Annotated in this window: 43 protein-coding genes and 1 pseudogene (2 of these 44 running past the window's edge); 33 read left to right on the top strand and 11 right to left on the bottom strand. The window is 57.2% G+C overall.

Features of this window, described 5'->3' with window-relative positions:
• Positions 1-449, top strand: partial view of an S-layer homology domain-containing protein gene (locus tag ACP26L_RS32230; RefSeq protein ID WP_426449689.1) — the final stretch only. 634 nt of this gene lie to the left of the window's left edge; the window shows 449 of its 1,083 coding nt (coding positions 635-1,083); the start codon falls outside the window, past its left edge; the stop codon is at positions 447-449.
• 50 nt (positions 450-499) lie between these two features.
• Here ACP26L_RS32230 and ACP26L_RS32225 read toward each other — a convergent pair whose 3' ends face one another.
• Positions 500-736, bottom strand: coding sequence for a DUF6953 family protein (locus ACP26L_RS32225; RefSeq protein WP_426449688.1), 237 nt, complete (start codon positions 734-736; stop codon positions 500-502).
• Positions 737-1,063: 327 nt separating this feature from the next.
• Between ACP26L_RS32225 and ACP26L_RS32220 the strand changes: the two genes are divergently transcribed.
• A complete protein-coding gene (locus tag ACP26L_RS32220) occupies positions 1,064-2,155 on the top strand; it encodes a lactonase family protein (protein ID WP_426449687.1) in 1,092 nt (363 codons plus the stop codon).
• 202 nt (positions 2,156-2,357) lie between these two features.
• Here ACP26L_RS32220 and ACP26L_RS32215 read toward each other — a convergent pair whose 3' ends face one another.
• The 3 genes from ACP26L_RS32215 to thrS all read right to left on the bottom strand — a co-directional run bounded on the left by ACP26L_RS32215 (position 2,358) and on the right by thrS (position 6,697).
• Positions 2,358-2,894: a CBO0543 family protein gene (locus ACP26L_RS32215; RefSeq protein WP_426449686.1), complete on the bottom strand. Its 537-nt coding sequence runs from the start codon at positions 2,892-2,894 to the stop codon at positions 2,358-2,360.
• A gap of 262 nt (positions 2,895-3,156) precedes the next feature.
• On the bottom strand, positions 3,157-4,608 hold the full coding sequence (locus ACP26L_RS32210; RefSeq protein ID WP_426449685.1) for an amidase family protein: 1,452 nt from the start codon (positions 4,606-4,608) through the stop codon (positions 3,157-3,159).
• Positions 4,609-4,762: 154 nt separating this feature from the next.
• The gene (gene thrS, locus ACP26L_RS32205; protein WP_426449684.1) at positions 4,763-6,697 is read right to left on the bottom strand and encodes a threonine--tRNA ligase; all 1,935 of its coding nucleotides are present in this window, start codon (positions 6,695-6,697) and stop codon (positions 4,763-4,765) included.
• Positions 6,698-7,386: 689 nt separating this feature from the next.
• On the opposite strand from thrS, the gene ACP26L_RS32200 reads away from it, so the two are divergent.
• The 12 genes from ACP26L_RS32200 (at position 7,387) to ACP26L_RS32145 (ending at position 25,164) form a co-directional block, all read left to right on the top strand.
• A complete protein-coding gene (locus ACP26L_RS32200; protein ID WP_426449683.1) occupies positions 7,387-8,025 on the top strand; it encodes a LysE family translocator in 639 nt (212 codons plus the stop codon).
• Between the two features lie 199 nt (positions 8,026-8,224).
• The gene (locus ACP26L_RS32195; protein WP_426449682.1) at positions 8,225-9,403 is read left to right on the top strand and encodes an IS110 family transposase; all 1,179 of its coding nucleotides are present in this window, start codon (positions 8,225-8,227) and stop codon (positions 9,401-9,403) included.
• A 1,637-nt stretch (positions 9,404-11,040) separates the two neighbouring features.
• Entirely contained in the window at positions 11,041-12,744 is a 1,704-nt protein-coding gene (locus ACP26L_RS32190) for an ABC transporter ATP-binding protein (RefSeq protein WP_426455182.1), read from the top strand.
• The gene (locus tag ACP26L_RS32185) at positions 12,737-14,596 is read left to right on the top strand and encodes an ABC transporter ATP-binding protein (protein WP_426449681.1); all 1,860 of its coding nucleotides are present in this window, start codon (positions 12,737-12,739) and stop codon (positions 14,594-14,596) included. The genes ACP26L_RS32190 and ACP26L_RS32185 overlap by 8 nt, the downstream gene beginning before the upstream one ends.
• Positions 14,597-14,948: 352 nt before the next feature.
• A complete protein-coding gene (locus ACP26L_RS32180; protein WP_426449680.1) occupies positions 14,949-16,403 on the top strand; it encodes an extracellular solute-binding protein in 1,455 nt (484 codons plus the stop codon).
• Positions 16,400-18,217, top strand: a complete 1,818-nt coding sequence (locus ACP26L_RS32175; RefSeq protein ID WP_426449679.1) for a cache domain-containing sensor histidine kinase — start codon at positions 16,400-16,402, stop codon at positions 18,215-18,217. The genes ACP26L_RS32180 and ACP26L_RS32175 overlap by 4 nt, the downstream gene beginning before the upstream one ends.
• A gap of 21 nt (positions 18,218-18,238) precedes the next feature.
• Complete coding sequence (locus ACP26L_RS32170; protein WP_426449678.1) at positions 18,239-19,846, top strand: response regulator transcription factor; 1,608 nt, start codon at positions 18,239-18,241, stop codon at positions 19,844-19,846.
• Between the two features lie 195 nt (positions 19,847-20,041).
• Entirely contained in the window at positions 20,042-21,103 is a 1,062-nt protein-coding gene (locus tag ACP26L_RS32165) for a YrpD family protein (protein ID WP_426449677.1), read from the top strand.
• A 270-nt stretch (positions 21,104-21,373) separates the two neighbouring features.
• Positions 21,374-22,480, top strand: a complete 1,107-nt coding sequence (locus ACP26L_RS32160; protein WP_426449676.1) for an ABC transporter ATP-binding protein — start codon at positions 21,374-21,376, stop codon at positions 22,478-22,480.
• Entirely contained in the window at positions 22,470-23,282 is an 813-nt protein-coding gene (locus tag ACP26L_RS32155; RefSeq protein ID WP_426449675.1) for an ABC transporter permease, read from the top strand. The genes ACP26L_RS32160 and ACP26L_RS32155 overlap by 11 nt, the downstream gene beginning before the upstream one ends.
• A complete protein-coding gene (locus ACP26L_RS32150; RefSeq protein ID WP_426449674.1) occupies positions 23,279-24,091 on the top strand; it encodes an ABC transporter permease in 813 nt (270 codons plus the stop codon). Before ACP26L_RS32155 ends, ACP26L_RS32150 begins: the two co-directional genes overlap by 4 nt.
• Complete coding sequence (locus ACP26L_RS32145) at positions 24,088-25,164, top strand: ABC transporter substrate-binding protein (protein WP_426449673.1); 1,077 nt, start codon at positions 24,088-24,090, stop codon at positions 25,162-25,164. Before ACP26L_RS32150 ends, ACP26L_RS32145 begins: the two co-directional genes overlap by 4 nt.
• Before the next feature lie 666 nt (positions 25,165-25,830).
• Here the strand turns inward: ACP26L_RS32145 and ACP26L_RS32140 are convergent.
• Positions 25,831-26,562, bottom strand: a complete 732-nt coding sequence (locus ACP26L_RS32140; protein ID WP_426449672.1) for a hypothetical protein — start codon at positions 26,560-26,562, stop codon at positions 25,831-25,833.
• Between the two features lie 271 nt (positions 26,563-26,833).
• Here ACP26L_RS32140 and groES point away from each other — a divergent pair, with 271 nt between their 5' ends.
• The 4 genes from groES to ACP26L_RS32120 all read left to right on the top strand — a co-directional run bounded on the left by groES (position 26,834) and on the right by ACP26L_RS32120 (position 29,999).
• A complete protein-coding gene (groES, locus tag ACP26L_RS32135; RefSeq protein WP_426449671.1) occupies positions 26,834-27,148 on the top strand; it encodes a co-chaperone GroES in 315 nt (104 codons plus the stop codon).
• Entirely contained in the window at positions 27,141-28,757 is a 1,617-nt protein-coding gene (gene groL / locus ACP26L_RS32130) for a chaperonin GroEL (RefSeq protein WP_426449670.1), read from the top strand. The genes groES and groL overlap by 8 nt, the downstream gene beginning before the upstream one ends.
• A 64-nt stretch (positions 28,758-28,821) precedes the next feature.
• On the top strand, positions 28,822-29,319 hold the full coding sequence (locus tag ACP26L_RS32125; protein WP_426449669.1) for a hypothetical protein: 498 nt from the start codon (positions 28,822-28,824) through the stop codon (positions 29,317-29,319).
• A 524-nt stretch (positions 29,320-29,843) separates the two neighbouring features.
• Positions 29,844-29,999 (top strand): hypothetical protein, encoded by a 156-nt coding sequence (locus ACP26L_RS32120; RefSeq protein ID WP_426449668.1) that lies wholly within the window; start codon positions 29,844-29,846, stop codon positions 29,997-29,999.
• Positions 30,000-30,304: 305 nt separating this feature from the next.
• Here the strand turns inward: ACP26L_RS32120 and ACP26L_RS32115 are convergent, their stop codons facing one another.
• A complete protein-coding gene (locus tag ACP26L_RS32115) occupies positions 30,305-31,120 on the bottom strand; it encodes a WYL domain-containing protein (RefSeq protein WP_426449667.1) in 816 nt (271 codons plus the stop codon).
• Positions 31,092-32,459 carry a helix-turn-helix transcriptional regulator gene (locus tag ACP26L_RS32110; RefSeq protein ID WP_426449666.1) on the bottom strand — a complete coding sequence of 456 codons (1,368 nt, stop codon included), beginning with the start codon at positions 32,457-32,459 and terminating at the stop codon, positions 31,092-31,094. Before ACP26L_RS32110 ends, ACP26L_RS32115 begins: the two co-directional genes overlap by 29 nt.
• 718 nt (positions 32,460-33,177) lie before the next feature.
• On the opposite strand from ACP26L_RS32110, the gene ACP26L_RS32105 reads away from it, so the two are divergent.
• From ACP26L_RS32105 to ACP26L_RS32060, 10 genes and pseudogenes are all read left to right on the top strand, one after another.
• The gene (locus tag ACP26L_RS32105; RefSeq protein ID WP_426449665.1) at positions 33,178-34,689 is read left to right on the top strand and encodes a TROVE domain-containing protein; all 1,512 of its coding nucleotides are present in this window, start codon (positions 33,178-33,180) and stop codon (positions 34,687-34,689) included.
• Positions 34,690-34,732: 43 nt separating this feature from the next.
• Positions 34,733-35,518, top strand: coding sequence for a nucleotidyltransferase domain-containing protein (locus tag ACP26L_RS32100; protein WP_426449664.1), 786 nt, complete (start codon positions 34,733-34,735; stop codon positions 35,516-35,518).
• Positions 35,519-35,735: 217 nt separating this feature from the next.
• Positions 35,736-36,317: an RNA 2'-phosphotransferase gene (locus ACP26L_RS32095; RefSeq protein ID WP_426449663.1), complete on the top strand. Its 582-nt coding sequence runs from the start codon at positions 35,736-35,738 to the stop codon at positions 36,315-36,317.
• Positions 36,314-37,126 carry a TatD family hydrolase gene (locus ACP26L_RS32090; protein ID WP_426449662.1) on the top strand — a complete coding sequence of 271 codons (813 nt, stop codon included), beginning with the start codon at positions 36,314-36,316 and terminating at the stop codon, positions 37,124-37,126. The genes ACP26L_RS32095 and ACP26L_RS32090 overlap by 4 nt, the downstream gene beginning before the upstream one ends.
• Positions 37,127-37,411: 285 nt before the next feature.
• On the top strand, positions 37,412-38,467 hold the full coding sequence (locus tag ACP26L_RS32085; protein WP_426449661.1) for a tetratricopeptide repeat-containing glycosyltransferase family 2 protein: 1,056 nt from the start codon (positions 37,412-37,414) through the stop codon (positions 38,465-38,467).
• A 304-nt stretch (positions 38,468-38,771) separates the two neighbouring features.
• Entirely contained in the window at positions 38,772-39,602 is an 831-nt protein-coding gene (locus tag ACP26L_RS32080; protein WP_426449660.1) for a TatD family hydrolase, read from the top strand.
• Positions 39,603-39,645: 43 nt separating this feature from the next.
• Positions 39,646-40,212: a CBO0543 family protein gene (locus ACP26L_RS32075; protein ID WP_426449659.1), complete on the top strand. Its 567-nt coding sequence runs from the start codon at positions 39,646-39,648 to the stop codon at positions 40,210-40,212.
• A 52-nt stretch (positions 40,213-40,264) separates the two neighbouring features.
• Positions 40,265-40,585 (top strand): hypothetical protein, encoded by a 321-nt coding sequence (locus tag ACP26L_RS32070; protein WP_426449658.1) that lies wholly within the window; start codon positions 40,265-40,267, stop codon positions 40,583-40,585.
• Positions 40,586-40,797: 212 nt separating this feature from the next.
• Entirely contained in the window at positions 40,798-44,937 is a 4,140-nt protein-coding gene (locus ACP26L_RS32065; RefSeq protein ID WP_426449657.1) for an S-layer homology domain-containing protein, read from the top strand.
• Between the two features lie 414 nt (positions 44,938-45,351).
• A pseudogene (locus ACP26L_RS32060) lies at positions 45,352-46,075 on the top strand (Fic family protein).
• A gap of 174 nt (positions 46,076-46,249) precedes the next feature.
• On the opposite strand, the gene ACP26L_RS32055 reads toward ACP26L_RS32060, so the two are convergent.
• From ACP26L_RS32055 to ACP26L_RS32040, 4 genes are all read right to left on the bottom strand, one after another.
• Positions 46,250-46,333 carry a putative holin-like toxin gene (locus ACP26L_RS32055; RefSeq protein ID WP_426455180.1) on the bottom strand — a complete coding sequence of 28 codons (84 nt, stop codon included), beginning with the start codon at positions 46,331-46,333 and terminating at the stop codon, positions 46,250-46,252.
• A 173-nt stretch (positions 46,334-46,506) separates the two neighbouring features.
• Entirely contained in the window at positions 46,507-47,568 is a 1,062-nt protein-coding gene (locus ACP26L_RS32050; RefSeq protein ID WP_426449656.1) for a DUF6612 family protein, read from the bottom strand.
• Positions 47,569-48,160: 592 nt separating this feature from the next.
• On the bottom strand, positions 48,161-49,126 hold the full coding sequence (locus ACP26L_RS32045) for a peptidoglycan-binding protein (RefSeq protein ID WP_426449655.1): 966 nt from the start codon (positions 49,124-49,126) through the stop codon (positions 48,161-48,163).
• Between the two features lie 378 nt (positions 49,127-49,504).
• Positions 49,505-52,033: an ATP-binding protein gene (locus ACP26L_RS32040; RefSeq protein ID WP_426449654.1), complete on the bottom strand. Its 2,529-nt coding sequence runs from the start codon at positions 52,031-52,033 to the stop codon at positions 49,505-49,507.
• Between the two features lie 423 nt (positions 52,034-52,456).
• On the opposite strand from ACP26L_RS32040, the gene ACP26L_RS32035 reads away from it, so the two are divergent.
• The 5 genes from ACP26L_RS32035 to ACP26L_RS32015 form a co-directional block, all read left to right on the top strand.
• Positions 52,457-53,551: a hypothetical protein gene (locus ACP26L_RS32035; protein ID WP_426449653.1), complete on the top strand. Its 1,095-nt coding sequence runs from the start codon at positions 52,457-52,459 to the stop codon at positions 53,549-53,551.
• 864 nt (positions 53,552-54,415) lie between these two features.
• Positions 54,416-55,546 (top strand): DnaA ATPase domain-containing protein, encoded by a 1,131-nt coding sequence (locus ACP26L_RS32030; RefSeq protein ID WP_426449652.1) that lies wholly within the window; start codon positions 54,416-54,418, stop codon positions 55,544-55,546.
• A gap of 73 nt (positions 55,547-55,619) precedes the next feature.
• On the top strand, positions 55,620-56,309 hold the full coding sequence (locus tag ACP26L_RS32025; RefSeq protein ID WP_426449651.1) for a nuclease-related domain-containing protein: 690 nt from the start codon (positions 55,620-55,622) through the stop codon (positions 56,307-56,309).
• Between the two features lie 65 nt (positions 56,310-56,374).
• Positions 56,375-57,589: an HNH endonuclease signature motif containing protein gene (locus tag ACP26L_RS32020; protein WP_426449650.1), complete on the top strand. Its 1,215-nt coding sequence runs from the start codon at positions 56,375-56,377 to the stop codon at positions 57,587-57,589.
• 42 nt (positions 57,590-57,631) lie between these two features.
• Positions 57,632-57,671 carry the 5' portion of an AAA family ATPase gene (locus tag ACP26L_RS32015; RefSeq protein ID WP_426449649.1) on the top strand. 1,892 nt of this gene lie beyond the right edge of the window, so only the first 40 of its 1,932 coding nucleotides appear in the window; it begins with the start codon at positions 57,632-57,634; its stop codon lies beyond the right edge, outside the window.

Here is a 57,671-nt window from a genome sequence, read left to right as displayed (position 1 = left end):
ATTTTCTCGGCCGAAGCTGCGGCCGAGTTTTGTCCGCCGAGCCTTACGACCGGTGCCAAGTCAGCGTGGGCGATAAGGTGGGAGGCATGACCGTGACGGAGATCGATTACTGGGCGGATAATGATGAGATCTTCGGTTACAAGATCCGCTTCCAGGCTCCTCAGCCTGTACAGGTCAGCGGCACCTACCGGATCGTACCGGGGGAAGATGAGTTGCCGGAGCATGTCGTCTTCCAGGCCGCGGCGGGGGATGCGGGCCGTATTCCGGTGCCGGTGCTGAAGTGGGGCTCGCCGGACATCGTCGACAAGTTCAAGTCATACGATACGACGGCAGACCAGGGGGGCGTGACGATTGCCGTGTCGGATTATGAGGATCTGCTGTTCCCTAAGGGAGGCATTCCGGACAGCACCCAATCTGTGGAGCTGGCGGCTGCTCCGCCTGCATCATAAGGAAGGGCGAACGGCAGGGTTGGCAGAGGAGAGGAAACGGCAAGCTAGGGCTAGGTCCAGCCCCAGAAGAAGCCGTCACGGTCCCATGCGGCCTTGCCGCCGTGCAGCTTTTTGAAGATCTTCTTCACTTCCTTGTCGATCGACTCGTTGCCATTCTCATTTACATAGATGAAGCTTTCGCCGAACCGGCTCCGGATATGATTCACCGCGTCCTGCTGGTAGAGGATGCCGGCTTCCTTCAGCTCGGCAAGCATCCAGCGGGCCGCTTCTTCTGCTTGATGTTCCATGGGTTACGCTCCTTCGGCTGCGGATTAATGTCGTACACTCGCTCTTAGTATACCTTATCGGAGGCCTGCCTTGTCCAATCGGCGGGCTTTTCGAGCTGGAAGCGGCACAGAAGCCGGGTGTTCTTCTCCTTGCGGTTCGGGTCGAAAACAGGTGCGTGGAGCGCGAAGAGAGGCTGCTGGCAGGTCGAAACGGTACGCTTGCCGCTGTCATATTTTCCGGGAAATAATGGGCTCCTCATGCAGGGGATTATCGTTTTGAGGGAAGGGTGTGGTACTCTATACAGTGAGGAATATCCAGTGAATATAAGGAAAGAGGGGAAATGCGAGATGACAGTGGAACAGCAAAACATGCTTGTGTTCGTCGGTTCCTATGCGGAAGCCTCCGGCAGCGGGGTATATGTCTATGCGTTCGACGAGGAGAAAGAGGAGCTTGCGCTGCTCGATTCGGTATCCGGCCTCAAGAATCCGACCTTCTTGAATCTGGATGCGGAGGGGCGCCGGCTATATTCGCTCGCCGAGGGCGTGTCGGATGACGGTGCGAAGGTAGGGGAAGCCGTGTCGTTCGACATCGACACGAAGGCCGGACGCCTGTCGGAGATCGGCCGCGGGATCGGCGTGGACGCGCCGGCCTGCCATATCCAGCGTGTCGGCTCGGGACGGTACCTTGTCCTGACGAGCTATCATGGAGGCCGGATCGGGCTCTCGGCGCTTGGGGAGGACGGCCGGATCGGCGGGCTGCTGGATACCCAGCAGTATGAAGGGCATGGACCGCACCCCGATCGGCAGGACCGCCCGCACCCGCATTCGGCCAACCTCAGCCGTGACGGCCGGTTCTTGTTCGTGCCGGACCTCGGGATGGACCGCATCCGGATCTATACGTTGGATGAGCAGAAGGACGCGCTGATCTACCATGGCGAAACGCCGACCCACCCCGGGGCCGGGCCGCGTCATATGGCGTTCCACCCGGACGGGAAGCTCGCCTTCTCGATCAATGAGGTGGATTCCACGATTACTTCCTTCCGGTATGACAGCGAAGCGGGAACCCTGCAGGAGATCGAGCATGTGCCGACGCTGCCTGAGGGCTTTACGGAAGAGAATACGTGCGCGGAGATTGCCGTATCCGAGGACGGTCAGTTTCTCTACGGCTCGAACCGGGGCCACGACAGTATTGTCGTATTCCGGATCGACCGGGAGAGCGGCCGGCTGACGCTTGTCGAACACGTCGCGACAAGAGGGGGGCACCCGCGTCACTTCGCGCTGCTGCCGGGCGGACGCTATCTGCTCGCCGCGAACCGCGATTCGGAGAACAACCTGGTGCTGTTCCGTGTCGACCGGGAGAGCGGGCGGCTGGAATTCTCCGGCCATGCCGTTACCGTGTCGAAACCGGTGTGTGTCCAGGCGGCATACTTCCCGCAGTAAGACGGGCGGGTCGAGCAGGACAAGCCCATGAAGCGCCGTCGGCAGCGACGGTCTATGTGCACACAGCAAGCCGGCAGCTCTCGAGCGTCTGGCGCGTGCCGACCCACAAGCAAAGCCCATCCCGTACCGGGATGGGCTTTGCTGCGAGGCGACCGGCAAGCACCGCCGCGCCGGGAGTTGTCTCGAAACACCGGACAGCGCTTCACCTGGCTTTGGGCCGGGGGAACAGGCGCGTCAGCTTGAGAGCCCGGGGAAGCGGCTTGACCGGCCCGCCGTCAGGAGGATCCTGCTTGGAGATCCGTTCGGCGTACAGGAACAGATTCGTAACCCAGCGTGACAGGCAGAGGATCGTGAGGTAGCCGGCGAACAGATGAAGGCAGCCGGTACCATGATTGAAACGGAAGAGGTCGAAGGCGACCATAGCCGGTTTGAACAGGAATGAAAGGAAGAGGCAAAGCGCCGTACCGTAGATATAGTAGTTTTTGCCGAAGTTGATTGTCCATTGATACATGAACAAGTAGAGTACCGGAATCAGCGAGGTGTCCAGCGGCAGATTGACGGAGAGAAAAGGGACCGCTTTGTACGGATAGATCCACAATCCGTGCATGATGCCATAGACATCAATGTAAGTGAACAGCATATGCACGCAGAAGCCGTAGAACCCGAGCAGGAACGCCTTGCCGCGGTCGATATAGAGGAAGAGCGCAAGAAGCGGAACGGCCAGCAGGGCGATCTCCACCCAGAACTGCCAGGTGCCTGCGTGCGAATAAGAGAACCAGTAATTCCAGGTGGCCTCCGAGGTGAGCTCATGAAGCTTTGTTATCCGTTACGTTTGGTCTGTCGTCATTCGATCTGCTCCCATCGTGTTATGGTGCGGATGGTTCGTAACTAAGGTTTCCATATCAAGAAGGAATTATGAGGCCCTCCCTGAGATTCTATAAGGTACAAAAACAGCCTGCCCGGAAGACCGGGTAGGCTGTACGTGTAAGTTGCGCTGCTTGTTAATGGAGTAGAGGCGGAATCCGGCGGGGCTGCAGCTGTTCGAACGCATACGCCAGTCGGATTAACAGGGGCTCGGCATAAGCCGCACCGGTGAACATTACGCCGAACGGGCTCCCATTCCGGAGGTAGCCCCCCGGCACCGAGATGGAAGGATAGCCGGCCTTGGCGCCTAGATCGTCCCCGGCGGTCTGCGGGAAGAGAAGGGCATCGAGCCGGTGCTCCTTCATGACCCGGTCGATGCCCTCCGTGCGTGCCAGGCGGAGATCCGTCAGCCGGTCGAGCAGATACCGGGGCTCGGTCAGCCGGCCGGAGGTCTCCTCCGCCCACAGCAGGGTGGCCTGCCCGTATCGCAGGGTCTTCTCGGCATGCGCTTCGTTGAAGGCGATGAGCTCCTTCAGCGAGCGGACGGGAAGCCCTTCGGGAAGCCGGCTGAGATACGCGTTCAGGTCCGCTTTGAACTCATACCTCAGTACTTCGGAACGGTGCGAGGCCAGCTCCCGGGCAGACGGGATATCCGCCGGGTCGACCAGATCAGCCCCGGCATGGGCGATGTCCCCAAGAAGCTCCTCGAACCGTGCCAGCTCTTCCCCGGTCAGCGAGTCATGATAGAGCTGCCTGGGGATCCCGATGCGTGCTCCGCGGAGCCCGTCCCGGTCCAGGAAGACCGTGAAGTCGGGCACCTCCTGTCCTGCGGATGCGCCGGTCACCGGATCCGCAGGATCCCACCCGCACAGGATGCCGAGCAGCACGGCCGCGTCCGCTACCGTTCTGGCCATTGGTCCCGCGGTATCCTGGCTGTGCGCCAGCGGGATGATCCCGCTGCGGGAGATGCGGCCCACGGTTGGCTTGATCCCGACGATGGAATGCTGTGCGGCGGGATCAAGGATCGAACCGGATGTCTCGGTGCCGACGGCGACGGCCGTCAGATTGCAGGAGACCGCCGCGCCGCTGCCGCTGCTCGACCCTCCCGCGCAGAAGACGCCCCGGCCGTAGGGATTCAGCACCTGGCCGCCGCGGGAGCTGTACCCGCTCGGCATGCCGCTTGTCATAAAATTGGCCCATTCGGTCATGTTGGACTTCCCGATGATGACGGCGCCGGCTTCCCGCAGGCGGGTTACAAGGAACGCGTCCTGCCGGGCGTAATGATCGGCGAGCGCGAGCGACCCGGCGCTGGTATGCATGGCGTCGGCTGTCCCGATGTTATCCTTGAGCAGCACGGGGATGCCGTGCAGCGGTCCGCAGGCCCGGCCGGCGCGGCGCTCGGCATCCGCAGCCTCGGCCAGCTCCAAAGCCTGAGGGTTCCACTCCAGGATGGCATTGATCTTCGGTCCGTCTTGGTCGAGACGGGCTGTGCGGTCCATATAGAATTGAACGAGATCCAGGGAAGACAGGTCTCCCCGACTCATGCTTTGCCCCATCTCTGTTATTGCCGCCTCTTCGATCTTATGCATAAGACAACCCACCCCCCGTCGGGCCGCAGCCCGGTTATGTGCACATCCATTCTCCATCCGCCTCATTATGTCATGCGGTGGACCGGCCCAACTAGGGAGCAGTTAAGTATATGAATAATGGGCGTCCCAAATCATTTTGCCGCTGCTTATGTTCTCAGACCGATTTCTGACTGATTTCTTTCAGCAGGTGTTCGGTGATGTCCCCCATGGTACGGCCTCCGAGATCGCCCTCGTCTCTCTTGCGGACGGATACCGTGCCGGACGACTGCTCCTGTTCGCCGAGAATGAACATATAAGGCACCTTCTCCAGCTGTGCCTCGCGGATCTTGTAGCCAAGCTTCTCGCTGCGGGCATCGACTTCGGCACGGAGGCCGGCTCCGGCCAGGGCTTCTTGTACCTTGTGGGCATAGCCGGCAAAAGCGTCCGAAACCGGGAGCAGCTTCACCTGGACGGGAGCCAGCCACAGCGGGAAAGCTCCCGCGTAATGCTCCGTCAGGATGCCGATGAACCGGTCGATGGAGCCATACACCGCGCGGTGGATGACCACCGGCCGGTGCTTGAGCCCGTCATCGCCGATATAAGACAGATCGAACTTTTCGGGCATCTGGAAATCGACCTGGATCGTGCCGCACTGCCAGCTCCGCTGCAGCGCGTCGCGGATGTGGAAGTCGATCTTCGGTCCATAGAAGGCACCGTCTCCCGGGTTCAGGCGATAGGTGATCCCGCGGGCTTCGAGCACGTTCTGCAGGGAACGCTCCGCCTCGTTCCACAGCTCCTCCGAGCCCATGGAATCCTCCGGCCTTGTGGACAGCTCGATTTCGTATTGGAACCCGAACACGCTGTAGATCTCGTCGATGAGCTCGATGATGCCGCCGATCTCCCCCTCGATCTGATCCGGCCGGACGAAGAGGTGGGCGTCGTCCTGGCAGAAGGTGCGCACCCGCATCATACCGTTCAGCGCCCCGGAGAACTCATGCCGGTGCACCTGCCCGAATTCGGCGAGCCGCACGGGCAGCTCGCGGTAGGAGTGCAGCCGGTTCTTGAAGATGAGCATATGGCCGGGGCAGTTCATCGGCTTCAGCGCATATGTCGTATCGTCGACATCCGAGAAATACATATTCTCCCGGTAGTGGTCCCAGTGGCCCGACTGCTCCCACATGCGGTTGTTCATCATGAGGGGGGTGCGCACCTCGTCATAGGCGCGCTGCCGCAGGAGCGTACGCTCGAATTGTTCGAGCTCCGTACGGACCGTCATTCCCTTGGGGAGGTAGAAGGGCATGCCCGGCGCTTCCTCGGAGAACATGAACAGCCCGAGCTCACGGCCGAGCTTCCGGTGGTCCCGCTTCTTCGCTTCCTCCAGGAAGCGGAGGTGCGCTTCGAGCTCCGCTTTCGAACCGAAGGCCGTCCCGTAGATCCGCTGCAGCATGGGATTCGCCGCGTCCCCCCGCCAGTAAGCGCCTGCTGTGCTGAGCAGCTTGAATGCCTTGATCCAGCCTGTGGAGGGCAGGTGCGGCCCGCGGCACAGATCCGTGAACTCGCCCTGGCTGTACAGGGAGATCACCGCCTCCGCCGGCAGATCCCGGATAAGCTCCAGCTTCAGCGGCTCCCCGAGCTCCGAGAAGGTATGCAGGGCTTCTTCCCTGGACACTTCCCGGCGGACGATGGGGAGGTTCTCCCGGATGATCCGCTCCATCTCCTGCTCGATAGCGGCAAGATCGGCGGGGGAGAGCGGGCGGTCCAGGTCGATGTCGTAGTAGAACCCGTCCCGGATCACCGGCCCGATCCCTAGCTTCACAGACTGCGGCCCATAGAGCCGCCGGCACGCCTGCGCCATGACATGCGCCGTGGTATGCCGGCTGATCTCCAGCCCGTCCGGCGAGTCCAGCGTGACGATGGTTACGGTGAAGCCTGCCGTCCCTCCTTCTACCTCCAGCCGCCGGTCCAGATCTACCAGTGTTTCGTTGACCCGTCCGGCGACAGCCTTTTTCTTGAGGCCGGAGCTGATCGACTCGGCGATCTCGCGGATCGTGGTGCCCGCAGCATACCTCCTTACCGTTCCGTCCTGCAGTGCCACGCTGATCTCCTTCATGTCTTGTTCCTCCATTTCCTGAATTAGTGTGTTGTGAACGCAAAAAAACGCATCTCGTCCGGTAAGGGACGAGTGCGTTCAGCTCGTGGTTCCACCCTAATTCGACCTGCGCGCTGGATCTGCCGGGGGTTCGCCCGGGAGTGGAGTCGTCGCAAGGTCCTCATGGGATCCGGTATCGGGGATCAGGCGGCTCCGCTTACTGCCGCAGGCGGTCCTGGGGGTTCAGCGGAGCGGCTGCAAAGGGGTAATCCGCTGACGTAACTGAAGAAGCTCGCACCACTCACTTCTCTCTCTGGCAGTCCGTTTCGGGGGATCATGTCTTTGGTCATCGCCGTGCTTTTGAGGTTTGATTATGTATTATACAGGGGCTTTTTTCAATGTCAAGGGGCTAATGCTCGGGGAGGCGTAAAGTCCCATGTCGTAGAGAGAACGGCAGAAAGTAGAAAAAGTCAGGGTTCAACTGCCCTCCTGAATATGATAAGCTTTGCTGGGAGCGGCTCTATGGAGGCTCTCATCCGGCTTTTTGGGCTGGAAACGGGAAGGAGTCATTGGCAGAGGACGCGGCTTGTGTCCGCTGAACATTTCATATACAGGCAGCCGTCGAATCTTCCTGATCACGTGATGGGGGAGGGCCGGCGGCCCGCCTGGCCCATGGGATTGAACCGAATGAACAGGTTGGGGTGAGCGTCTTGGAGTTGTTTTGGTCGGGATTTCTGCTGTCGCTGGCTTTATGTCTGGATCTGGGAATGGTCAATGTCACGATTATGAAAACAGGGGTGGAACGGGGGTTCGTGCCCGCCGTGCTGGTGGGCTTCGGTTCAGGGATCGGAGACCTGATCTATGCGGTGCTGTCGATGGTGGGGATTACGCTGATTCTGGAGCATATTTATATCCGGTGGATTCTCTGGATCGGGGGCACGCTTATCCTGCTCTATCTCGCGTGGCAGATGATCATGTCGGTGATCCGGGTGAAGGAGATCGATCTCGGGGGAGCCGCCAAGGGCAGCCGCCGCGGGTCGGTCAAGGATCTATATATGGGCATAACGCTGGCCCTTGCTTCGCCGACGGCGATTCTCTTTTTTGCTTCGATCGGAGGCAGTGTCATCGCGTCGACAACCGATTCCACGTCTTACGAGGCGCTGATGCTGTTCTTCCTCGGCTTCTTCGTCGCCGGCCTTGTCTGGTCGGCATTCATGGCGGTGGTCAGCTCCCAGGGCGCCAAGCTGCTCGGCGAGAAGCTGACCCGGGGATTCTCGATCGTATCGGCGATCCTGTTCCTGTTCTTCGCGGTCAAAGTATTCCTCGACGGGTACCATACGCTGCTGTAAGCCCGGGGCGCAGGGGACGGAGGGCGCACGGCCGGTTGCCCGGCGGGCGGGAGCCGTATTGCGGCGGGTATGGGGGAGAAGCGCGGGTCAGCCTGGTGGGAGAGCTGGGCGGTGGTTGGTCTCCTGATGGCGATAGTTATAATGAACGAAACCGACTACCTCTTTGCATCACGTAGGTTGAAGTTGGAAATGACTTGGAGTGAATACACCAATCAAATCCAAAACAGAGCTACAAACAAAAAGGAGTCGGTTAGTAATGAGTATGTCCACAAAGTATGTAGGGTTAGACGTATCCAAGGAAAAAATTGCTGTTGCTATCGCCACGGAAAATCGAGATGAGCCTGTACCGTTCTGGGGGACGATTCCACATACCAAAGAGGCCGTGCGAAAATTAGTCAAGCAGCTTGCAAAGGACGATGAGATCAAACTCGACGTTTGCTATGAGGCCGGGCCTACAGGGTTTCAACTGTATCGTTGGTTCCTTGAACTCTTTGTCAATTGCAGCGTCGTTGCGCCCAAAGCATTGGATGGCAACAAGCGCATTAAAACCGACAAAAGGGATGCCATACGTTTAGCGCAGCTCTACAGGGCTAGAGAGTTAACCGAAATCTACGTACCTACACCCGAGGACGAAGCGCTGCGGGATTTGGTTCGGGCCCGGGAGGATGCGGTTCAGGATATGAATCGGCACAAGCAGCGGCTAACGAAGTTCCTGCTTCGGCACCAGCTTCATCCACCGGGCGGCACGAAGTTATGGACATCGGCCTACGAGAACTGGCTGGATACCTTGCGCTTTACGGATGCGTGCGAGGATATCGTCTTTCAAGAATACCGCAACACCATCAGGGAGGCCGCAAACCGGATTGGGCGATACGAAAAGGAAATGGAACGGCAGGCTTCGGCAGGGTGCCAGGCTACCATGATTCAGGCGCTGCAAGGACTTCATGGTATTGCTTTAGTTACGGCCACTACTCTTGCGGCCGAACTCGGAGATCTCGCAGGAAGATTTGCTTTTGCGCCGCAGCTTATGAGTTATTCCGGATTGGTACCTTCGGAAAGTTCAAGCGGAGGCAGCCGCCGGCAAGGGCGAATCACGAAAGTCGGAAATGCGCATATCCGACGGGTACTGGTCGAAGCCGCCTGGACCTATCGGAGCAAACCTGCTGTAAGAAGAGCCCTGCGGGAGAGGCAAAAGGAGCTAAGCTCGGAGATTATTGAGATCTCTTGGAAGGCGCATAAAAGACTGCATCATAAATTTAATAGGTTAAGCTTCAGGGGAAAGAACAAAGGAACCATCGTTACCGCCGTGGCCAGGGAGCTCTTGGGATTTATCTGGGCTATAGCCAAGGAAGTCCAGAAGCAAAGGGCGGCAGCATAATCGCTTGTGTTTGTAATAGAAGTTTGAAAATACGAAGAAGGAGGTGGTAAGAGAACGGATTTGAGGAAGATGCGTTACATTCTTTGGCTCGGGGGCAAAGTACAAAGCTAGGCAGAGAGAAATCCGCGTAGTTCCGCTGCACAAAGCAAGGGAACAGGAGCTTTATGTGCGTTGATAGTTAGCAGGAAACTCTCTGGTCGTATGTAATCACATGTGAGAACCCACGAATATCAGGTTGCCAGCCGGCGCAAAGAACCACTTTGCCCTCGTGCCAAGGAATGTAGACATGTCCCGTTGTTCTCAGGAAAAAACATTGCAGGGAGCACCGCCCCCTGCACCCCGTTACTCGCCGTAAGGCAGGGTCTGACTTGATAGTCAGACACGTATACAAGTATGGGCAGAATGAAGCCGCCTGTCAAAAAGAACACCTTGACAGGCTTAGTTTGGAGTACAAAAAAACAGGGATACGTGCTGGGAGTTGCTCGGTTACGTTCATATCAGCGGAACTCAGGTATCTTATTAAGGCTGGAGTCGGCATCTGCCGGGTGAATGGGGCGGAATAGCGAATCTCAGTTCCTTTATTTCGACAAATCGGCCCGGCAGGAACGATATAGCGCATCTGAGTTCCTTTATCGCGCTGTTGTCATCGGAATCCCTCCCGATGTTATCGGGAGATTCAGTCGGAAAGCACTGCGGGGTGTAGTGCTTTTTTGGTGCAGGCAGGAGAAGTGGACCGAGGACGATTCGTCGAATCAATGGCTGCCGAATCTTCGGATCATGGCGCCCGCGAATCAAAATCTCATGAATCTGCAGTCCGGGGAAGCATCAGCTCCAACAGGTCGAAGCTGCGGGCTTCACCCGATCTTCAGCTTGCGAAGTGCAGCCCCGCGAACCATTAGGACGTCGAATCTAGCGCCAGCGAATCCATCACCCGAACAACAGCCCGTCGAGTCTGTAGTCTGTCGAAGCTCCGGCTCCGGCAGGTCGAAGCTGCCGGCTTCACCCAATCTTCAGCTCGTGAAGTATAAACCCCGCGATTCATCAGGTCGTCGATTCAACGGTCTGCGAATCGGTCTGCGAATCTACTGCCCGCGAATTCGATAGCCCATCAAGTCTGCAGTCTACCAGCTCAACAGGTGCCGGGGATGCAGCTTCAAATCTCCTGCCCCGAAAGTACAGATGCCAAAAGCCGGCAGAGTATACCGCAACGTATCAAAAGCCCAACGAATCTACCCTCTATGAACCTGCCGTTTATGAAGTCAGCAGTCCGCCGAATGTGCAGGATATCATTTCAACAGCTGCAGAAAACTACAGCCTCCGAGTCGAATCCGACGGAACCCTCGCCCGCAGAGTCGGTCCTTGCAGGAACCCGCACCTACCAAATCAAACGATGGCGTGAAGCTTGAATACCTATCCCAGATCTGCGCCTACTTTATTTCACCCTATTAATCCACCGCTCACAAACGAACACCGAACCCACCGCTCCTAACCTTACTATTCCTATAAATAAAATGGGTCAACGGGATAGTTCAAATCTTTAATCTGTTTTATAATGGACAGAACAGATTGGGCAGCATGAGGGGAGAGGTACTTGCGTGCGTACGGTATTTCGGTTTCTTCAGCCTTACCGCCTGTCGATGGCGGCGGCCAGTATTCTGATGCTGGTCGAGCTCGTCGTGGAGCTGTGGCATCCGCTGCTGCTCGCCCGGATGATCGACGAGGGGATTGTGCCCCATGACTTCGGACAGGTGCTCAAGTGGGGAGGTTTGATGATCGGACTCGCTCTGCTGGGCTTTATCAGCGGACTGATCAATACGTTCTATGCGGCCGACGCGAGCCAGGGCTTCGCCCATGATATCCGTCAGGCGATGTTCCGCCGCCTGCAGACGGTTTCGTATGCGGCGTTCGGCCGTTTTCCTGCGTCGACGCTTATTACGCGGCTCACAAGCGACGTCACCCAAACGCAGCTTGCGGTATTCCTCGGCCTGCGCGTCTTCCTGCGCTCACCGCTTGTCATGATCGGGGCGCTGGTGCTGGCCGTGTCGGTGGATGCGAAGCTGGCTCTGCTGCTTCTGGTGGTGACGCCGCTGCTCATTTTCCTGCTCGGGCTCGCGATGAAACGCGGATTTCTCCTGTTCCGGGCGGTGCAGGAGCGGCTCGACCGGATGAACGGCACACTGCTCGAAAACCTGAAGGGCATCCGCCTGATCCGTGCCTTTGTACGGGGCGAGCATGAGAGGGGCCGGTTCGCTGCAGCCAACAGCGATCTGGCCGGCAAGACGACGGCAGCCCTGCGGCTGTCGGAGACGATGATCCCCTGCGTGCTGCTCGTCATGAACCTCAGCGTGCTGGTGCTGCTGTGGCTGGGCAGCGGAGAGATCGGCCGGGGCACGGTAAACGTCGGAGAGGTCGTGGCCGTCGTGAATTATGCCACCCGCATTACGGGGGCATTCGGCATCATCTCGATGATGATCACGAGCCTCTCGCGTGCCCGTGCAGCCGTCACCCGAATGGAGGAGGTGCTCCGGACGGAAGAGGGTACGGAAGCCGCCGCAGACACCGGAGCGGACCGGGAAGGCCGGCTTGAAACGGTGACAGCCGGCACCGTCGAGTTCGACGGCGTAACGTTCCGCTATCCGGATACGGCGTCGCCGGTGCTGGAGTCGCTGTCGTTTCGCGTCGGGGCGGGGCAGTTGGCGGTAATCCTCGGCGCCACAGGCTCAGGCAAAACCTCCCTCCTGCAGCTGATTCCCCGGCTGTACGAGGCCGAGGGGGGCAGGATCCGTATCGACGGCGAGGATCTGCGCCGTTACGAGCCGGAGAGCCTGCGCCGGGCGATCGGCTATGTTCCCCAGGAGGCGCTGCTCTTCGGCGGCTCCGTGAAGGAGAACCTGAGGTGGGGGCGGGAGGAGGCCACCCCGGAGGAGCTGGAGGAAGCGGCGCGCCGTGCCCAAATCCAGGATACGATTCATGACATGCCGGAGGGGTATGACACCGTAATCGGGCAGAAGGGCTCGACCCTGTCGGGCGGCCAGAAGCAGCGGCTGTCCATCGCCCGTGCGCTGCTGCGCCGGCCGAAGCTGCTTCTGCTCGACGACTGCACGAGCGCGCTGGATGCCAGAACGGAGGCGCGGCTGCTCGGCGAGCTGCGGTCGATGTCCTGCACGATCCTGCTCGTTACGCAGAAGATCACGGCGGCACAGCAGGCCGATACGATCCTGCTGCTAGAGGACGGGAAGCTGCTGGCCCAGGGCAGCCACCAAGAGCTGCTGCAGAGCTCCGGCTTATATAGGAGCATCGTACAGTCGCAAGCCAGAGAGGAGCGGGTGAATCATGCTTAAGCTGCCCGGCATACCGGCCAAATACGCGGAGGCGCTTGAAGGGCTGCTGGAGGAAAAAGACGGGCCGGCGGCAGGCCAAGGCAAGCCGAAACCCAAAATCCGCAATCTAAAGTCTACCCTGCAGCGCATCTGGTCCTACCTGGCGGGCGCGAAGCTGATCCTGGTACTGGTGTGCGTACTGGTCGTCGTCAGCTCGGTGCTCAGCCTGCTCAGTCCGCTCTGGCTAGGGATGGCCATCGATACCTACCTTGTCCGGCGGGACGGAAGCGGACTGCTGCTTCTCCTCGGCGGGCTGGCAGCCGTGTATCTCGTGCAGACGGCTGCGACCGTCCTGCAGAACTATCTGATGATCGGCACCGCGCAGCAAGCTGTCGCCGCCATGCGGGCCGACGTGTTCGCGCAGCTGCAGCGGCTGCCGATCCCTTACTTCGCGAAGCGGCAGCATGGGGAGCTCATGAGCCGGTTCACCAATGACATCGACAATGTCAGCCAGACGCTGAGCTCCTCTTTTATCCAGATCTGCTCTTCGGTGATCACCTTCACCGGCATGCTGGCCGTGATGCTGTGGCTCAGCCCGCTGCTGACCCTGATTACAATGACGGTGGTGCCTGTCATGTTCCTTGGGATGAAGTGGATCACCCGCCGCACGGGCCGGCTGTTCCGTGCCCAGCAGAAGGATATGGGCACGTTCAACGGCTTTATCGAGGAGACGCTGTCCGGACAGCTGATCGTGAAGACCTTCGGGCGCGAGGAACAGGTGACCGCGGCGTTCGGGGAACGGAACCGGCGTCTGCAGGCGTCGGCCTATTGGGCGCAGACGTATTCCGGCTTCATCTCCAAGCTGATGATCATGCTCAATAACATGAGCTTCGCGGTCATTGCGGCGGCGGGCGGCGTGCTGGCCTACCAGGGGCTGGTCACCATCGGGGTCATTATCACGTTCACGGAGTACGCGAGGCAGTTCGTCCGGCCGCTGAACGACCTGGCGACCCAGTACAATACGCTGCTGGCGGCGGTGGCCGGGGCGGAGCGGGCTTTCGAGATTCTGGATGAGGAAGAGGAGCGGGATGAGCCGGGAGCCCTCGTCCTGACGGACGTCCGGGGAGATATCGAATTCCGGGGCGTGACGTTCGGCTATGGGGAAGGGGAGCCGACCCTATCCGATCTCAGCTTCCGGGTAAGGCCGGGGCAGACGGCGGCGCTGGTCGGGACGACAGGGGCCGGCAAAACGACGGTGGTCCAGCTCCTCACCCGCTTCTACGAGATCGACGGCGGACAGATCCTGCTCGACGGGCAGGATATCCGAACGCTGCAGCGGAGCAGTCTGCGGCGCATCATGGGCTTCGTCCTGCAGGACTCCGTGCTCTTCGACACGACAATCCGGGAGAACATCCGGTACGGCCGGCTGGACGCCACGGACGGGGAGATTGAGCAGGCAGCAAAGCTGGCCAACGCGCATGGCTTCATCTCCAAGCTGCCCCAGGGGTACGACACGGTGCTGCACCAGGGAGGCAGCGGCATCTCGCATGGGCAGAAGCAGCTGCTGGCGATCGCGAGAGCGATGCTGGCCGACCCGGCGATACTCATCCTGGACGAGGCCACGAGCAGCATCGACACGGTAACGGAGATGCGCATCCAGGAGGCGCTGTCCCGGCTGATGCAGGGGCGTACGAATCTCGTGATCGCCCACCGGCTGAACACGATCCGCGGAGCCGATCGGATCGTCGTGATGGAGCGGGGCCGGGTGGCCGAGCAGGGCTCCCACGAAGAGCTCATGGATCGCCGGGGAGCGTATCACGCTCTGTACGAAGCCCGGGCGCAGGATGAGGAGGCAGGGCCGGAAGCAGGTTAAGAGGGTGAAGGGTGGATAGGCTAAAAGTTTCATATGGCGAAATTGCGCCTCAGGCAGGCCTGCAGTCCATGACTGCAGGCCCTTTCGGCATACGATCATGTGCTCCGAAGCTATCCGGACTCTCCAAATTTCTAGCTATTCCAGCAAGCAATCAGGACATTACAGAAAAGTTACAGAAAAGAAATTTACCGCTTACATTTCCTTTATTTGTGATATGATCGGGAAATAGGGATTCCATATTTGGAAAATTTGCATCAAATTATAGGAAAAGGGGGCTCGTGAAATCAAAGCTCGCTACGATCATCTCAGGATTGTCTCACTGCTCTCGGCAGCGGGGCTGACTTCGTGCTCGGTGCCTGCCTCCCTGCAAGAGGGGATGGTCTCCGGACAGGCCGGTGTGCCCGAGCGGATTTCCATTGTTATTAACAGTCAAGGGGTTCAGTTCCCGCAGGGCCTCGATGAGAACCGTAACCCCTATCTGCAGTATATCGAGGAGAATACCGGGCTCGACGTGCAGGTGAACCTTCCTCCGCAGGAAGGCTATCAGCATACGGTGGAGGCCATGCTGAACGGCGAGCAGGTGCCCGATATGATCAGTATTTCCTCTGACGTGTGGGTCGCGAGGCAGGTGCAGCGCGGGGCACTTCAGCCGCTGGATGAACTGCTGCAGCAGTACGGAGGGGATCTGCTGCAGCGGATCCCGCAGGAGGCTTGGGACCGGGTGCGATTTCAGGGGAAGCTCTACGGCATTCCCAGCATCAACCCGACCTCCGGTGTGGAGCTCATGTATGTCCGCAAGGACTGGCTGGACCGGCTCGGGCTGAAGGCTCCGCGGACGCTGGAGGAGTACCAGGAAGTAATCCGGGCGTTCACCCGGGAGGATCCGGACGGCAATGGGAAGCATGATACCTACGGGCTGGCATTGACCAACCATTTATTTCGGTCTGCGCCGTTCTTCGGCGCTTTTGGTGTGCAGCTGAACCAATGGACCGATAGGAACGGGCGATTGGTGTATTCGAATATTCTCCCGGAAACGAAGGAGGCGCTCCTGTTCCTGGCCAAGCTCTACCGGGAGGGGGGGATCGACCCGGAGTTTCCGCTCATGAACCACAAGAATCTGGCGGAGAAAGTCGAGCAGGGGCGCATCGGGCTCTTCTCGGCAGCCTGGTATGATACGCGGGGGATGATTGCCGGCAGCAAGGTGCGCAGCCCCGAAGCCGAGTGGATTCCGCTGGAGTATCCGACAGGACCGAAGGGGGATCGTGGAGTGTATGCGGCTCCGTGGATCAAAAGCTACCAGGTTATCCCGGCGAAGAGCACCGATGCGGGGGCGGTCGTCCGGTTATTGAATTTTATCGGAGGGGCCGGCTACGAGACCTTGACTCTCGGGTTTCCGAATGAAGTATGGGTGATGAAGGAAGGGCGGATCGTGAGCGACTTCGCCGAGCACGACAAGCATCAATACCGCGGGATTTATGGAGGTCTTGCCGAGGTGGCTGACCCGGAACTGCTCAGAAAGCGTCTTGACTCCTACGGGGTCACGTTCCGGCTGTACGATAACCTGCAGCGGATCGAGCGGAACCTCATACGGGACGCCTATACTGGTCCGCCTACCGAATCCATGGAGCTTTATTCGGAGTCCCTCCTGGCCATGCAGCAGGTCTTTCTCCAGATCATCATGGGAACGGCGCCGCCGGAGGCGTTCGATGCCTATGTACAGGAGTGGAAGCAGGGTGGAGGAGACGCCATCACCGAGGAAGTCAACCGGCAGATGCAGGCGTCCCGGCGGTACGAGGCACAGCGATGAAGATTTGGCATTGGATTCACAGTCGTTATCATGGAAGCACGCAGCTTAGGCTTACGATTTATTTTCTGCTGGTGCTGCTCCCGCTCGTGCTCGTCAGCCTGTATGCCAATGCCCGATCGGAGGAGATTGTGCTTCAGCAGAGCATCCGCCGCACCGAGAGCAGCCTGGGGGCCGTAACGAATTCCATCGATACCGTACTGCAGAATGTAGAGGAGCTGTCACGGCTCGTGGCCACGGACAAGAACCTGGTTCCCATCCTGAATGAAGCGGGGACGGTACTGTCACCGCAGGCGATCTACCGATTCTCGGAGCTGATCGGCAAGCTGTGGAGCGTGACGGCCATCACCCGGACGGTATCGGAAATTTCGGTTTATCACGCAGATTCCGGGACCATCGTGTCTACGCAATCAGGCGCAAGGAAGGTGGAGGACGAATCGCAGCGCGCATGGCTCCAGAGGCTCGCGGCTGACATCGGATCGGGGACGAAATATCTGCTGCCGGAAGACGGTATCCACGGTGGGCGTTCGTTCGGCGACCTGACCGGTACGGACAGCGTCTCCCTGGTACGGGTGATGGATTCCTACAGCAGCCGCCGTCCGCCGAACCTGCTTATCGTCACGCTCAGCAGGAGCCGACTCTATTCCATCATGGAGTCCGTTCTGCCGTCCCGTGACTCCCGGATCTTCCTGTATACGAAGAATGGGGGACTGGTGGCGGGTACAGGGATGGAACGGGAGGCGGCGGAGGCGGCCGTTCCGGGGAGAATTGAGGCGAGGGCGGTATCGCCTCATTTTGGATGGACCCTTCTCATGCAGCAGCCGGAGGCGGAACTCTACGGGGAAACAAGACAGATCCGGCATTTCACCAATCTGATTATTGCCCTCAGTATCCTCCTCTCGGTTCTGATCTCCTGGGGGATCTACAGCCGGATTGCCTGGCCGCTGAAGAGGCTCTCGGACGGAATGCGGGAGCTCAGCGGGGGGAACTATGATCTGCAGCTGCATCACAACCGCAGTGACGAGTTCGGATTCGTCATGAATCTGTACAACCGGATGGCCCGTGACCAGAAGCATCTCATCGAGGATTATTATGAGCAGCAGCTGAGGCTGAGCCATACGGAGCTCAAGTTCCTCCAGTCGCAGATCAATCCGCACTTTCTGTACAATACGCTCGATTCCATCTATTGGTCGGCCAAAAATTACGATGCGGAGGAAATCAGCGAGATGGTGCTGAATCTATCCCGTTTTTTTCGGCTTAGTCTGAACAAGGGCAGGGATGCATTCTCCCTGGAAGAGACGGTCGAGCATCTGCACTACTATGTCCGCGTACAGCAGCTCAGGTATCTGAACAGCTTCACGGTTCTGTACCGGATCGATCCGGGTACGGAGAGGCTGACGGTCCTCAAGCTGCTGCTGCAGCCGCTGGTTGAGAATGCGCTTCAGCATGGGCTCAAAGGAAGGAAGCAGGGCGGCGAATTGACCGTGGGGAGCACGCTGGAGGATGGACGCTTGATTCTCTCGGTTACGGACAATGGGCTCGGTATCGCGGAGGACCGTCTTCACCGGATCCGGGGAGAACTCGGCCGGATCATGGATCAGCCGTCACGGCCGCCATCCTCCGGAGAAGGGGACAACCCGGAGTTCTTCGGGCTCCGCAATGTCTGCGCCCGGGTCCGCATGTTCTATGGACCGGAGGCCTCGATGCGGGTGGACAGTGCCGAGGGGACGGGAACAAGCGTCACGATCCTGCTGCCTCTGGACAAGTGCGGCATTGATGCGTCGGGGCTGCAGGCTGCCGAACGTACGGCAGTGTAAGGAGACAAGGGGGAGAAGGACTTGAAACTGTTGATTGTTGAAGATGAACCGCGCCTGCGGATGAGCCTGACTTGTCACATTCCATGGGAAGAGCGGGGAATTGAGGTGATCGCTTCCGCTTCCGGCGGCGTGGAGGCGCTCTCGTTGATCGGGAGACGGCGGCCGGACCTCATGCTGCTCGATATCCAAATGCCGGATATGGACGGCCTGACCTTAGCCCGGCTCGTGAGGGAAAAGGAACCCGGTATGGCGATGGTCATCCTGAGCGGACACGACAATTTTCAATTCGCCCAGAAGGCGCTGGAGCTCGGCGTATTCAAGTATCTGCTGAAGCCGGCAGGGGATACGGAGATACTGGAGGCCGTGACGGAAGCGGCCGGGCAGCTCCGGCGGCAGAGGGAAGCGAGCCACGAACAGGCCCTGGTGGAATACAAGTGGCACCTGCACCTGCCTTATCTCCAGAATCGGTTCCTCCTGGACTGGCTCAGGGGCCGGTACCGTGCTGAAGAGATCGGCCGGCTGGCCTCCGAGCTGCAGCTGAACCTGCCGCCCGAGGGAAGATTCGCCGTGGCTGTGATCGATCCGGATGAGCCGCCCTCTCCTGGGGAAGGTCTTCCCGCACGTGATGCGTCGGTGCTCGAATACACCTTGGCCCGCATGGCCAAGGAGCAGCTGCAGGAGGGGACCTATTGGATTTGCTCCGATACGCCGGGCTCGGCAGTCCTCTTGTTCGCCCTCCCGGAGGGGGCCGGCGAACAGGAGGGGCTGCTGCAGATTCATACGGCCACTGAGAAAATGCTGGCTCTGCTGGGGAGCATCCTCTCCGTGACGGCTAGCGCAGGCATCTGCGGATCGGCGGGCGGTGCATGTGCTGTGTATGAACTGTACCAGCAGGCCTGCAGCGCGCTGCTTCGGCGCAAAGTCTACGGCGGAGGCCTGGCGATCCCGTACCGGGAACCCGTACAGCCGCAGACAACTGTGCCCGTTCCCGAACCGGCCTCCGAGAAGGCGCTTGAGGTGGCGCTGCAGACCGGAGACCGGGCCAAGGCCAAGGAGGCGCTGGAGTTACTGTGGGAGGCGGCGATGGGGCAGGGGACAGCCGACCCCGAGCAGGTTCATGAGCAGGTGCTGTACTTCAGCTCACTGCTTGTCCGCACGGTACGCAGACAGGGCTGGCTTCTGAAGGATGCGGCGGGCAGCTATTATCCTTACTTTCAGAATATTCACCTGCTCACGACCGCCCAGCAGATTCAGGCCTGGCTGAGCGGGACCGTAGAGCGGATTCTCGATTATGCCGAGGAGCAGGGAAGCCAGGTGAACCACCGGACGGTCAAGTCGATTCTGGAGCTGGTGGAGAAGGAGCTGGACCAGGATCTTACGCTGCATGCCCTGGCCGAGCGCCTGTATGTGAATGCATCTTATCTTAGCCGCCTCTTCAAACAGGAGATCGGCAAGCCCTTCTCGGCCTATGTGCTGGAGCGGAAGATGGAGCGGGCCAAGGCGGCCCTCACCGACGGGGCGAAGGTGTATGATGCGGCGCTCCTGGCGGGATACCGCGATGTGAGCTACTTCACCAAGGTATTCCGTCGATATTGGGGAACCACGCCCGGAACGATGAAGACCTGCTGACGGTAGGGGGCGCAGGGGCTGCAGCCGGGGGCAGGGATATCGCCAAGGGAGCCAGGCGGCGTCATGGAAAGACAAGAGACGTCATCAAACTACCAAAAAAGGCAATGGCTGTCCTCTAATCGAGCTTCGCTCACTCCGGTATACTTGGGTTCAGATCAACCCGATCAATCCCAATCCCAGAGGAGCGTGTTATTGATGAAAAAGAGTCTTGCAGTACTTACCGTAGCGGCGGCAGTCCTGGCTTCCGTTCCCACTTCCCTGAACGTTAGCGCAGCGGCGCCGACAGGTCTGGAGGGCGTGGAGGTCCTTCCGTCCACGACGAACCACAGCACCGCGAAGGTGAAGGAGCTTGTCCAGAAAGGGCGTCAAGTCAGTGCAGACAACGCTTTGAAACGCGCTGCGAAGCTGGGTGTGTCCGCTCAAACAGACGTTACGGAGAAGGATGCGGTGAACTACCTCCTTATCGAAGGCGGCAAGCATTACCTGTATGAGAAGAACGGTCTGGATGGCGCTGAGAAAGTATACGTCTATGATCAGGCTCCCGACACTCAGGCAGCAGCTGTACAAGCGAAGGGACAGGTGACCACCGCCGCCGTCAACCTGCCGGATGGCATCGGAGGCAAGGCGGTTGTGGCGAAGAACGGATCGTATATGAATGCGACGGTACGCACGGCAACCGCTGCACAGCTGACCGGTGCGCCGTCGGGGGCGACCTACATCTATGGCGGATTCAGCGGCGTAGGCAAGGGTTCCAACGGCTCGACCAGTTACCCCGTAGAGGCCGACATGGGATTGCAGTACAGCAATGCATACGGGTATGTGAAATGGACGCCGATTCTCAGTTATTATAATGGAGTGAAATCCAACGGTTCTTTCCTGGCTTCCTATGACAAAGTACAGTACAAGAACGGCTTCAAGGGCGGTGTCGACCTGAATCTGACGACTTACCGGAACTACAACGGCAACACGCGTCTGTCCATCAGCGGCACAGCGGAGTGTCCTGACATGGCCTGCACGTCCCAAACGGATACTTACCTGACTTCCGTCATGGAAGTAGCGGGCACGAACGTTTCGAGCGTGACCAAGTGGAAAATGCTTGCTACCATTGCGGGCTCCGAAACGATAACCGGCAAGAACTACGCCCAATTCAAGAACGTGAATGTGGACGGCGTAAGCCAAACGCCAACCATTGAAGCGGAGGACTACGCAACGGTAACCGTCAGCGGAAGCACCGTGACGATCAACGTTTCCCGTTAAACTGCAGCAGCCGCACTCCTTCCCGCCAAGAGGGGAGGGAGTGTTTTTTTATGGATATGCGGCGACTAGTTGGATCAAGGACTGCTCTATACATAGGATACACCGTCTCGAGGTGACCGCCGCCATCGGGGCTTTTTGACATGCGTGCGGAATTTTATCGAAAATGGAGATTGCACTTTCTGCGCAAAGGTTTATATTTACTGTATAAGCGGGCAACGGGAGAAAGTCCCTTCACGTTCAATCGCATTCAAACCAATCAAGGAGGCACTCATGTCCGATCCGACCATCATCCGCTTTGACCGGGTCACCCAGCGTTACGACGACCAGACGACCGTGCTGGACGGCGTAAGCTTCGAGATCCGGCGGGGCAAATTCTATACGCTGCTGGGCCCTTCCGGCTGCGGCAAAACAACCATTCTCCGGCTGATCGCCGGGTTCTTACAACCGACGGAAGGAAGCATTTCCTTCAACGGGAAGGTCATCAACCAGGTGCCGGCGAACAAGCGCCAGGTCAATACGGTGTTCCAGGATTACGCGCTGTTCCCGCACCTCAACGTGTTCGAGAACGTGGCCTTCGGCCTGCGCGTGAAGAAAATGAAGACCGAGGACATCGCCCGCAAGGTCAAGGAAGCGCTGCGGTTCGTCAACCTCGAGGGTTATGAGACCCGCGAGATTACGGAGATGTCCGGGGGCCAGCGCCAGCGGGTGGCGATCGCCCGGGCGATCGTCAACGAGCCGGAGATTCTCCTGCTCGACGAGCCGCTGTCGGCGCTGGATCTCAAGCTCCGTACGGAGATGCAGTATGAGCTGCGGGAGCTGCAGCGCCGCCTCGGCATCACGTTCATCTTCGTCACGCACGATCAGGAAGAGGCCCTCGCGATGTCTGACGAGATCTTCGTGCTGGACAAGGGACGGATCCAGCAGAGCGGGACGCCGACGGACATCTATGACGAGCCGATCAACCGGTTCGTCGCCGACTTCATCGGCGAGTCGAATATTGTAGCCGGCCGGATGGTCCAGGACTACCTCGTGGAGTTCAACGGGCGGCGATTCGAGTGCCTGGACGGCGGGTTTCGTCCGAATGAGGAGGTCGAGATCGTGATCCGTCCGGAGGATCTGGAGATTACCGCCGCCGATCAGGGCAAGGTGAAGGTACGCGTCGACACCCAGCTGTTCCGGGGCGTCCACTACGAGATCTCCTGCTACGACAGCGGAGGCAACGAGTGGCTGGTGCATTCCACGAAAAAGGCTGCGGTGGGCGGCGAGATCGGGCTGCATTTTGACCCGGGGGCCATTCATGTGATGCGGTTCGGCGAAACCGAAGAGGAGTACGATAAGCGGCTCGAGGCTTATCAAGCGGAGAGCCATGAGGACTAATACGGCCACGCGAAGCGCGTATCTGATCCCCTATCTGTTGTGGATGGTGCTGTTCGTGGCGGCACCGATCGTGCTCATTGCGTATTATTCCTTCTTCGATGTGGAAGGAAACTTCACGCTGGGCAACTATGCCAAGTTCTTCACGCCGGTGTATTGGCGGATGGCGCTGAGCTCGTTCTGGTATGCCTTTCTCATCACGCTGTTCTCGCTCTTGGTCGCCTATCCGGCCGCTTACCTGCTCACGAAGACCAAGCACAAGCAGCTGTGGCTGCTGCTCATTATCCTGCCGACGTGGATCAACCTGCTGCTGAAGGTGTACGCCTTCCTCGGCATCTTCGGCACATACGGCACGGCCAATCAGCTGCTTGAGCTGCTCGGCATCGGCACGCAGCAGATTCTGTTCACGGACTTCAGCTTCGTGTTCGTGTCGGCTTATATTTTTATCCCGTTCATGATTCTGCCTATCTTCAACGCCATTGAAGAGCTGAATCCTTCGCTCGTGGACGCTTCGCGGGATCTGGGAGCCTCGGCGTGGACGACGTTCCGCCGGGTGATCTTCCCGCTGACCCTGGACGGGGTCAAGGCGGGCTGCCAGGCCGTCTTCATTCCGGCGCTGTCTCTCTTCATGATCACGCGGCTGGTGGCAGGCAACCGGGTCATCACGCTCGGCACGGCGATCGAGCAGCATTTTCTGGTCACCCAGGATTGGGGCATCGGCGCGACGATTGCGGTCTTCCTCATCCTGGCGATGGCGGTCATTATGCGCCTGACGGGGCTCCGGAAGCGGGGTGGGATCGTATGAAGCAGCGCTGGAAGATATCGAATTTGTATCTGATCGCGGTCTTTTTCATCCTGTATGCGCCGATCCTGTATCTCGGTTACTACTCCTTCAACAGTGCGGGCAACATGCACGAATTCGAAGGCTTTACGCTCGAGCATTATGCAGAGGTGTTCCAGGACACCCGTCTGCTGATCATTGTCCTGAACACGCTGGTCATTGCGCTGCTGTCCTCGGCGCTGGCAACCATCATCGGGGTGGCCGGGGCGCTGTTCATCCACCGGGTCCGCCGGCAGAGCGCGAAGCAGACGCTGCTCACGCTGAACAACGTGCTGATTGTCTCGCCGGACGTGGTCATCGGCGCATCGTTTTTGATTCTGTTCACCATCGCGGGCATCAAGCTGGGCTTCACTTCCGTGCTGCTCTCGCACGTCGCCTTCAGCGTGCCGATCGTGGTGCTGATGGTGCTGCCGAAGCTGCAGGAGATGAGCCCGACGCTGGTGGATGCGGCGGAAGACCTGGGGGCATCCCGGTGGGATGTGCTGACGAAGGTCGTGCTGCCGTACATCCGGCCGGGGATCTTCGCCGGCTTCTTCATGGCGCTGACGTACTCGCTCGATGACTTTGCCGTCACGTTCTTCGTAACCGGCAACGGGTATGCCACGCTGGCGGTCGAGATCTACTCGCGGGCGCGGCAGGGCATCTCGCTGTCCATCAACGCGCTGTCGACGCTGATCTTCCTGTTCACGCTGCTGCTCGTGCTCGGTTATTATGCCGTGAACCGGCGCGGGGCTGCCAGAACGAAGACGATGGCAGAGGGGGTGCGGCCATGAAACCGCTCGTGAGGCTGTTCACCGCCGTGTTTGCTGCGGCTTTTGCCCTGATGTATCTCGCCTCCTATCTCAATACCTCCGAAGGGTACACCGGCGAGAACACACTGACCGTCTACAACTGGGGAGACTATATCGACCCCGAGCTGCTCACGAAGTTCGAGGAGGAGACGGGGATCAAGGTCATCTACCAGACGTTCGATTCCAACGAAGCGATGATGACGAAGATTACGCAGGGGGGCACCACGTTCGATGTGGCCGTCCCGTCCGAGTACGCGCTGAGCAAAATGAAGGACGAAGGCCTGCTGCTCCCGATCGACCCGGTCCGCCTGCCGAACCTGAAGCATATCAATCCTCGCTTCCTGGATCTGTCCTTCGACCCGGGCAACAAGTACTCGGTGCCGTACTTCTGGGGGACGGTCGGCATTATCTATAATCCCGATCTGCTCGAAGAGGGCAAGACGTTCACGAGCTGGAACGATCTCTGGGATGAGAAGCTCGAGAATCAGATTCTGCTCGTCGATGGGGCGCGCGAAGTGATGGGCATGGGCCTCAACTCGCTCGGCTACTCGCTCAATGACCGTGACGAAGCCCACCTGCAGGAGGCCAAAGCCAAGCTGGATACGCTGACCCCGAACGTCAAGGCGATCGTCGGGGACGAGATCAAGATGCTGCTGGCAAACGAAGAAGCGGCTGTCGGCGTCGTCTGGTCGGGTGACGCGTCGGAGATCATGGACGAGAACGACAAGCTCGACTATGTCGTGCCGGAGGAAGGCTCGAACCTGTGGTTCGATAACATGGTCATCCCGAAGACCGCCCATAACATTGAGGGGGCGCATGCGTTCATCAACTTCATGCTCGACCCGGAAGTAGCGGCGCAAAACGCAGAGTATGTAGGCTACTCCACGCCGAACGAGAGTGCGATGGATTTCCTGCCCGAAGAGATCTCGGGCGACAAGCGCTTCTACCCGGATCCGGAGCTGACAGAGAAGCTGGAGGTCTACGAGAACCTCGGCAAGCGCATGCTGTCGCATTACAACGAGCTGTTCCTTGAGTTCAAGATGCACCGGAAATAGAGAAGGCCTGCCCTTGGCGTAAGCTGGGGCGGGTCTTTTTGTAGGGGCGAGATCGAGGCGCCTCAGGGCGGTCTCGGGAACCAAAGCAGGACAGTGGCGAAGTGCGGATCTGGGCATATGAGGTGGAGACGGGCGAACATGCAGGTAGGTGCTATCGCCGGCCTGCTCTGCGCGGTAAGTATTCAAGAGGGCAGCCTGTACTGCAGCGGATCGTGGGAAAAAGGCAAAAGCCAGGCCCGCGGGGTGCGGTGCCTGGCTTCCTGGGGGTGTTCGGCGGAGAGAGAAGCGGGGGGGAGAGGGGGAAGGCGATCAAGCCGGGGAGGGGGACACGGCTGCCGGAATCAGGGATTCGGACGGCGCTCGTGCTGGACTTGCCGGATGAACTGAAGCGGACAATCCTGCCTCCTGCGAGCCCCATATCCCTAAGCTGAATAGGGTAATCCGGGTGACGGCGGCGGATTAACAAGTCAAGCATAGGAAAGCTCCTTCATCTCCTCGTTAGATTATATAACGTATAACCGAACTTTCTGTCTTGATTTTACTTCATACGGGCGGATTCGTCAACTAAATGTTATATTTATTAACATAAAACTATCCTAATGTTCACCTTTGAGGAGGGGAGGCTCGAGCGCTGCCCCAGATCGAGGCGAGGGAAAGCGGCTGTTCCTATTCGGACGGCGGCTCCCCTCCCAGGCGGATCTCTTTGACCCGCAGATCCCTGCCATACTCGGCCTCGGCCCACAGTGCGAATTCGCCGGGAGACACCTGGCCGGGGAGCACGGCGGTGATCCGGTCCTCGTCGATCTTGTACTTGACGTTCATACCAAAGTAGGCGTGCTCGAACCACATTCCGGCATCCCACGGGCTGTACGTTCGCTGGAACAGACTGCCGCCGGCCTCGGCGCGGACCTGGACCGTTTCGTCCCGGACGGTAACTTCCGTGTTCACTCTCGATGCCACGGCTTCAGCGGGATTCTCCACGGGGAGTTCCGTCAGCTCCTCCTCGTTCAGGACGTGAAGCTCCTGTACGTGCACGCCGCTTCCATAGCCTTGGATCAGCACGACCGCAATCTCGGGAAGCTCGTCACCATCGTAATTCCCGCGATAGAGCGCCGGGCGGTAAGTAGGGTGATCCGCGGTACTCCACTCGAAGATGCGGCTGGCACCGTTCGAATGAAGCTCGAGCCGCTGATACATGCCGCTGCTGCTGGGTTCGGCGGCGGTTAGGCGCAGACCCCCAGGACCTTCGGCGAGCAGCGGTAAGGTTTGCGATGCGGGCCCGGAAGACGGGCGCCCTGCAATCGGGGCCTCACCTGCCGGCATGAGAGGGGGTGCGTCGCTTCCGTCAGCAGCCCCCGATCCGGCCAAAGTAAGGAACAGCCACAGCAGTATCGTCATGAGCTCGTCTCCTCTCTGTCTTGGGAATGAATAGCATGTTACCGAAACAGACGACGGGGATGGAGGCCGGGTTGCAGGCCCAAGAAAAAACGAAAAAGGATAAGAAATTCCCTCAAATCCGGTTCTTTAGCGGACTTTTTTTGGTAAATTGCCTGCAATCCGTTCTTTTCGGCTGTTGAGACTCCGCAGAAAATCCGTATATTAATAACTGTGATTAGCACTCTCCCACAGGGAGTGCCAGACCAATTCCGTAATGGGAGGATGAATTCCGATGTTGAAACCTTTGGGTGACCGTGTTGTCATCGAACCTCTGAAGCAGGAGGAAGTGACGGCCAGCGGCATCGTGCTTCCCGAGAAGGCGAAGGAAAAACCGATGCAGGGCACCGTGGTGGCGGTGGGCCGGGGGCGCTTGGAGAACGGCAAAGTGATCCCGCCCGATGTGCGTGAGGGCGACACCGTTCTGTACAGCAAGTACGGGGGAACCGAGATCAAGGCTGAAGGCAAGGAGCTTATGATCATGAGAGAATCGGATATTCTGGCGGTTCTGCAGCCTGCCGGTGAAAAGGAGCTGGTAACGAATGGCTAAGCACATCCTGTTCAGTGAAGAATCCCGCCGGGCGATGCTCCGCGGTGTAGATACATTGGCCAATGCCGTGAAGGTCACGCTGGGGCCGAAGGGCCGCAATGTCGTGCTGGAGAAAAAATTCGGCTCGCCGCTCATCACCAATGACGGCGTGACGATCGCCAAGGAGATCGAGCTCGAAGATCCTTTTGAGAACATGGGCGCCAAGCTCGTCAAGGAAGTCGCCACGAAGACGAACGATGTGGCCGGTGACGGCACGACGACGGCGACGGTGCTCGCCCAGGCCATGATCCGCGAAGGGCTCAAGAATGTCACTTCCGGGGCCAACCCGATGGTGGTCCGCAAGGGGATCGATAAGGCGGTCCGTGTAGCGGTAGACGGGATTCTGAGCACGGCCAAGACCGTCGAGCAGAAGCACGAGATCGCTCAGGTTGCCGCAATCTCGGCGGCGGACGACACGGTCGGCGAACTCATCGCCGAAGCGATGGAGAAGGTGGGCAAGGACGGCGTCATTACGGTCGAGGAGTCCAAGGGCTTCCAGACGGAGCTCGAAACCGTGGACGGCATGCAGTTCGACCGCGGGTACATCTCGCCTTATATGATCACCGACTCAGACAAGATGGAAGCCGTACTGGACGAGCCTTACGTGCTCATTACGGACAAGAAAATCTCGTCCCTGCAGGACCTGCTGCCGGTGCTTGAGCAGGTGATCAAGCAGGGCAAGCCGCTGCTGATCGTCGCCGAGAATGTCGAAGGGGAAGCGCTGGCGACCCTCGTGGTCAACAAGCTGCGCGGCACCTTCACCTGCGTGGCGGTCAAGGCGCCCGGCTTCGGCGACCGCCGCAAGGCGATGTTGCAGGACCTCGCAGTCCTGACCGGCGGCCAGGTGATCACAGATGAGCTGGGGCTGGACCTCAAGAGCACCTCGCTTGACCAGCTGGGCCGCGCCCGCCAGATCCACGTCACGAAGGAGAACACGACCGTCGTCGACGGCTACGGCAGCCGTCCGGAGATTGAGGCGCGCGTGCAGCAGATCCGCAACCTCATCGAGGAGACAACGTCGGACTTTGACCGCGAGAAGCTCCAGGAGCGTCTGGCGAAGCTGGCCGGCGGCGTGGCGGTCATCAAGGTCGGGGCGGCGACGGAGACCGAGCTCAAGGAGAAAAAGCTGCGAATCGAAGACGCACTGAACGCCACACGCGCGGCCGTGCAGGAAGGCATCGTGGCCGGCGGCGGCGTAGCCTTGATCCATGCGATCCAGGCGGTCGAAGCGCTGACTTCCGAGGACAGCGACGAAGCGACCGGGATCCGCATCGTCCGCCATGCGCTCGAAGCGCCGCTGCGCACGATCGCCGCGAATGCGGGCATCGACGGCTCCGTCGTCATCGAGCGCATCAAGCGCGAGCCGGCCGGCGTCGGCTTCAACGCCGCTACCGGCGAGTGGGTGAATATGATCGAGTCGGGCATCGTCGATCCGGCGAAGGTCACCCGCTCCGCACTGCAGCATGCCGCGTCCGTAGCATCCCTGTTCCTGACGACCGAGTGTGTCGTCAGCGACAAGCCGGAGTCGAAGAAGCTCGGCAGCGGGGCCGGAGCCGATATGGATATGTAAGTGAAGCGACCCGTCCGGCATGGACGGGTTTCTTCTATCCATCCCCGGGGAAGGAGGGGGCAGCTTGCGGGACTATTTGCTGTACTGCAGCGCCTGCCATGAATATACGGCACTCGGCAAGTATATCGAGAAGGAAGGGCACTTTCAGGGGGAATACTCGCTGCTGCACAACAGCCATACGGACAGCGACGAGCTTCTGTGCCGCTTCATGATCCGGCATACAGGCCATGAGCTCCGGCTGCATACGAACCGCACGGAGCAATTCACCCGCATCCTAAGAACGGCATCTCGCTTCATGGAGATGGACATCGACGCGTTCTTGGAGCGGGAGCTGGACCGAAAAGAGCGGGTGCGCAGCGAGACCGAGATGGATCGCGGACTCGGTCAGCTGCAGCTCAACGTACTGAGGCAGCAGCTCGAAGAGGAAGCGGAGCGCATCGCGGGGCTGCCGACGAGCGAGGCGGCCGAGTCCCAGTTCCTGCTCGGCAAGGAGGAGGGCGTCAGGCGGGCGCTGGCAATGCTCGAGGAGCTCATGGAGCGGACGCGGATGATGTACCGGTGAAACACGGGTGGGCCAGCGTCGCGGCCGGAGAGGGATAGAGGCACAGCATGGATGAGTCCGAGAGGGAGGCGGTGGAGGGTGGAAGACGGAAGCGACCGATCGATAGAGGCAATTGGCTGACTGAGTGACAGGGGCGACTGAAGTGACGGAGGCGACTGAGATCAAGGAAGTGACCGAGGCGCGAGGTGACGGAGGCGACCAAGGCAAATGAGGCGACCGAAGCGACCGACGAAGAAGGCGAGGTGACCAGGGCGTCTGAGGTGGCGGAAGTGACTGGGCGATCGTAGTGACCGACGATGAAGCCAAGGTGACCGGAGAGACCGAGGTAACGGAGGCGACCGAGACGACCGAGGCTACCGAAGAGGCCATGTGACGGAGGTGACCAAGGCAAGTGAGGCGGCCGAGGTGACCGAAGCAACCGAAGCGATTGATGAGATCGAGGTGACTGAGGCGACCAAGGCGACTAAAGCAACCGAAGCGACAAATTAACTGAGCCGAATTAGGCTACCGGGGCGGTCGAAGCGATGGAAGAGGCAGAAGCGACCCATGAGATCGGGGCGACTGAGGTGACCGAAGTGACCGACGATGAAGCCAAGGTGACCGGGAGAGGCCGAGGTAACGGAGGCGACGGAGGCGGCCGAGCGTTGGTGTCCTGGCGATCACCCGTTCAGCTCATATAAAGGAACCAGGATGCCTTATTCGGATATTTCCCGTCATTTTCCAGCCGATAGCGGAACTCAGATGCGCTATGGCTGCCGATTTCATCCCACAGCCTGCCCATTCATCAACATAGCGAATCTCAGTTCTTCTATGTTGAAAATCATCCCTGCCATGAAGAGCATAACGCATCTGAGTTCCGTAATTTCGTTTTTTTACCCAGCGTCCCCCATCCAACACTGCGCATGCGCAAGAACCGTCCTGGCCATCCGGACGGTTCTTCGCGTAAGCGGCGTGCTTGCCGTGCTGCTGCAGGCTGGCCGCCCCTCTATCCCTGCCCATACCGCCCCAGGGCCAGGCGGGCTGATTCCAGCATCCGCTGCTGCAGCCGGGGGCCCTCCACGACCCGGACCCGCTTGCCGAGAAACCGCAGCCGTGAGAGAACATACTCCGCCTCATCGCTGAGGTAGGTCAGCCGGATCCCGTAAACCTCCTGTTCTTCCTCGTAGATGACTTCCTTGTCGAAGCAGGAGAAGGCATACAGGATCCGCGACAGCTCCCTGCGGTAAGCGGGCAGCACTTCGATCAGCGCCTGCTCCCGGCGGGCATCTAGGATGGTTTTGATACTCCCCAGCACTGCGGCGGCTTCCGTCTTGCCGACCGGTTCCGCACCTACTTCGAGCACGGTCCCGAGTTTGGTCGTCAGGAGGGTCTGCTCCGTAAGATGGTACCAGATCAGGTACCATTCCCTGCGGGCGATCGAATACTCCAGCTTGTACGGGAAGCCGGGCTGTCCGCTGAATTCGAGGCCGCTCCGCGTCCGGATCGTCAGGCGCATGCCGGAGCTTGCCAGGATCATCCGGCGCAGCGGGCGGAGCAGGGGATGGTACAGCGGCCGCGCGGCTGCCCCTGCCTTCTCCAGGAAGCCGCCGGAGAAGCTCAGGTCGTCCTCGCCCGCGAGCAGGCCCCGCAGCTTGCCCAGCGTCTCAGCGGTGAAGGCCTCGGAGGCGGCCGGGTGCTCCAGCATGCGTTTCAGCCAGGCACGTTCATGGGACGTCGACGTGAAAGCAGCCGACTCGTCCAGCCGGCTCATGATGCTGTAGCTGAATATTTTTTCAAAGGGATTCGGAATCCTGCGCTCCATAATAGCCTTCAATCTCCTTCCATTCGTCGATCAACTCCTGACGCAGGTGCCGGGGCTCCAGCACCTCACAGCTGGAACCGAAGCTGCGCAGCCACGGCTTGATCTCGGTGGTGCCGCTGACCTCGATCTCGTAGACGAAGGAGGTCTCATCCTCCTCGGTGATGCACCCCCACTGTCCCTGCAGCTCCACGCGTTCCCGGATCCAATCGGGCTGCCCGCCGGCCGGGCGGTAGAACCGGGCCCGGACCTTGACGGGACGCGAAGTGTCGAGCAGCCAGCTGCGGCTGAGCTTCATCTGCAGCACCTGCTGGCGCTCCAGATGGACGTCCTCGGGAACTTCCTCGCCCTCCTCGATCTGGGTCATCCCCTCGACCCGGTACGTGCGGATGCCCATCTTCGGGTGCGCGGCCAGCAGGTACCAGCGCCCATACTGGTGATCGTAGACCACCCTGAGCGGCTGTGCGCTCTCCAGGGTGCCGCTTGTCTCGCGTTCGAAGAGCGGGTTCGTGTTGCGCGAGCTGTAGTGGGCTCCGGACTTCGGCGAGAAGTATAAGAACTGAATCCTGCGCCGATGCTCGATCGCATGCAGCAGGGTGTGCAGATGGGCCTCGTCCAGGATGCGGGAGGGATAATGATATTTGTAGCAAAAAGGCTCGGTCAGCAGATTCATCCGGTCTTGACGCGGGCTCCCGTCCGCCGCATCCATGTCGTACGCTTTGATCCGAAGAGCCCGCTTGAGGCTGTCGCGCAGCAGATACCCTTGTACGGAAGGGACCTGTGTGTTGGCCATGATATCCACATAGTCGTACAGATCGCACAGCTCATCGAAGGAGAGCTCCGTCAGAAGGCTGTTCTGCAGCCGGTAGCGGTAGGGCCGCGGGCCGGGCTCCCGGCGGATGACCCCCACCTCCTCGAGGTATTTGAGGTCGGAGCGGACCGTTTTCTCATCGGGCAGGAGAGAGTCATCCGGCAGCTCCGAGCAGCACGTGTCGAGCAGTTCGAGTGCCGTCTGCGGCGTCTCCTGAAGTGAAGAGAGCAGCAGGGCGAGCCGGCGGCTCTCCGATTCCTTGAGCGACTTCGCCCGGTACAGGAACAGGAGCAGCGGGTCGGCCGATTCGAAGTAGCGGTAGCGGAGCATATCCGCGAACTCCCGGCTCTCTTCCCCGGGAAGCTGGCGGTACACCGTACCGAGCACCTCCTTCAGGCGCCGGATCGTCTTGTCGAAGGTGTGGACGGAGATGCCAAGCCGCCGGGCATACTGCTGCCGGTCATAGGCGCCGCTGGTCAGCACCAGCATGCGGAGGAATTGGATTTCTTTATCAAAGCTCTCCCGGGCCATCGGGTCATGCCTCCGTTCGGTTCATTCTCGTTCACCTATTGTAGCAGGAGGGGGAAAGGGGGGGCTACCACAAAATTTTTGGCGGCAGCACCTCGTCGTAATACTTGCGCCATGTTCACGGCGGCGGAAATGAGCGATGATAAGGGTGTGAGACGGACGGCATGCCGCTTCGGCTCACGACGATCTCCGAGGCGCAGGAAGGGGTCCTTCGTGCCGCCGGTTCGAGTCCGGCTCCCGCATCAGGCGGGATAGCTTAGTGGGTAGAGCAGTCTTCCCTTTCCGCTCACTCCCTCGAAGATCCGGCTGCATGGGCAGAGGCAATGCGGATCCTGGTATGAAGGAAGCGAGGCGCCTGAAAGGGTTCCTTCGACTTCCAAATTGAAAATGAAAGGCGCGCCGAGATTCACACATCGGTTAGGAGCGCGCCGAAACCTTTTCGCCATTTTCCTCGCTTCTTCTTTCCCGATCTGCATGAATGCTGTACTGCCCGTATCCCAACAAATCCGGCGAGGCGCCGGGGAGGGTTCCTTCGATCGCTAACGATGACAGGCCGGACTTCGGGTTCGGCCGCAGGTTCGACTCCTGCAGCTCCTTCCCCCTTCTTCCTCGCCGGCCTTATTCAGTAGAAGAAAAATCAAGTCTGCTTGGGTCTACCCTGCCAAAGGCGCACCGTCCACAAGGACGGCAATGCCGGTTATCCTTAAGGAGGCTTCCCACCATGAGCCATGCACGCAAGTTATTCGGCCGCATGCGGCCTGAAATCTATAACCATGAAGGCTATGCCGTACATACCCGCTCCCTCGAGGAGCAGTATCTGCAGACGCTGCTGACCAATACGATGGGCAGTACGTTCTATGCCGACGGGGGCGAGCTGCTGGAAGACGCGCACCGGATGCATTTGGAGATGGCGCAGCACGACCCGCAGTTCATGGCCCGGGCGCTCGTCTTCGCACGAAGCGAGGGCTTCATGCGCCTGCAGCCCCTGTACGGGCTGGCCGTGCTCTCGGGCATCCGCCCGGACCTGTTCGCACGGGCCTTCCCCGGCGTCGTCCGCATTCCGTCCGACCTGGCGGACTTCCTCACGGTCCTGCGGGGGCTGGGACGCGGACAGGGCGGTCGCGCCGTGAAGCGGCAGGTGAAGGGGTTCCTCTCCGGCGTCACCGAGTATTGGGCGCTGAAGTACAACGGGCGCGGCCGGGGCTACAGCCTTGGCGACGCGATCGCTACAGCGCATCCGAAGCCCGCGGATGAGAAGCAGCGCGCGCTGTTCCGCTGCCTGCGGGGCAAAGAGACGGACCTGTCGCTGCTGCCCCAGATCGCGGCGTTCGAGGAGCTGAAGCGCGCTGGTTCGGAAGCCGAGCAGCTGCACTGGATCGTGGAAGGCCGGCTGCCATATGAGACGGTCACCGGCGCGATCCAGCCGACGCGGGCGGTCTGGGAAGCGCTGCTGTACCAGATGCCGCAGTTCGCGCTGCTGCGCCACCTGAACGCGCTGGACCGCGCGGGGGTGTTCGGCTCCCCCGAGCACCTGCGGTATGCGGTGAACCGGCTGACCGACCGCGAAGCGCTGGAACGCTCCCGCATCCTGCCGTTCCGTTTTGCGGCGGCCTTCCGCCAGGTCGGGCACCCCGAGCTGCGGGATGCCCTGCGTGCGGCGGTTGACCTTACCTTCGACGCCTTGCCGGAGCTGCCGGGCCGCACCGCCGTCTTCCTCGACATCTCGGGCTCGATGAACGGCGAGTACCTGCAGACCGGCTCCGTGTTCGCCCTGGCGCTCTACAAGAAGACGCAGGGGGAGTCGATCTTCTGGCTTTTCGATACCGAGGTTGTCGATCCGAGGCCTTCCCGGTACGACAGTATTCTGGGGCAGGCGGAGCAGATCCACACCCGCGGGGGGACGGACACCGGCGCGCCGGTGCGCAGGTTGACCCGTGAGAAGCAGCACGTGGACCGCATCATTATCATTACGGATGAGCAGCAGAACAGCGGCAGCCCGTTCTACCGCGATCTGCAGGCTTACCGGGCGAAGGTGAATCCGGAGGCGCAGGCGTTCATCGTGGATATCGCACCGTACCGGCATGCGATGGTGCCGCCGGAGGACCCGCGAACCTTTTATATCTACGGCTGGAGCGATACGGTTCTGTCTTATATTGCGCAGGCATCGCAGGGGTACGGTTCCCTGGTGGAACGGGTGGCAACAATGGAGTGGGAAAAGGAAACTGCCGGATGAGTTCCGGGAGCAGTATCCGGTGTGATCAAGGAGGAAAAACAGCATGACGAACATACGCGAAGAAATCATCACCCAGCTTCACCGCATCGAAGAGGAGGAGAACGTCCGCATTCTGTACGCCTGCGAGTCGGGCAGCAGGGCCTGGGGCTTCCCGTCGCAGGACAGCGACTATGACGTGCGTTTCCTGTACCTGCGCCCGCTGGATTGGTACCTCTCCATCGACGAAGGGAGGGACGTCATCGAGCGTCCGATCTCGGACCGGCTGGACCTGAGCGGATGGGATTTGCGCAAGGCGCTGCGCCTCTTCCGCAAGTCGAATCCGCCTCTGCTCGAGTGGCTGCAGTCGCCGATGCCGTACCTCGAGAAGTACACGACCGCCGAGCAGATTCGCCGAATCTCCCCGCTGACCTTCTCGCCGAAGTCCTGCATCTACCACTACCTCAACATGGCGAAGGGCAACTTCCGCGAGTATCTGCAGGGGGACCAGGTGAAGATCAAAAAGTACTTTTACGTGCTCCGTCCGCTGCTGGCCTGCGGCTGGATCGAACGGTTCGGCACGATGGCCCCCATGGAATTTGATGTGCTCGTGGAGCGGCTGATCCCGCAGGACAGCGAGCTGTACACGGCCGTACAGACGCTTCTGGCCCGCAAGAAAGCCGGCGACGAGCTCGATTACGAGCCGAAGGTCGGGCCGATCAGCGCGTACCTCGAGGAGCGGATCGCGTACTTCGAGAAGGCAGCCGTGCAGCAGCCGTCAGGCAGCGGTACGGGGGATGCCGGATTGGACGCCTTGTTCCGTGGGGCGCTGCGGGAGGTATGGGGGGAGTAAAAAGTAGAAGGGATCCGGCCATTCGTGCTTAGAGCATGGAGGGCGGATCTTTTGTTTGCTTTTGCACCCGCCTGACATACAACGGGCCATGTACCGGGTTATAGTGCCTCCGCACAAACCGTTATACCCATTCTTTCCCTCGCCCCGGCCGTCCCGGCGGTTATAATGGAAGGACAGAAACTGGCGATAACGGACAGAGAGAAAGTGGGAACGGAACATGCTGACACCGGCGTCCGAACAACGATTAAGCAAATTCATGACCAAACTGCTGCGCCACACGCCGGGAGAATTCGGGCTCTCCCTCGATCCGGCAGACGGCTCCTGCACGGTGGAGGCGCTGCTGCAGGCGATCCGCGCCCAGCGTTCGTGGGCCTGGGTGACGGAAGAAGACATCTCTGCCGTGGTAGGGCGGTCGGAGAAGCAGCGCTTCGAGCTCCGGGACGGCCGGATCCGCGCCCGGTACGGGCACAGCCATGACCGGGTGCAGTACGAGCCCGGCACACCGCCGGATCTCCTGTATCACGGTACGAACGCTGAATCCGCCCCGGCCATTCGGGCTGAGGGCCTCCGCCCGATGAACCGGCAGTATGTGCACTTATCCGAGGGTACCGGCTTCGCCTCACTGGCGGGAAGCCGGAGAGGAGAACTCCTCATCCTCACCGTGGATACCCGGAAAGCGGCAGATCTCGGCGTAACCTTCTACTACGCCGGTAATGAAGTATGGCTGGCCGACGAGGTTCCCGCTTCCTGCCTTGCCGTTCATCCCGCCGAGAAGGAGAAAGGAGCTCCTCCGCTATGACGCTCACCGGCCCTGCGCTTATCGACATCGGCGTGAACCTGACGCACCGCTCCTTCCATGCGGACCGGGAGGAGGTGATCGCCCGTGCTCTGGCCGCCGGCGTATCGCCGATGAACCTCACCGGCACGTCGCTGCGCAGCAGCACGGAAGCGGCGAAGCTGGCCGGCCGCTATCCCGGGCGGCTCTACTCGACGGCCGGGATTCATCCGCACGACGCCAAGGGCTGCGACGAGACAACGATCCCCAGGCTGCGCGAGCTGGCGGCCCTGCCGCAGGTCACAGCCATCGGCGAATGCGGCCTCGACTATAACCGCGACTTCTCGCCCCGCGACGTGCAGCGCCGCTGGTTCGAGGAGCAGCTCGGGCTCGCCGCCGAGACCGGCCTGCCCCTGTTCCTGCACGAGCGGGAAGCCCATGCGGACTTCACCGCGCTGCTCCGGCAGCACCGGCCGTACATCGGCCGGGCGGTCGTGCACTGCTTTACGGGCACCGCGTACGAGCTGCACAAGTATCTCGACATGGGCCTGTACATCGGCATCACCGGCTGGATCTGCGATGAACGGCGGGGGAAGCACCTGCGCGAGCTTGTGAGGAGCATCCCGCTCGAGAGGCTGATGCTGGAGACGGATGCACCGTTCCTGACGCCGCGCGACCTCTCGCCGAAGCCCAAGGACGGCCGCAACGAGCCGGCTTTCCTGCCGCATATCCTGCAGACGGTGGCCGCTTGCATGGGCAGGCCTGCGGGGGAAGTGGCGGAGGCGGCGACGCGGACGGCACGGACTTTTTTCGGCATAGGAAAGCAGGGTTGAGGATGCACAGAGGAGCAGTCTTCCGCGTGGAGGGCTGCTCTTTGTGCATGACCGAATCAGGACGCCTAGGTGCTGGGTTCCGTCATCGGACGGCGCAGCCGGTTATCCCCTGCCGCAGCACACCGGGATTCGCCAGGTGTGTACCCGGGGCGTACCTCACCTAGACATGTATCGTGGGGAAAAACCCTCTCGGCGGCAGCCGTAGAAGCCGATAGAGTTATAAGGGGGCTCGGCATTGGGTTATACTGGTCCCATGATCCAAAAAGGGGTGAGACATTGGTTCGGTTGTCGCTGACCATGATCGTCAAGAACGAAGCTCAAGACCTGGCCCGATGCCTCGAGAGCGCGAGGCCTCTCGTGGATGAAATCGTCATTGCGGATACGGGCTCGACCGACAATACTAAGGAGATCGCCCTCTCGTACGGAGCGAAGGTCTATGATTACGAGTGGACCCACAGCTTCTCGGACGCCCGCAACTTTGCGCTCCGGCAGTCGACGGGGGATTGGAATCTCGTCCTCGATGCGGACGAATATATCCTGAATGACTGCGGTCAGGAGATCCGTGCGTTCATCGCCCGCCGGCAGGGCATCGGCCGGATCAAGCGGATCGATAAATTCGAGCAGAACGGCGAGGTTATGGAATCACAGGTCTATATATCGAGACTGTTCCCGAGAGGAACCTTCTATACCGGCATCATTCATGAGCAGGTAGTGACCGATCTGCCTGCGGTGAAGACATCCATCGAGGTGTACCATGACGGGTATTTCCGCAGGAACAAATCGGACCGCAATCTGAAGCTGCTGCACCAAGCGGTGGAGGTGAATCCGACGGACGCCTATCTCCTCTTCCAGCTGGCCAAGGAATACCGGATGGCGGGGGACTACCAGGCTGCAGCCCCGTACTTCTCGCGGTGCTATGAGCAGCTGCGCAGAGAGGAGGCGTTCTACCCGCTGGCGGTCGTCGATTACCTGTACAACATCATTGCGGGCGGGAAGCTGGAAGAAGGGTTGGAGCTCATCGAGAGGGAAAAGCCGTTCCTGCCGGACTATCCGGACTTCCACTTCGCCTGCGGGCACTTCTATCGGGAACTCGTGTTCAGCAATATTGAGAAGTATATTGCCTTCTTCCCGCAGATCGAGCAGTCGTTCCTGGCCTGCCTCGCTCTAGGGGAGACCAGCCGGTATGACAGCGTGCGGGGCACGGGAAGCTTCCTGCCGGCGTACAACCTGGGCGTATTCTATGAGACGACCGGGGATATGACGAAGGCCCGGATGTACTATGAAGCCGCAGCGCGTGACAGCTACAAGCCGGCGGCGGACCGTCTGGCGAAGCTCCTGTGAGGCTGGGGACGGTCGGCAGCAGCGGTCCAGCCATAAGCGGGTGGAGCGAATACCCCGCAGCATGCATTCCGAGAGGAGGGTGACCCAAGCCTTCCTCCGGTACGTGCGTGCTGTGGGGGTATTTTGCCATGCCGTGGAACTGGGGGTTCATAAGGGAAAGCGTGGCGGGCAGGGGACCGGTCTGCCGAACTTGACGTGCAGATCCTTCTCCAGGAAGCTGGGCTTAGCATCCGCCGCCGATCCGGTATAATGAAGGAAGTGACTACCGAGCCTGCTTCGGCTCGTTTCCCGGGAGGACCTCGATATGCCGCAAATCCATTCAAGCGATGCCCCGGACTACCCGGTCATCGACACCCATATCCACCTGGACGCCTACGGGGCGGCGGACCGGGAGGCGCTGCTGTCATCGCTGGCGGACAGCGGCGTGCAGGCGCTGGTCGCCGTCTCGATGGGCCCCGCTTCCTGCAGGGACGTGCTGCGTTTGAGCCGGCAGGCGCCCCCGGGCCGCATACGCTGCGCCTTCGGGTATCATCCGGAGCAGCCGCTGCCTGACGCTGCCGAAGAGGAGGCGCTGTTCGCCTGGATCCGCGCGTACCGGTGCGAGATGACGGCGGTCGGCGAGGTCGGCCTGCCGTATTATCTTCGCCAGGCGGCGGAGCTCCGCGGCGAAGAGTTTCCGCTGGACGGCTATGTCCGCCTGCTTGAGCGGTTCGTGCGGCTGGCTGCGGAGCTGGACAAGCCTATCGTGCTGCACGCCGTCTATGAAGATGCAGACACGGCGCTGGACCTGCTGGAGCGTCATGGCGTGCACCGTGCTCATTTTCACTGGTTCAAGGGCAGTACGGATACGCTCCGGCGGATGGAGCGTATGGGCTGCCATGTCTCGGTGACGCCCGACCTGGTGTACCAAGCGAAAACACAGGCTGTCGCCGCCGCCGTGCCGCTGGAGCGGCTCATGGTGGAGACGGACGGGCCTTGGCCTTTCGAGGGGCCGTTCGCCGGACAGACCACCCATCCGTCCATGGTCCGGCAGGCGATCCGGAAGATCGCGGAGCTCAAGGGAATGAAGGAGGAGGAAGCAGGCCGTATCCTCTATGAGAACTCGTGCCGCTTCTACGGCATCCCGCCCGTTTAAACCGGCCCCCTGATGGACACAAAGAATAAGGGGTGATGCGGGCATGAAGGATGAAGAGCTTCACAATCTGGTGAATGAGGCACAGAAAAGGCTGACAGAGCTTCGGCTTTCCCATTGGATACAGCATGAGGTGCTGACACCCCAGTGGTGGTTTTTGCTTGTGCTGTTCCTGGGCACCTGGCTCCTCTGGTGGCACCTCGCCGACAAACGGCGCTTGTTCGAAATCGGCTTCCTCGGGCTGCTCATAGCCTATCTCGCCACCCTGCTCGATGCAGCAGGCACGGAGCTTCAGTTCTGGAGCTATCACTACAAGCTGTTCCCGCTGTATAACCGTCTTATGACGGCCGACATCGCCCTTATTCCTGTGTGCTATATGCTCCTTTATCAGTGGTTTCCGGGCTGGAAGCCCTTTCTCCTCGCCCATACCGTCCTGGCGCTGGGTGCTTCGTTTGCTGCAGAGCCGCTTTTTATGCATCTGGGGATCTATCAGCCTATACTCTGGAAATCGTACTATTCCTTCCCGGTTTACCTGCTCCTGGCTTCGTTCACGAAGGGGATGATGGAGACCGTCAAAAAGAGATATACAAAAATCACCGCCCCCGGTCGATAAGGTAAGTAACAACAGGTTGCAAACCATTCCAACGGCCCCGGGGGTATGTGTCATGTCCAAGCTAATCTATACCGATGAGTCCTGTTATCCGCCGCCCCGCGGCAGGGGCTTGTCCCACGAAGAGCAGTACTGGCTGCAGTTCGGGCTGCAGCATATGGAGCGGGAGGAGCTGCGGGGCGGCTATCTCGCCCAGCTCGATGGGCTGGAAGTAACGGCTTCCTGCGACTGCGGGGAGCCTACCTGCGTAACGGTCCGGTTCGCCGGAACGGGGAGCGAGCATGCCGACCGCCTGGTGGAGCTGGAGCTGCAGGATGGCCGGCGGCTGCTCATCCGGCACCGGCAGGGCCGGCTTGCGGAGCTCGAGCTGATCTGAACCACGGAATGCAGCTGCACGGAGAAGAAGACGAAGACGACATTAACGGAACCATTGCGCCTTAACCGCTCGCTTGTCGAGCGGTTTTTTGTGTTGAGATTGTTGAGATGTTGGGTGGCAGAAAAACCTAATGGATTTGTCTGATGTTGTCGAAATAGATGTAAAGATTGGAATTGGACCCATACCAGAGGGTCCCTACCTAGAGGTGAAGTATGAAGAAGAAGGTAAAACAAAAAGCGGCCTTGGCGGCCGTCGCTTCCATGCTGCTGGTACCGCAGCCTTGGACGATGGAACGGGTCCAGGCAGCGAGTATGATGGCTACACTAGCCCCTTATGCCGACGCTTATTGGGATAACGCGGGGCTGTCCAAGACGGAACCTGTCAATTATGCAGGAAACAGTGGGGATCCGATGTATGGACTGGCGCAGGGCGCAATCCAATTCACCCTTCCGGCGGACGGGGGGACCGTCCAAAGTGCGACGCTCCGTATCCATATCGACCAATTGCATGATGAGGACTTGGATGCCTCGACCGTGCCGAAGATCGGTATTTATGGTGCCCGTCTTCCATCGGATGCGGATGCCTGGGGGGACATTTTTCCTTGGGAAGCTTCCGATCTGAGTATGCTGTATGAGGAGAATTCGATTTCCGCCGGAACCTGGAGCGAATTCGACGTTACCTCATTCGTGCAGGAGCAGAAGGCAGCCGGATCTTCGAAGGTGACGTTCATTGTGCGGGGGAATACGGATCTGGGGGTTGAGTTCGCTTATCATTCCGATAACGGGACTGAGGCCTATCGGCCTCAGCTTGAAGTGGTTACCGCACCGGCCGCTGCCGGTCTTCCGGGAATCACGCCTGCCGTAACGGCGGAGGACGAAGCGTCCGCATCGGGGCTGGTCCTTACGCCGAACGCCGGGGACACGGTGCCGGTTACGCATTACAAAATTACGGAGATCCTCGGCGGCAGGCTGTATAGGAATGACGGCACCACGGAGATCGTAAACGGTCAGTTCATCCCAGCTGCCGAGGGGGCGTTAGGTCTTAAATATACCCCCGACCCGGATGCCAACAGCCAGGCGGGAGGCACCTTCTCGTTCAAGGCCCAAGCCGCACAGGATCCGTCCGGAACGGGACTCAGCGGTATGGTGCAGGCGGTGATTACCGTTGACCAGGTCAATGATGCGCCCACAGCCGTCAGCGACACCTGGACGTCCGTCGATGAGAATGCAGAGGGCGTTGTCATTCCGCTGGCCCATCTGCTTGGCAATGATGTGAAGGGCTCTGCCAACGAAAGCGGGCAGACGCTCTCGGTCACCCTTGTGCCGGGAAGCGAAGCAGGGGGAACGGCGGTCCTCTCCGGGGACAGCGTCCTGTTCACGCCGGCTGCAGGCTACCATGGACCGGCAGGCTTCAAGTACGTGGTGCAGGACAACGGGGTGACCGGCGGTTCGCCGGATCCCCGGCAGTCCGTTTCCCCGGCGGACGTCTCGTTCACCATTGAACCGAGGGCGGGCAAGCCGGCCGTCACGAATGCGGAAACGGCAGAGGAAGTGCAGACGTCGAGCGGACTTGTGATTACGCCTGGAGAATGGGAAGATGCCCCGCCCGCATACTACAAAATCACGGGCATCACAGGAGGAACCCTGTATAGAAATGACGGATCTACACCCATCGCGGAGGGGAGCTTCATCCCTGTCTGGGAGGGGGATGCAGGTCTGAAGTTCACCCCGGCGGCCGACGCGAACGGCCTCACAGGCTTCGGCTTCCGCGTCCAGGCCTCGCCGGGCACGGATGGTACCAGGCTTAGTGATGCCGTGGAAGCTGCGGTTACCGTGACCGAAACCAATGATGCGCCGCAGGCCAACCCGGACGTCCTCGAGGCTGTCGTCGAGAATTCGGGCGAACGGCTGATTCCGCTGGCGGATTTGCTCCGCAACGATACACCGGGTGCGGATAACGAAAGCGGGCAGACACTGACCGTGGTGTCGGTCGGCCAGGCGCTGGGAGGGACCGTCCGGATCAACGATGCGGGGACACACGCCGTATTCACACCGGGGGCGGGCTACCGGGGGACCGCGGGCTTCGAGTACACGGTGGCGGACAACGGGACCACGAGTGGTTCACCGGACCCGCTGAACAGTCAGCCCGGAGCGGTCACGTTCACCATCAATGCCCGGGCGGATGTACCGGCTGTGACCGACGCGGTCACGGAAGAGGACGTTCAGACGATGAACGGTCTGGTGATCACGCCGACGGCGGCCGGAGGGGCTGCAGCGGCTTATTACCGAATCACCGGCATTACGGGAGGCACCCTCTACCGTAATGATGGGACAACGGTCATTGGCGATGGAGAGTTCATTACGGTATCCGAGGGAGCCGCCGGCTTGAAGTTCACTCCGGCAGCGGATGCGCATGGCCTCACGGGCTTCGGCTTCTTCGTCCAGGCATCGCCGGACACGGAAGGGACGCTTCTCAGCGGCCCGGCCGCAGCGCAGATTACGGTCACGGAAGTCAATGATGCGCCGAAGGCGCAGGACGACACCCTGGCTGCAGCAGCCAAAGGGAGTGCTGTCGTCAGCATCCCCTTCTCCGCGCTGACAGGCAACGATGATGCGGGAGCCGCCGACGAGCGGCAGTGGCAGTCGCTGGCTGTGAGTAATGTGGAATCCGTCCAAGGCGGGACGGTCAGTATGGTGCAGGACCGGGTGGAGTTCGTTCCGGATCCGGGCTATACAGGCACGGCGAGATTCATCTACACCCTGAGCGATAATGGCCGAACCGCCGGTGCGGACGATGCGAAGTCGGCTGAAGCCGAGGCCAGCTTCGCGATTGTCGATGAAGACCAGCCGATCATCACGCTGTATGGAGATTCTACGGTGTATCTCCTGAAGGGGCAGCCGTATGTGGAGCCGGGTTATACAGCGGCCGACACCGCCGACGGGGATATGACCGACCGGGTGACGGTGACCGGCTCGGTGGATACCGATGTCCTCGGTACGTATGCGCTCCGCTATAGCGTCACCGATGAGAGCGGCAACGCTTCGCCGGAGACGGTGCGGCAGGTGAAGGTCGTCTCGAATGAGCTGGCTTCCTTGTCGGCGGGTGCGTATGGGCTGGAGCCGGCATTCGACGCAGCGCAGCTGAGCTACAGTTTGCAGGTACCAAGCAGCGCCTCCACGGTTACCGTGACAGCTGCCGTGTATGATCCGGCGGCATCCATGACTATCGATGGCGCCTTGGCCGCAAGCGGCGTGCCGCAGACGCTGAGCCTGACGCAGGGGGAAGCCAAGGATGTGACCATCGTCGTGACGGCAGCAGGGGGCTCCACCCGAACGTACCGGGTGAGCATCGTTTCGATTCCAGTTACTGATCCTACACCGGTACCGGAGACCGAGACGCCGGCACCGGACGAAGAGCAAACGCCGGGAGCGCCGGGTACGGAGACGCCGATCCCGGATGAAGGGACGACCCCGGAAGTGCCGGGTACGGTGATCACGGTACCGGATGCTCCGGAAAACGGCGGCAGTGAGGGTGGAACGGTATCCGAAGGAAACGGTGGCGGAAGCAGCAGTGGTAGCGGCGGCGGAAGCAGCAGCGCAAACACCGATGCCGGATCCGGCGCGGAAGCGGAGGCTGATCCGTCCGTGGGAGAAGGCGCGGTGGTCGCTGCTCCGGCTCCGCAGGCCCCTGCCGCTTCAGAGGCTGTGTTCCGGACAGCGGTCGTGCAGGATGGCGACGTGGTCCGCCTGCTCGAGTCCCGCATCGGGGAAGCCAGGCAATCCGGGGCCCGGGTGCAGCTTTCGGATACGAAAGGGCACTGGGCTGAACAGACGGTCGACCTGTTCGCCAGATTGAATGTCATCCAAGGCTACGGCAGCGGCAGATTCAACCCGGACGGGAAGGTGACGCGGGCTGAATTCGCGACGATCATCGACCGTATATTCAGCATCGGCGGCGGGAAGAAGCAGTCGGTGGTCTTGAACGATGTCGGGAGCCACTGGGCCAAGGATACGATTACCAAACTCGCGGATGCCGGCGTACTGAACGGGTATGGCGAGGCATTCCGGCCGGATCAATCCATCACGCGGGCCGAGATGGTCGCGATCATCTCCCGGATCGTTAACATGGATGGGGTGAAGAAGGATGCAGCGGCCGGTGCCTTCGGAGATATTGCGGGTTCCTTCGCAGCGGATGGGATCAGGAACGCCGCCCAGGCCGGCATCATCTCGGGCAGGGGAGGGAACAGATTCGATCCCGAGGCCTCATCGACCCGGGCTGAGTCGTTAACGATTCTGCTCAATACGCTGAAGCTAAACCCGGAGATCAAGGTGCTTCTCGAATCCTTCCAATGACATAGGGATGATCGGGAAGTCGAAAGCCCGGACGGCTTGCGCTCAGGCGCAGGCTGTCCGGGCCTTTGTTGTAAGCAGGCATGCCAAGGGGTATATCTCTGGTCTCACACGACTGTCTGATTTTTTTGTCACACCTCCTCCAGATATGAAGTCCGGGTAAAATCGGCACCCGTCGTTCTCAGACCAAAGAAGCTTCCGCCTGCTGCACGCCGTGTTTCCCCGCGTCCGGCCTGGATTCCTGCCCAGGTAACCGGCTTGCACCACGCCCTCTTTCGCGGCCTTCCGCGGCCCGGCTCTGGAGCTGCGGAGCGAGCGGTGGTTGGGGGGTGAGAGGAGGGCAAGAGGCCCTTTTTTCCTGTATATCCAATGGATGTAGTATAATAGGGTTAAACCGCACTTAGTGGAGTGATGTTCATGTTCGAAGCCATCGATACCAAGAAGTTGTTATTGGACCAAAGGCGGCCGCTGCCGGTTCATACCTTCCGGAGTATTCGGGAGCATCTTATCGTCAACTGGACGTATCACTCCAATGCAATCGAAGGCAATACGTTAACCTTATCCGAGACGAAGGTTGTTCTTGAGGGAATTACCGTAGGGGGGAAACCATTCATGAACATCTGGAGGCTATTAACCATAAGGAAGCAATTCTTTATGTCGAGGAGATCGTGGGCAGACAGGAGCCGCTGTCCGAGTGGCAGATCAAGAGTATCCATCGGCTGATTCTCAAGGGGATTCAAGATGAACATGCCGGGGCATACCGGAAGCAGAATGTCCTGACCAGCGGTGCCACACACATACCGCCTGACATGGCACAGGTCCCTATTCAAATGGAGCAGCTCATCAAGTGGTATGAAGGCGAAGGGAAGCAGCTCCATCCTGTAGAGAGGGCGGCAAGGGTTCATAGTGATTTTGCGAAGATCCACCCATTTATTGATGGGAACGGAAGAACGGCGAGGCTGCTTTTAAACTTTGAGCTGATGAAGAATGGTTACCCACCTATCGTTATCGAAAAGGAGTCAGGGCTGAGTATTATTCGGCTTTGGATGAAGCCCATACGACTGGGGATATTACCAAGTTTACCGTCCTTGTGGCTGCGATCTTGGATCAGACTTTTGACTTGTATCTAAGGTTGGTGTAGTCCCTTCCCATGCTCAAGAAAGATATGGTATAGTAAAAGCAAGAGATGCTTACAATGTGAAAAGGAGCCGGCGGCAACCGGCTCCTTACTCAACACAACAGCCGCTTTTAAGGGCGGTGGCTTCATTCAGGTAATGCGACAGAAATAGACCGCGACCTTTTGGTGGAGGGCGGTCTATTTCTTTTTCAGATAAGTCAGCAGCGACAGAATGAACATGCCGAACATGAACATCAGCGTCAGTGCATCTTTAACCTCCATGGCCTCACCTCCCTTCCGGGAGATTAGCCGACCGCCCTCTCAAGCCGATTCTATTGTGTACATGGATTATAGCATAAGTTGGAAGTTTCGTCAGAATAATCAGCAGTGAAAGAGCATCAAAACCAAAGCCAGGCTCACCGCACTCAGCGGCGGAACCTGGCTTTTCTCTTGGCTTAGTAACCGTTCATTTTGCTGCCGAACTCTTCGAGACTGATCGTGTCCTTCGGAATGCCGAGCTTGAACTCCGCCGGCTCGTTAATGCGGGAATAGGTAGTTGTGGCCTTGATGCCGGCCTTGATCGGCTGGTCGTCCTGCGTGAAGCCGACATCCGCATTCACTTCCATCAGAGCAGGGAAGTCCTTCTTGTCGAGGCCGGTAATGACGCTGAACTCGTTGATCTGCAGCTCCTTTTTCATCTCCTCGAGACCCTGCTTGAGCTCGGATTTATCTTGGGCGGCGAGCTCTTTCTTCGCCTCTTCGACCTCCTCCTTCGTCAGCTGGGCCACGCCTGCATACTTGTCGCTCGCCAGCAGGTCAAGCACCTGGGGGGCGACCTTCTCGATGACCGTGTTGACGGCCGCATCCAGATTCTCGTTCGTTACGGCAAATTTGACGACCTGCTTCGGCTGGCTCTGATCCGCCAGCTTGTAGGCCTTCGCGTCGACCTTCGAGAGGAAGGTATTCTCGTCGAAGCTGGTGACAACCACCTTCATGATGTCCTGCCCCAGCTGCTGCTGCTTCTGGATGTTAGCCGCATCGGCGTTGAAGGTACCACCGGACTGCTCGCTGAGCTCCTTCATGTCCACCTCGATGAATTTGCCGACGACATCCTTAGGGATCGGCAGCATCGGGATGTTCGGCACCTTGACCCACATCTTCTCCTGGGTCATGACAAGAGGCAGGCTGATGTTCATCTGCATATCACCCTTCAGGTGCGCCTCCACGGTCATTTCCGCCTGCATCGGCTCCATCTGGTATGTACCTTTGGCTTTCACCTCAAGGTTCTTGAGCATATTCGCGACCGCGGCCATCCCCGGGTCATTGTCCAATACGTCCTGCGGCATGTCGAGGCTCATGCTCATCGATAGATCAAAATCCGTCGATTTCATATTACTCGCATTGGCATATGCGGTCTCTAGCGCTTGCTTGGGAGATACTTCCTTGCCGCAGCCGCTCACCAGAAGCGACGTGCCGAGCAGGGTAACCAGTGTCCATGTTCCATACTTTCGTTTCATCTTGTTTGTTTCTCCTCTCCAAATTCCCAGTTGTATACAGCACGAACGATTATATTACAGTTACTAGCAAAAAAGCTAGTATGAAAATCTAGTTTATTACAAAATAGTAGTTTTCATAGGAAAGGAGAAGCCGATTACACAGTAAGGGGCTATGTGTTTGTGGCAGCGCCGGCAGTAGATTGTCCTGCCGTGGGAGGACCCGTTCCGGGGGTTCCTGGCCGCGAAGATCGAAGAGCGGTGGTTACATACCCGAAAAGAACTAATAGAGCAGGGCATCTTGTCGGATGGATCATCCGGCAGCCTGACAATAGATCCATTGGCGGGAGCCTGCGTGGCGGTCTGCGGGAGCGATCATGCACTGTACATCCATACGGCGAAAAAGGGTCGGACCATGTACGAAGGCTTGCTGCATCTGTCGAGACTCTTGTGGTGGAGAGGGGTGACGGTGACGAGCGGCCGAGGGGGGACTGCAGCTCAGCCCCAGCGCCAATCTCGAGCTGTCATAACGATATCTTCCACTGCACGCTATACATTACAAAATAGGTTGTAACAAAAGAACAGGGAGGGGCTGAGCCCTCCCTGTTGGTTAGTGTTATGAACGTAATTTACTCCAAGTTGCAGAGCCTACAATTCCATCAGCGGTTAAGCTGTTAGCGGCTTGGAATCGTTTTACAGTGCTCTCCGTGCCACTTCCGAATACACCATCTGCTGTTGCAGAATATCCCTTCTTGGTTAAGAGGCGTTGTAGTACCTTGACTTCATCACCGGAGCTTCCAACGCGCAAGACGGTGGTAGTGCTTGCTAATGCGCTCAACTTACTCGCTGTTGCCGAACCAACGATTCCATCAGCAGTCAGTCCGTGAGCGGCTTGAAATTGTTTCACTATTGTTTCTGTGCCGGTTCCAAAAACACCATCTGTACTAACAGTGTATCCAACCCGGTTGAGGTTGGTTTGCAAGGTCACAACCTGTGGCCCCGTGCTGCCCACCTTTAATACGGTGCTTGTGGTATCTCCGGAGAGCTGATGGTGCACCCCATCTGAAGTAGGATGAGGGAAATATAAACCAGCTTGTTTGGCAAGATCGCTGAGCGCACTGCTTACAGAAGTCATGCTGTTTAATGCTCTTCCGCTTGCGTCCTTGACTGTGGCATCAAAGGCAATTCCAGCGGTATGAGGCGCTGTATAAGAAGGGGCGGCGACCAGTGTGCCTAATCCATGCTTCGTCATCTCCGCTTGGCAGACACTCTTATTTTGAACAACTTCATACAAATGTTTTTGATATTGGTAGGGCCGGTAAGCGGAATTATAGGTAATCGTCCAACCTTTGGCTTTGATTAGACTGACATAACGGTCGCGGGCAGCAATTAATTCGGGTTTAACACCCTCCCAAATGACAGTTTGTCCGTTCTCCATTTTCAGCGCCAGGGGGTCCGTCATAGGCGTCAAAACGTCAGAGCAAGTAGCCGCGCTTGCCGTTTGGGCAGGACTCCAAATCAGGGACGCCGATAGGGCCAGGGAGAGTGACAGTGTGATCATGCCTGTTTTCTTCGATAACATAATTTTGCCTCCTACTAATTTTTGTTCAAAGAATTTCATATGAATCTACTTTCTTTTCAACTACCTGAGCTACTTGAGATCCATCTCATTCTTAGAGGTAGTTAACGTGTACTGTTACTTCATCCATTCACTCCCTTCCTGAGAGGACTGATAGGAGAATTACATGGTAAAAGTATCGAATCTTTCATGTGGGTGCTAGACTACCTTTTTTCCCCCCTCTTGTTAGGGGAGGGGAAATTTTTTACCCTGTATTTTATAGGCATTACATGCAACCAAAAAAAGAAGCGCCTCGCTATGGATGGGAGTGTCTGCAGTTCGAAACCGAGACCATCAAGGAGGCGCTTTACATATAGAGTTTAATCGAGTTCAATCGATAGATTAAATGAAATTCTGCTTCTTCGCTTGCAGTGCGGCTTCCATATAGGTACGAGAATTGAAATGCTGATTAATCTTCAATACATCCTTTTTTAGGGTCTCATACTTGATGAACATCATATCCGCTAATTCTTCTTTACATGATTGCGGGTGCTGGTAAGCAAGTTCTAGGAATTTTATTTGTCTCTCGGTCAGTACACTATGTTTCTGTTTACGAAGGAACCATCTCGCTTGAAGATGGGCACTAATTCGATACACGAGTTCTACAGGATCGGCAGGTTTCTGCAAATACTCATCGGCTCCCGCTTCGTAGCCTTTATGGGCATCTTGAAACCCTCGTGCAGTTAAAATGAGAATCTTCATATCTTCAACAGGAGGATTCTCACGAAGTTGTCTACACAACTCAAACCCATTGAGATCAGGCAGCATGATGTCAAGAATAATTAAATCCGGTTGGATCGCATGGGCCATGCTTAATGCTTGTTCGGCAGTGGAAGCAAAATGCAAATCCCATTGATCAATGGATTGGAGTGCACCTTGGATTACCAGCTGGTTAATATTCTCGTCGTCAACAATAAGCAGTGAAGCTTTATACTTTGGTATTTCGGTGAAATAAGCGGGGGGTGTATACGGGAAATCCAGATTTTCGCTTTGGGATGTGGAATCTTCAACTATGGGTATAGGCAATTCGCAGGTAAATGTGGTTCCGACGCCGATCGTAGATTGGGCGGTGATAGACCCGCCTTGGACTTCGATCAGCCTCTTCGTAATGGCTAAGCCAAGCCCGCTGCCCACCATCTTATTGTCATCCATTATGATGGATGTCGGTACATAGAATTCTTTAAAAATGTATTGCAGTTGTTCCGGTGAGATCCCGGGCCCTGTATCCTCTACTTTCAATAAAAGCTGATCCTTAGATTCTTTGTTAAGCTCAGCCGTTACTCGAATGGAGCCATACACGGTGAATTTGGCTGCATTGCCAATTAGATTGGATAGGATTTGAAGCATCCTATTTTCATCCGCGATAATGCATATATCGGGCACATGGTTTATAAAAACTACTCCATTTTTCTTGATAGGCTCAAGCAGCTGAAAAATATGGTCTACTGTGGTGCGAAGATGAAATGGGCTTGGCTGGAGATGAAACTGATCTTGTTCCAAACCGTTTATATCTAAAATGTCGTTTATTAGGTGACTAAGCCGCTTTCCGCTTTTGATGATCAATTCAAGGTTTCTTCGCTGACTTGCCTCAACCTGACTTAGTAACACCTGAGCCAAACCTATAATCCCATGTAAAGGAGTTCTGAGTTCGTGGGAGGTGTTGGTGAGCACTTGATTCTTAAATTGATTCAGCTGATTTAGGGCAGCATTCTTGCTTTCCAGATCGTGGATATATTCTTCCCACTGATTCGAAAGCTTCTGATAGAGAACGAACATCAGTATCAACAAAAACATAAGAAGACCTGGTAAAAACAACCGAGGTTGAATGTTCCAAAATAAGGAGTGGGAAAGCGTATCATGAATAGCACAGAAAGCAAGCAGTGATATAGCCATGTATAGATTTTTTGGCACATTTCGATGATATTGTGCATTCTGAAGAAGAGATACGGTAGTTAATATGGCTCCAGCAAAGACTACAATTTGCAGGCTGGTGAAAACAAGCTTCAAGGATGCATTTGTAAATAAGATCAGTAAAGCGATTACAATTGTAAATCCGACACACCCGAATGAACTGTAGTGGACAAGTTTAGACTTGTAGGGATGGATCACATGGCTAAGAAAATGAAGAAAGCCGGCCACCATAAGCGATAGCGAGATACATTCTATAAAAGCCCATAGAGAGGGATGATCAAAGAAAAAATCTTTAGAGCTTGTTCTTGCCAGCAAATAAACTCCAACACAAAAAGAAACCCAAGTGAAGGACAGGAGAATTCGTTGGTTTTTCAAACGCAGGAACAGAATAAGGGAGATAAGTCCGATAAACAAATAAAACATGCTCAATTGAATTTGAAGACTTTCTTGTTTGATCACATGAAGAATAATATTTGAAGATTCGCCTAACCAAACGGATCCACGAGGGCCAATGGGATCCCTAAGGGACTGTACCCGAATAGTCATGGTTTTCCCGCCTGCGTCCTCCGGCAAGGAGATCAAGCGTGGGGGGGTGCTATAAAAAGAACTCTCTTTAGTAGGATCTATGACCCCATATCGATAGATAAGAGTATCTTCAAGATATACTTCATATTTTCCAAAGATAAGTATGTATAATGAGGGATCACGGAATGCAGCATCCGGAATTTTTGTTGTGACCCAGTATATGGAGTTATCTTCCGCAACCCCTGGTAATAAAGATAAGTCTTTGAAGCTTTTTCTATCGGACGGATCAAGAGAATCCCCCGTCATAAATTCCCACTTATTTAACTGTATAAGTTCCCCATGTGATTTTTCATGATTAGTCCAGGCCAACTGCCCGTAGGCCAGTATATAAGTGATAAAAATGAATAGCAATAGTTTGCATAAAGCCTTGAGCATGTCAATTTCCTCCGATCCCATCTGTGGTATCTGTTGATGTTGTTCCATGCAAAGAATAGGGTTTTATTAGCATGCAAAGCGGTTATGGAATGGTAACTATTGGGGCGATGGTAAATTCCCTTGGCAATTATATCATTAAGGTTCCAGATTTTATAGGATTGACTGATGAAAAACAACCTCGTAGATCGAACTCAAGGGGGAGAAGAAATTTACCTCCTTTTTTTGCTTTAGGGGGAAAAAATATAGCCTAGTTCCAAGAATAGGTCTTTGTTAAAGTAACCCTGCAGCGACAACGAAAGAAATAGTCTTACCAAGGAAGGGGGCTTCTATGATTCTCAACACAAACGAAGAAACTTGTTCTTAGCGTGGTTTCAGACAAGTAGACTGTGGAAAATCCAGACTTATAATAACGGAGGTTTAATTATGAAGATGAAGAAATATCTTTATTCAATGGTTGCAGCAACTCTGTTTACGGCCACACTCGCCAATATTCCCATCAGTAGTGCACAAGCAAATAAGGATACAGTGGGATTTATTGATGAGAGATTATCAAAAGATCAAAAAGATAAACTAAAGGAAGTAATGAAAAATCTAGACCCTGAGGATAGAGAAAATGTCTATCTATTTGATCTGGATGGCAGCTTTACAGCAAATCGCGTGGAGTTAATTGAAGAATTCAAAAAGCAAAATAAAGACAAGCTGGACACAAACGGCAAGTTGAAGAAAAATGCGAATGCGAATGAAACTCAAACTGCAGTGAAAAAGTCTGGAGTAGTTGAGACACTTGCATACACTAACCCGGCAGCCAGTTGTGTCAGCGCCAGTTCCGGACCCTATCGTAAAGTGGTTTCATCAACCGGTAAATCGAGACTAACGGCTAATATTTACTTACCCATCAAGAATAGTGAGATCGTCATCAATAAATACCCTAATGAAGCAGCACACATTTATACCGGGGCCATTAACGGCAATCAACAAGTTGATGCTGGGTTAATGTTTAACTGGGGAGATGGAGTAGCTCCGGTAACAGCTACAGAAGAAACATGGGCTATGAGTACTCTGGGGATGAATTACAGCTCCGGTACTATTGGGAATTTTAAAATGGGACAAACCGTGTTTATGAAATTTTACGTCCCTGCAAACAATCAAGCGGTCCTTAATGTGGAAGGATACAAAAAGGACAACACTTATTTAAGTGCTACCGCTGTTTATAGCGTCGATCCAAGTAAAGGGTTTACAACGAATGGAGCAAACATGAAAGTGAAAAGAGTAACCTCGATTGGTCAAGATTTTGATCCGGATCCAACTAAACACTCGGAAAATTTAGCGACTGGAAGTTACCTTAATAATGTAAAGTGGAGCAATGTAAAAGTCGGAACGACTTCGGGAACGGAACAATTACAAACGGCAAGTACTACTTCGGAAAGCTGCGGTTACAAGACAAGCAATGTATTAGTGGATTTTGTCAGCTTTTCACAAGAAACAGTACGAGTTAAGGCTGGAACCTTAACTCCATAAATTTATGTTCAGACACCCCCTAATATCTGGTTATCCATAGAGAAACCTTTCCCCCTCTCCGCGCGTCTAATAGAGTAGCAGGGGACCTACATCCTGCGCGAAGAGAAGAGGAGAGATTCGGATGCTCAGATGCTATCTCTGCAATGGAACCGGCAAACGCACGAAATTTTTGATTCCCATTCAATGTGATTTCTGCAGCGGGCAAGGTTACGTATCGGCAAGAAGCTCTTCCAAGAAAGCGGCCTCCTCAAACGCCGCGGCGACTTCGAGTGACAGCATGGATGTACTCCAATTGAACCACACAATCAGCCCGTTATTTACGGAGAATTCATCCCCGTATGAAGCGGAGCGGGACAGGGTCCCGGCAGCTTGCCCAGTTCCGGAAGCGGCAGTAGGTAGCTCATCATCAGCGAATTATTCGGCCGGCGACGCTTCGGGCGGCGAGGGATGGGGAGGATTGGACAGCAGTTCTTCTTCCTGCGATTGACGATTCGGCATGATAACAAACAACAAACAGCAGGGGCCATTCTTCGGGATGGTCCTGTTCTTATATACCGAACAAGAAACGGAAACCAACGCGAGTATAAAACGTCCCACAGCCGCATACTAGTTACCGTAGAGATTCCCCTTGCCTCCAGCCCTTGCGGCTGATGAGGTTTTTTTGTACCCTGGATTAGAACGTATGTTCCTTGTTCCTGCTGAGAGTGTGGGTGTTGTCGTTATCCCCGTTCTCTGATGATTCCATCGATTGAAGGCCGCCAAGTGCGCCGCCTCAAAAAGAAAGCATACCTGCGTTCGCGGAGACGCTTGTCCGCAGCCAGCTTGTTATCATGTTCCAACGCACCACGGAAAGGAGCCTGCCGCATGGAGCAGTACCTCGAATACGATGCACACCGTTACCCGGAATATACCTTTAACCACATGATCTCCACCTCGGGCAACCGGGTGGCCCTGGCCGCGGCGCAAGCGGTGAGCCAGGCGCCGGGCCGCTCCTATAATCCCTTGATGCTTCACGGGGCCACGGGCGTCGGTAAGACCCATCTTCTTCACGCTATTGGCCAAGAGATCCGCCGGACGCATTCGGATTACCGCATCCTCTATCTCACGCTCGGTGAGCTGCAGGATACCTTCATCTCCGCCGTACGAAACAACACCATCCCGGCCTACCAGCAGGCGCTGAAGTCGGTCGACGTGCTCCTGCTCGATAATGTGCATGACCTCGCCTTCCTGGAGTCCACCCAGGAGCTGCTGCTCGAAGTATTCGAGCATCTGCACGCTCAGCACAAACAGATCGTCCTCGCCTCCGAACAGCCGCCCAAGCTCTTGGAGAAGCTGATATCCAGGCTGCAGTCCCGTATGTACTGGGGATTTACCTGCGATATGGCTTGCTTCGACCCGGCCGGATTCATCCGGGATTACTGCAGGCATCACGGTCTCGAAGACCGGCGGGAATGGCACAGTGCGGCCTTCTTGGAGAGAGCGGCCAACCCTGCGGAGATTATCGCTAGCATACGCAGCGGAACGGTTTTGTCCGGCGGGCAGCCGCCTACGGAGGTGCCGGGAGAGGAGCGGGACAGCATCTCATTCCACGATCAGGTGAGGCGGCTGGTGAGAGGCCGGATCTCTCCGATCCAATACGAGACCTGGTTCCAGCCCTGCCGGATTACGAAAGAGTCGAACTGCATTCTCATCCAGTCCCCCAGCAAATTTGCCGTCGAGTGGTTGGAGGATCGCTACGGAAGGCTGCTCAAGGAAGTGATCCGATCGATCGATGACGTGGAGCTTCCGCTCTTCTTCGAGCTGCTTGCTCCAGGTGACGGGAAGGGAGTGGAGAGAAGCTGCGTTGATCTGCTGGAGGATGAGGGGGACGACGAGGGAGAGGAGCTGCTGACTGCATCGAACGATATCCAGCGGCTGAAGGAGTTGATCTACGAGATGGTGCAGCAGCAGAAGCGGACGAATCATTTGCTGGAGAAGGTTGTGGGGCTGTTGTAGTTTCCAAATAGAGGATTTTCGCAGATTTTGTCGAATAATTCTAAAACTACTACAGCATAGGAGACCAGACACCATGTTACAGAAGCTGCTGAGCCTATTTAAATCCGATAAGAAGAAGCCTTCCTCCCAGAAACCGCAGACCGACAAGAAGCCGCGCCCCAAGAAACCGAAAGTTGAAGCTGCACGGATCGGGGAGCTGGGGGAGCACAAGATCAACATCCAGTTGGACCAGCTGCCCAAGAACTGCAGGTATTTAAGCGATATTATGCTGCCGAACAAGAAAGCCCGCTCCGGCTATTCGCAGATCGACCATGTCATTATCTCGCCATATGGCCTCTTCGTGATTGAGACGAAAAACTACGCAGGTGAAATCAAAGGCGGCCGTTCCGACAAAAAGTGGACCGTCAGCAACCGGTATACCATGTACAACCCGCTGCTCCAGAACTATGGGCATGTGAAAGCCTTAGAAGGATTCCTCGGCGAATTCCCTTCGCTGCTGTATATCTCGATGGTGTCTTTCACCATGCGCTGCCGCTTCGGGATTGACCCCGAGCTTCGAAAGATCGAGTCCAATGAACTGGTCGTCTACGATGTAGAGCTATCGGAGTATATTGCTCGGAAGTGTAACAGGCTGAAGGCAACATCTAGTGAGCCCGTGCTGACTGAGGCGCAGATTCAGCGGATCTATGAGATTGTAGCCGCGGCTAACATTATTGATCCGGCTATTCGGGCCGCGCATGTAGAGGGGATTAAGAAGAGTTAGGGGGAAGTTAGTTAGAAATATATTCGAGAAAATATGAAAATAATTTTAGTATTATGAGGTGAGCTATGGCGATTTCTGATAGGGATAGAAAAATACTATGGGGGAGATCGGGAAACAGATGTGCATTTCCTAACTGTCCCGCTTCTCTGATAAAAGTGGTCAGTCCAGAAAGAGAAGATTTAATCTCGGTTATCGGGGAGGAGTGTCACATTGTTGCTGAGGAAGAAGAGGGACCGCGTGGAAAATCAAAGTTAACCAAAAAAGAAAGGAACAAATATGATAATTTGATCCTACTTTGTCGTAGTCACCACAAGGAAATAGATGATCATGATACTTATTATACTGTAGAGAAACTTAAAGCCTTTAAAGCAAGGCATGAAGAGGAGATAAGTAACAGTGAGGCTGGTAAAAGTAAATTCATTTTTACAAAAACAAGTATGCGATATTTGTATGCAAGTATTTTACTAATAACTTATCTTTACATCTTAATAGTTACAGTTGAATCTAAGGGAATTACACCTTTAGAAATGCTATGTATATTGGTTTTCAATATTGTTGTTGCCACAGTATATTTCTTGCTTGTTAAAAGCAATAACAAGTTTAAGGAAGTATATGAAAATTATTACGCCCCCCAATTGAACACTTATAAGTCCAACTCAAAATATCCCATAGAAGTAGTTATAAATGATAAAGGGATTTCTAATAGCAGGGGAGATAGGGTGTTACAAAGGAACATACTTATTAAAAATAACGCCAATAAAATAATAGATAAAATAGTGGGGCAAGTAATATTTTACAATAACAATATAAGAATGAGGACAGTGGAATTTGAGAAATCGAAAATTAAGAGCGAAAAAATAGAAATAATAGATGAAACTGTTTTTTCTAATATAAGTGGGGAATGGGATGAGGTTGAAATTGATATATTAGAGATCGAATATGGATCCATAATACAAAAAAATTTGCAGTTATCCGGTATAAAGCTTATAAGAACCTATTATTTTGTTCTAAATTATTTTAATTATTGGACAATCTTCGGCAGGACAATCCCCTATGAAGTTACTTGGTTGAGGGAGGAAACTAGAGGGTTATGGTCTTGGTTTAAATTTGTTCCAGTTATTTATTCTAAAAATAGTAAGAGGCATGTTTATCCATATACGCTTTATAAAAGAATTTTGCAAATTATCATCATTTTTCTAATTATTTCAATTCTGGTTGCCACAACTTTAGGTTTTTTTGTCCTAATTAAAATTATCCTTATGATATTCAATTTAGTGTAATACAAGTTACTCATATAGATGAATCTCAGTTAGGAGTCCCCTATGTCGTATGAGAGCATTATAGCTAAAGCAGATGAGAGCA

The organism is Paenibacillus sp. S-38 (assembly GCF_049942825.1).
Classification (GTDB): Bacteria; Bacillota; Bacilli; order Paenibacillales; family NBRC-103111; genus Paenibacillus_G.
This window is presented reverse-complemented; position numbering and strand designations above follow the sequence as displayed.

Coding starts and splice junctions, on each gene's coding strand:
- ACP26L_RS32225 (WP_426449688.1), bottom strand. CDS start 736: ATGGAACATCAAGCAGAAGAAGCGGCCCGCTGGATGCTTGCCGAGCTG.
- ACP26L_RS32220 (WP_426449687.1), top strand. CDS start 1,064: ATGACAGTGGAACAGCAAAACATGCTTGTGTTCGTCGGTTCCTATGCG.
- ACP26L_RS32210 (WP_426449685.1), bottom strand. CDS start 4,608: ATGCATAAGATCGAAGAGGCGGCAATAACAGAGATGGGGCAAAGCATG.
- thrS (WP_426449684.1), bottom strand. CDS start 6,697: ATGAAGGAGATCAGCGTGGCACTGCAGGACGGAACGGTAAGGAGGTAT.
- ACP26L_RS32190 (WP_426455182.1), top strand. CDS start 11,041: ATGGCGGCGGCCAGTATTCTGATGCTGGTCGAGCTCGTCGTGGAGCTG.
- ACP26L_RS32185 (WP_426449681.1), top strand. CDS start 12,737: ATGCTTAAGCTGCCCGGCATACCGGCCAAATACGCGGAGGCGCTTGAA.
- ACP26L_RS32175 (WP_426449679.1), top strand. CDS start 16,400: ATGAAGATTTGGCATTGGATTCACAGTCGTTATCATGGAAGCACGCAG.
- ACP26L_RS32165 (WP_426449677.1), top strand. CDS start 20,042: ATGAAAAAGAGTCTTGCAGTACTTACCGTAGCGGCGGCAGTCCTGGCT.
- ACP26L_RS32160 (WP_426449676.1), top strand. CDS start 21,374: ATGTCCGATCCGACCATCATCCGCTTTGACCGGGTCACCCAGCGTTAC.
- ACP26L_RS32155 (WP_426449675.1), top strand. CDS start 22,470: ATGAGGACTAATACGGCCACGCGAAGCGCGTATCTGATCCCCTATCTG.
- ACP26L_RS32150 (WP_426449674.1), top strand. CDS start 23,279: ATGAAGCAGCGCTGGAAGATATCGAATTTGTATCTGATCGCGGTCTTT.
- ACP26L_RS32145 (WP_426449673.1), top strand. CDS start 24,088: ATGAAACCGCTCGTGAGGCTGTTCACCGCCGTGTTTGCTGCGGCTTTT.
- ACP26L_RS32140 (WP_426449672.1), bottom strand. CDS start 26,562: ATGACGATACTGCTGTGGCTGTTCCTTACTTTGGCCGGATCGGGGGCT.
- groES (WP_426449671.1), top strand. CDS start 26,834: ATGTTGAAACCTTTGGGTGACCGTGTTGTCATCGAACCTCTGAAGCAG.
- groL (WP_426449670.1), top strand. CDS start 27,141: ATGGCTAAGCACATCCTGTTCAGTGAAGAATCCCGCCGGGCGATGCTC.
- ACP26L_RS32120 (WP_426449668.1), top strand. CDS start 29,844: ATGGAAGAGGCAGAAGCGACCCATGAGATCGGGGCGACTGAGGTGACC.
- ACP26L_RS32115 (WP_426449667.1), bottom strand. CDS start 31,120: ATGGAGCGCAGGATTCCGAATCCCTTTGAAAAAATATTCAGCTACAGC.
- ACP26L_RS32110 (WP_426449666.1), bottom strand. CDS start 32,459: ATGGCCCGGGAGAGCTTTGATAAAGAAATCCAATTCCTCCGCATGCTG.
- ACP26L_RS32105 (WP_426449665.1), top strand. CDS start 33,178: ATGAGCCATGCACGCAAGTTATTCGGCCGCATGCGGCCTGAAATCTAT.
- ACP26L_RS32100 (WP_426449664.1), top strand. CDS start 34,733: ATGACGAACATACGCGAAGAAATCATCACCCAGCTTCACCGCATCGAA.
- ACP26L_RS32095 (WP_426449663.1), top strand. CDS start 35,736: ATGCTGACACCGGCGTCCGAACAACGATTAAGCAAATTCATGACCAAA.
- ACP26L_RS32090 (WP_426449662.1), top strand. CDS start 36,314: ATGACGCTCACCGGCCCTGCGCTTATCGACATCGGCGTGAACCTGACG.
- ACP26L_RS32080 (WP_426449660.1), top strand. CDS start 38,772: ATGCCGCAAATCCATTCAAGCGATGCCCCGGACTACCCGGTCATCGAC.
- ACP26L_RS32075 (WP_426449659.1), top strand. CDS start 39,646: ATGAAGGATGAAGAGCTTCACAATCTGGTGAATGAGGCACAGAAAAGG.
- ACP26L_RS32070 (WP_426449658.1), top strand. CDS start 40,265: ATGTCCAAGCTAATCTATACCGATGAGTCCTGTTATCCGCCGCCCCGC.
- ACP26L_RS32065 (WP_426449657.1), top strand. CDS start 40,798: ATGAAGAAGAAGGTAAAACAAAAAGCGGCCTTGGCGGCCGTCGCTTCC.
- ACP26L_RS32055 (WP_426455180.1), bottom strand. CDS start 46,333: ATGGAGGTTAAAGATGCACTGACGCTGATGTTCATGTTCGGCATGTTC.
- ACP26L_RS32050 (WP_426449656.1), bottom strand. CDS start 47,568: ATGAAACGAAAGTATGGAACATGGACACTGGTTACCCTGCTCGGCACG.
- ACP26L_RS32045 (WP_426449655.1), bottom strand. CDS start 49,126: ATGTTATCGAAGAAAACAGGCATGATCACACTGTCACTCTCCCTGGCC.
- ACP26L_RS32040 (WP_426449654.1), bottom strand. CDS start 52,033: ATGCTCAAGGCTTTATGCAAACTATTGCTATTCATTTTTATCACTTAT.
- ACP26L_RS32035 (WP_426449653.1), top strand. CDS start 52,457: ATGAAGATGAAGAAATATCTTTATTCAATGGTTGCAGCAACTCTGTTT.
- ACP26L_RS32030 (WP_426449652.1), top strand. CDS start 54,416: ATGGAGCAGTACCTCGAATACGATGCACACCGTTACCCGGAATATACC.
- ACP26L_RS32025 (WP_426449651.1), top strand. CDS start 55,620: ATGTTACAGAAGCTGCTGAGCCTATTTAAATCCGATAAGAAGAAGCCT.
- ACP26L_RS32020 (WP_426449650.1), top strand. CDS start 56,375: ATGGCGATTTCTGATAGGGATAGAAAAATACTATGGGGGAGATCGGGA.